This is a genomic window from Hydrogenophaga sp. L310 (genome assembly GCF_055703065.1).
In genome coordinates this window covers 1-57,671 of record NZ_JBVPZA010000013.1, presented here as the reverse complement: position 1 = coordinate 57,671, position 57,671 = coordinate 1, and the positions used below count along the sequence as shown (strand labels likewise).

Sequence of the window (57,671 nt, the reverse complement as noted above, 5' to 3'; positions counted from 1 at the left end):
ACTTGACCACGCCGGTGCTCTCCATCTTGGTGAAGTACACATTGGCGAACTCGTCCCAGCTCAGCGTGAACGGCGCGCGGCCACTCAGGGGAAAAGCGAACACCGAGTTCAGGCGGGCCGAATCGAACAGCGTGTCCACGCCCTGGAAGAACGGCGACGAGGCCGACAGCGCGATGAAATGCGGCACGTAGCGGTTGAGCGAATGCAGCAGGAACAGCGCTTCGTCGGGCGACGCGCAGCCGATGTGCACGTGCTGGCCAAACACCGTGAACTGCTTGGCCAGGTAGCCGTACAGGCCCGAGAGCTGCTGGAAGCGCGGCTTGGAAAAAATGCGCTGTTCGAACCAGCGCTGAAACGGGTGTGTGCCGCCGCCGGCGATCTCGATGTTGAGGCGGTCGCCCGCGTGCACCAGCGTGTCACGGATCTCTCGCAACTGCGCCAGCAACGGGCCGTGCTCGGTCTGGATATCGGTCGCGATCTCGATCATGCTCTGCGTCATCTCGGGCGTGACGACACCCGGGAAGGGCTTGCGCCGCAGCAGTTCCAGCAGGTCGTTGGCACTGCTGGAGAGGTCCATGTCGTAGGTGTTGACGAGCTGCAGCTCCAGCTCCACGCCCATGGTCAGCGACTGCGAGGATTTGAAGGTTTCCAGTGGCATCGTTCAGCCCTCTTTCGTGACGTGGGTTTCGTGTGCGGCCATCAGGCTGCGTTGTGTGACCACCGGCCCCAGCAGTTCCTGGACCAGCATCATGCCGGCCATGACCGCGAGCACCTGCTGGGCCGGGTCGAAGCCGTAAAGCCGGCTTTGCTCCAGCAGCAGGATGGCAAAAGCCGACATGGGCGTGAGCGCCAGCCCGGTGAGCAGCCCCTTGCGCTCGGTGATGCCCGACAGCCGGGCCGCCGCCAGGCTGCAGCCGACCTTGGAGGCGGTGCGCACCACGATGAGCACCAGACCCAGCAGCATGCCGCCCCAGACATCGGTCCAGTCCAGCAGCGCGGCGATGTAGACGAAGAGAAACACTGTGAGCAGATCGCCCGCGGTGCCGAAGCCGCGCTGCGCGTTGGTCAGGTGCACGCGGCGCTCGCGCGCGACGATGCCGAAGGTGAGCGCGGCGAGCAAGGGCGACAGCTTGAGGCCATACGACATGGTGGTGAGCAGCACCACCGCGAGCGCGAAAACCAGCGTCACGTCGCGCTCCTGGATGCGCTGCGATCGCAGCAGCCAGGGGCCGACAACGCCCAGCAGCGCTCCCACCGCCACCGACGTGCCCAGCACGTGGATGCTGCCGAACGCCGCCATCACCAGGTCGCCCGAGGTGCTCAGGTGCCAGTAGCCCACCACCAGCTTGAGCAACAGCACCGACACCAGGCAGTTGATGGCGCACAGGTGCATCACGCGCTCGGTCACCTGACCCGCGCTGCGCAGCTCGTTGGCCACGCGCACGATGCCCGCGGGCGAAGCTGAAATGGACAGGGCGGCGATGATGAGCCGGGTATCGGTGGGCAGGTTGAACCAGGCCATGGCCAGGTAGACCGCCAGGAAGGTGACCACCGACTCCATCAGGCCCAGCGCCAGCACCCAGGGGTTGTGGCGGAACCAGCGCAGGTTGATCCGATAACCGAGCTCGAACAGGATCAGCGAGAGGGCCACGTTGGCCAGAAACGGCAACCCCGGCACGGCATTGGTGAGACCCGGCAGATCGAACAGGCTGGCCACCAGGCCCACGGCCACGTAACTGCTCACGCGCGGCACGCCGGCGGCCTCGTGCAGGCGCTCACCCGCGAACCAGGCCAGCAGCAGCACCAGCGGCCAGGCCATGGACTGGAGCAGGAAATCGATATCGGAAAACATGGGCAGTCACTCCAGAAAGGGAGCCCGGATGGTAAAGCCCTCGTAAACGCTTGAACACCCGGGTCACCCTCATACGGCGCATTCCACGGTTTTCCGGAGCGGCCTGGCGCGCAACGGAGGTTCGAGGCCGGGCTTCACCGGTTCACAAATGCCACATTCTGGTTACAAGCGCTTCCAGCGCGCTGCCGCTTTGTGGGTAACATGCCGCATGATCCAAAAATCGCTGAACACCACCGCCCTGTCACTCGCACTGCTGCTCACCACGACCGCTGCATTCGCTCAGGCACCTGCACCTTCCACCCCGGCCAAAAAGGAGCTGGTGACCCGCCTGCTCAAGTTGCAGCAGCCGGGCATTGAAGCCATGTCCCGCGCCATGGTCGAACAGCCCGCGGCCCAGATGCTGGACCGCGCCGCTGCTGCGCTGCCTGCGCGCATTGCGCCGGACAAACAGGAAGCGGTCGCCAAAGAGATCGAGGCCGACACGAAAAAGTACCTCGATGAAGCCGTGCCGCTGGTGCGTGGCCGGGCCCTTCAACTCGCGCCGAGCACCGTCGGCACCGTGATCGAACAGAAGTTCTCCGAAGACGAATTGCGCAAGATCGTCACCCTGCTCGAATCGCCTGAGTACGCCAAATACCTGCAGCTCAGCGGTGAAATGCAGCAGGCGCTGCAGGTCAAGCTCGTGGCCGACACGCGCGGCAACATCGAGACCAAGTTGCGCACCCTGGAGCAGTCCATCGGCACGCGCCTGGGCCTGAACGCAACGGCCAACGGCAACAAACCTGCAGCGGCCAAGCCTGCCGGCAAATAACCGCCTCACACGCCAAACGCCCGGGAAAAAGCCGTTCAGGCGGGGGTTTGCTCCGCCACGCCGAAGCGCGAACGCAGCGCCTGAAGCCCCAGTTCGTCGAGCACCTGCTGCAGCCGCTCGCCCGCCCGCTCGCGCTGGGTGCGGTGGCCGGGCCCTGTCTTGCTCGCCAGGATCAGCTCGTTCTTCATCGAGTGCTCCCAGCCCACCAGCTCGGTCACGGTCACGCTGTAGCCGTGGGCTTCGAGCTGCAGGCAGCGCAGCACGTTGGTGATCTGGCTGCCGAACTCGCGCGTGTGCAGCGGGTGGCGCCAGAGTTCGGCCAGCGGCGTGCGCGACAGGTTCAGCGCCTTGCTGCTGCGCATCACACTCGCCACCTCGGCCTGGCAACACGGCACCAGCACCATGTGGCGCGCCTGCTTGGCCAGGCCGAAGGCAATCGCATCGTCGGTGGCGGTGTCACAGGCGTGCAGCGCGGTCACCACGTCGAAGCTCGGCGGCAGGCCCGGGTCCGTCAGCGCCTGCTGCACCGTGGTGGCCAGGAAGCGCATGCGCTCAAAGCCCAGCCGGGCGGCCAGCGCGGTTGATTTCTCCACCAGTTCCGCACGCGACTCCACGCCATACACCCAGCCCACCGGCTTGGCCTTGAAAAACAGGTCGTAGAGGATGAAACCCAGGTACGACTTGCCCGCGCCGTGGTCGGCCAGGGTCACGTCGCCGCGCTCCTTCAGCACCGAGGCCAACAGCGGCTCGATGAACTGCACCAGGTGGTAGACCTGCTTGAGCTTGCGCCGCGTGTCCTGGTTGAGCTTGCCCTCGCGCGTGAGGATGTGCAGCTCTTTCAGCAGCTCGACGGACTGGCCTTCGCGCAGCTCCGGCAACTGCTCCTGCAGCGTGGGCTGTGCGCGTTGTTTGTGGATGGCTTTCGACATGCTCCGATGATAGGCCAGCCCCCTGCGGCGACAATCGCTCATGACCTCTGCCACACACCCCTACACCGCTCTCACCCCCGACGTGGTGCAGGATGCGCTGGGCACCATCGGCCTGTGGGGCGACGGCCGGCTGGCCGCGCTCAACAGCTTTGAAAACCGGGTCTACCAGATCCACCTCGAATCGCCTTTCGAAGGCCATGGGCAGGTGGTCGCCAAGTTCTACCGGCCCGGTCGCTGGAGCGACGCGCAGATTGCCGAAGAACATGCTTTCGCCGCCGAACTGGTGGCGGCAGAAATCCCGGCCGTGCCGCCACTGGCGGTGAATGGCCAGACGCTGCACCACTTCGGCGGCTTTGCGTTTGCCGTGAGCCCGCGCCGCGGCGGGCGCAGGCCCGAGCTGGACGACTTCGAGGTGCTGGAGTGGATCGGCCGCTTTCTCGCGCGCATCCACAGCGTGGGCGCGGCGCGGCCTTTTGTTCAGCGCCCGGCGCTGGACGTGGCCGGCTTCGGCCACGAGCCGCGCGACTGGCTGATCGAACACCGCATGGTTGCGCCCGAGGTGCAGACCGCCTGGTCCACCGCGCTGAGCGAAGCACTGGCGCTGATCGAGGCCCACCCGGTGCTGCGCGCGAACAAACCGGCCGATGAAGACGGCATCCGGTGCATCCGCCTGCACGGCGACTGCCACCCCGGCAACATCCTCTGGACGCCCGAGGGCCAGCCCGGCGCCGGCCCGCATTTCGTGGACCTGGACGACGCACGCACCGGCCCGGCCGTGCAGGACCTCTGGATGCTGCTGAGCGGCGACCGGCGCCAGCAGACCCAGCAGCTCGGCGCCCTGGTCGACGGCTACGAGCAGTTCCGACCCTTCGACCGGCGTGAACTCGCGCTCATCGAGCCCCTGCGCACCCTGCGCCTGATCCACTACAGCGCCTGGATTGCCCGGCGCTGGGAAGACCCGGCTTTTCCGATCAATTTCCCCTGGTTCGGCAGCCGCGACTACTGGCAGGGCCAGGTGGACATGCTGGTGGAACAGATCGAGGAAATGCAGAACCCGCCGCTGATGGCTTGAGGCAGGCCCACCCCTGCGCCGCGCTTCGCGCGTCACCCCCTCAAGGGGGCGGCACTGGGGGCCCGGCAAAGCCGGTTCCGCGGTGCCCTGGGTGGGGCCATCTCGCTCCGGCTTGACCCTTTTTCCAACAATGTTTTTGCCAATTAAATTGCACACAATTTAATTGATCGCTACAGTTAAGCCCATGGTCACACGCAACACCCCCACCCTGTCCGAGCAGGCCCTTCTGCTGGACAACCAGCTCTGCTTCGCGCTGTATTCGGCCTCGCTGGCCATGACCAAGCTCTACAAACCCCTGCTCGACGAGCTGGGCCTGACCTACCCGCAATACCTGGTCCTGCTGGTGCTGTGGGAGCAGGACGGCGTGGCCGTGTCCGAACTCGGCGAACGCCTCACCCTCGACTCCGGCACGCTCACGCCGCTGCTCAAGCGCATGGAAACCGCGGGCCTGGTGACGCGGCTGCGCGATGCGGCCGACGAGCGCCGCGTGCTGATCCGCCTCACCGCCGCCGGGCGCGCACTCAAGGCCCGTGCCCGGCGCATTCCGGGCTGCGTGCTGGCGGCCTCGCAGTGCGATGTGGCCGAAGCGCTGGCGCTGACCCACCAGGTGCAGGCACTGCGCAACCGGCTCACCACCTGATCCCCTTTTTTACCCCGCTTCGCTGAAGCAACCACCCTCAAGGAACCTCCATGGCCACCTCCCTCGACAAAGTGATCTACACCGCCCGTGCCCACACCACCGGCGGCCGTGAAGGCGCCTCGCGCACCGACGACGGCCTGCTCGACATCAAGCTCACCCCGCCCAAGGCCATGGGTGGCGCCGGCACGGCGACCAACCCCGAGCAGCTGTTCGCCGCCGGCTATTCGGCCTGCTTCATGGGCGCGCTCAAGCACGTGGCCAGCATGAAGAAGATCGCCGTGCCGGCCGATGCGTCGATCGACGCCGAAGTGGACATCGGCCCGATCCCGGCCGGCTTCGGCATCGCGGCCCGCCTGGCGGTGAGCCTGCCCGGCCTGGACCGCGCCGTGGCAGAAGATCTGGTGAACACCGCGCACCAGGTCTGCCCCTACTCCAACGCCACCCGCGGCAACATCGACGTCACGCTCACGGTGGTCTGATCCACCGGCCGGATCGGTCGCACCGGCCCTGGGAGCCCCGGGGTCGGTGAACTCAGCCGGGCGAACGGCCGCCCAGACGCTCCATGGCATCGGCCAGCCAGTCGGCCGGCAGGGTGGGCGCTTCAGACAGCGTCACGCGCCAGCCGTCCGCCACCGTCTCCACCTCCGCACGCCCACCCACCCAGAGCAGCCACGCGAGCCCGGCGCACTGTGCGCCCGTCGCGGTTTCTCCCACCGGGGCACTCAGCAGCGCAGTGAAGGCATCGGCTCCGGGCAACCGGACCGCGTCGCCCAGGCGTTCACCGCCCACCGCCTGCGCCAGCGCGTTCAGGACTTGTGTGTCATCGTGGCGGACGCCAAAGTTTTTCAGCCAGTCGCGCACATGCCCGGCCACGCTCGCGCCCCGCCGCGCCTCCGCCTGTTGCAGGTCGGCATGGTCCCACTGGTTCCAGTCCACCGCAGGCGCCACCGGGCCGCCGGCCATGGCGGCCTGGGCAAAGCGGTACAGCGCGGCTTCGTGGTCCTGCTGCTGCACCGCCGCGCTCACTATCAGCAACGCGGCCATCCGATGAGCCAGCAACTGGCCTTGTTGCGCCAGCAGCTTGTCGCTCAGCAGCTCGTTGCGCTCGGCGCGCAGATCGGACAGCTCCAGCGCGTTCTTCAGATCGGCGCGCAAACTCTCCAGCTCCCAGGGTTTGCTGATGTAACGGTAGATCTCGCCGGTGTTGATCGCATCGATGGCCTCGCCCAGCTCGGAGTAGGCCGTGGTCATCATGCGCACGACGTTGGGGTGGTACTGGCGCGCATGCCGCAGCAGCTCGGTACCGCGTTCGCCGGGCATGCGCTGGTCGCAAACCAGCACGGCGATCTCGTCGCCATGCTCGCGCAGCACGGCCCGGCCTTCTTCCACCGACAGGGCGGTGAGCACCGGGGCCAGCGGACCGACCAGCCGCTCGAAATATTTCAACGCAATGGCCTCGTCGTCTACGTACAGGATTTTTTCGGGTCTCATGAATGCTCCTAAGCCCTGGCTTCTTCCACGGGCGGGAAATACAGCGTCACCGCGGCGCCCTGCCCCGGCATCGATCGAACGTCCACCGTGCCCCCCAGCGAGCCCATCACCCGCCGGCAAAACACCAGTCCCATCCCCGATCCACCGGCATCGGCGCGCGTGGTCACGGGCTCGTGGGTCAGTCGCTGCAGGACCTCCGGCGCAATGCCGGGTCCGTTGTCGCTCACGCGGATGACGGGCTGTTCCGGCAAGCCGGGCGCGGGTGCTGCGGCACCCAGCGCGATGCACACCCGGGGATCATCAGGCAATGCCGAGCGCAATGCCAGCAAGGCGTTCTTGACCAGGGTGCACAGCACCAGATACAGCAGATCGCGCCGCCCCGGCAGCCTGAAATCGGCCGCCAGGTCGCACGAGAGCCAGGACGCTTCGCCCGGATCAAACGGGTATTCGTCCCGCACGGCAGCCACCAGATCGCTGGCCAGCAGGCTGAGCGGCGCGTCGCTGCGGTAGGCATCGCGTGCGGTCTGTACAAAGGTGGACACCAGGGACTGTGCGTAGTCGGCACGCCGCTGGGCGGCCTCGATCATGAACAGCACATCGCCCGGCTTGTGCTGCTCGATGCGGGCCATGCCACTGCCTCCCTCGGGCGCATCGTGGTGCCGTTTGCGCATCGCCGCCAGATAACCGCGCACCGTGGCCAGCGGCGTGGTGACCTCATGGGCCAGAAAGCCCAGGGTTTCACGCAAGGTCGCTGCGCGCTGGTCGACAAGCGCCTGGTCGAGCGCGCGGCGCTGGGCGCCGGCCAGGGCCTCGCGCAGGGCCTGGCGTGTCACGGCCTCATCCAGCGGCTTCTCCAGGATCTTCTCCACATGTCCCCGGTTGACCGCCGCCAGTGCCACGGCCTTGTCGGCGCAGGCAGACACCAAGAGGCGGGCTATGTGCCCGTACAAGCGGCGCACCTCGCTCAGCAACTCGACCCCGTCGCGCCCCGGCATGCTGTAGTCCGTCAGCAGCACCGCGACCTGATCGCCGCGCTCCAGCAACAGCGCCAGCGCCTCGTCCACGCCGCCCGCCGTCCACACCACGAACTCGTCGCCATACAGGCGGGCGAACCACTTGCAGGCCTGCGGCTCGTCGTCCACCATGAGGATGGCATGGGCGCTCTGGGTGCCCGTTGGCAACGCGTTGTTGAGGGAGCTCATGACGGCCTCGGCAGATCAAAAGTGAACGCGGTCCAGGCGCCGGCCTCGCTCTCCACCGCCAGCAAGCCGCCGTGGCGCTGCACGATGCCGTAGCTCACGCTCAGGCCCAGACCCAGTCCGGCCCCGACGTCGCGCGTGGTGAAGAAGGGCTCGAACACGCGCCCGATGTTCTCGGGCAGGATGCCCTGGCCGTTGTCGCGCACCGTCACGCGCAGGCGCCCGCCTTCCGTCTGCACCCGCACGTCGATACGCGGCTGTTCGCGCTGCGCCTTGGCCAATGCATGGGCCGCATTGCTGAACAGGTTGATCAGCACGCCGATGATGGCCGGTTCGTCGCCCAGCACATGGGTGTCCTGTGGCATCTCGATCGACACCGCCACCCCCTTGAGCTCGTGGCCCGCCAGCCGCTGCGCCGAGCGGATAGCCTGCTCCAGCAGAAAGGGCCGCTGGCTGTTGTCGCCGGGATTCTGGTAGGCGAAGGTCTTCAGGTCGGTGACGATGTTCTGGATGCGTGTCATGCCCTCCTTGGCGTCCACCAGGCTTTCCTTGAGCAGCTCGTCGCTTTTGGCGGCGGGCAGGGTCTGCGCCATGTTGATGGCCATCAGGCTGTAGTTGACCGGGTTGTTCAGCTCGTGCAGCAGGCCGGCCGAAAGGGTGCCGATGGCGGCCATTTTTTCGCGCTGCAGCAGCTGGCCCTTGATCTCGACGAGGGCTTTGTTCTGCGCCAGCAGTTCGTCTTTCTGGCGCTGCACCTCGGTCTGCAAGGCGTAGGTCTGCCGCCGCTGCCGATCGCCATAGACCGACACCGTGATGGCAATGAGTGAAAAGAAGAGAACAAACATCAGCTGACCGGCGAGAACCGGCCAGTGCTGCACGCCATCGACGCGCAGCACACAGGCCAGGGTGTAGGCCAGCATGGTGAAGACGCTGAAAACCAGCGCTTCAAGCAAGGTCAAGGGCAGAAAGATGCTGATGCCCGATACCGCGAGGGTCAGACCGACAAAGTAGATCGAGGCCTCTCCATCGGTGCTGAAGATCATCCAGGCAATCATCAATTGGGGCAGTGCAATCCAGAAATAGGTGAGCCCTCTGACGTGGCGCAAGCCCCACGAACTGCTGTAGCTCCAAAGCGCGGCCCCGATCAGCGCCACCACCACGAGACGCGCCAACCCGAAGTCTTGCGAGTGCTCCGGGTAGAAAGCCGCATCCAGCCCGACCCCTCCGGCAACAAGCACCATGGCCAGCACGCAGGTGATCCGGCTGTAATAAACCAGATGCCGGTGCGTGGCCTCTTCGTAGGAAGCAGGCAGTTGGCCAGGGCTCAGGTTACCGGTCATGCCTGGGCGTCACAGCGGTTTGACCGCCTCGGCGAACAGGTTGACGCCCGTCGCATCGGTGTAGGTCTTGACATCGGGCAGCGTCGGCGGGAACAGTTTCGTGAGCCCCGCTTCATCGCGGTAGATCAGGTACCACTCCATGAAGTGCTCCATCCAGAAACGCTCCGGATTGCTGGAATGCACGTTGGTCACCAGCAGGGTCCCGCCAGGTCGCAGGTGGTTGTCAAAGTAGGCGATCAGGCGGGCGCAGGCCTTGTCGGCCAGGTAATCGAACAGACCGGCGCAGTAGATGTAGTCGTACTGCTCGTCCAGCGCAATGCCCTGGTCGCGAGACGAGCGCTTGAGCAACTGGTGCACCGACTCGTGGCGCAGTGTCACCTTCAGCGGTTCGCGTCCGGCGGCCTGAGCCGTCTCGATCAGCCGCTGGCTCGTGTAGAGCAGGGTTTCGTCGCTGAAGTCCATCAGCACCACGTCCAGGTGGTCCAGTGGCTGGTCGGTGGCGGCCAGGCGCTGCAGTTCGCCCGCCGGCCCGCAGCCCACGTTCAGGATGCGCAGCGGTCGGCCCTGCTCGCGGGCCTGGGCAGCCAGGGTCCGCAGCCGCTCCAGCAGGATGTCCACCCGGTTGCGGTGCGCCTGCGCCACGCTGGACTGGAGGAACACGAAGTTCACCAGTTCGAAGTACGTGCTGGGTCCCTCGCGCGGGTCGCCCAGAATCTGGTTGACCATCTGGTAGTCGCCCGCGTAGCCCAGGGGCTTGGCAAAGGTCCGGTAGACGAAGGGCGCACGCAACACCAGCGGATGAATGGCGGACTGGGCGAAAGCGCGGTGAGCCGACTCCAGCTCGGGAGGCACTTTGGCGGCTTCCCGCTCGAATCGCACGAGGTATTCGCGCACCGTGCTCATGAGTGGCCGGGCGATTTCGTAGAAAACCTCATCGCGCACGCGACCATGCACGTCCCGCGGCAATCCGGCCGTGATATCGGCCTGGTCCAGCCAGCGCGTGACCTCGGAAAAGTAGGCGCGCAAATCGTTGACCACCACCTGGTAGGCCTCGCTGATGCGTGAACGCGACTCCCACTCTTCGACAAACCGGCTCACCGCCTCGGAAACGCTGCGTGCGCTGTGACCGATGCCCCCCAGATCGTTCCATTCGTCGATCAGGGCCACCGACACCACCGCCATCAGCCCCGTGTTGAGCAGGCTCACCACCACCGCCTTGCCCTTGTAGATGCTGCGGTCCCCGGAGCGGATGTTCAGGTCGCTGAGCACCTCGCTGACCTGCACGATGGAGTAGGGGTTGTACACCTCCATCACCAGCGAGCGGCGCTGCAGGCTGGTCAGCGTTCCGCGGGCGGCCTCGCCCTGGCTGTTTCGGAAAGTGACGACAGGATCGAATGGACGCTGGAATTGCACGGTGTGGCCGTTATCAACAAGGAGGGGGGCCATCGATGAGGCGCCCCGGAATGAAGTCCCTGTGCGCGAGTGTAGTCATCTGGCGTGGCGGCCGTTGTCGCAGGGCTCCATGCGCAAATGCCGGGAGCCGAAAAGAAAAAGCCCATGCGCCCTTTGCAGGGTGCATGGGCCATGCCAATGGGCGGGCTGTGTCAGCCGCGCTTCTGGATCGTGTTGGCCAGATGGCGTTCCCGGAAGCGGCGCATCGCCCGGAACAGCACCGGGGGCATGTAGTCCTGAGAGATGCGCCAGCGCATGCCACCGATGCTTTCGTGCGGCCGCTCAGCGAAGATCGTCGTGTGGGACTGGTTGGTCTCGTTGGCGGGCCGGCCGTTGGTGTAATAGAAAAGTGCGAGCGACTTGCGCGAGTCGCCATCGGGGCAGGTCAGCGGGTCGGGGTGGCCGTGAAACGTCTTGCTGGTCGGCGAGAAGATCGCCAGGCGGTTGAAGATGGGCAGGATCTTGACCTCGCATTTCGTCACCGCCTGGTCCCACAGCTCCAGACTGCCGCCGTACGCTTCCTTCCAGTTCTTGTTCATGTAGAAGATGACGTTGATGCGGCGGTCGAGGAAGTTGGCATCGTGCTTGTTGAAGTCGGCGTGCAGCTTGAGAAGGCCACCCTTGGGGGTCTGGTGCAGGCCACCGCCACGCATCGATGGGTCAGAGATCATGTTGTCAATGCCCGTGACCTTTTCCAGGAAACGCAGGAAAGGCGCGGAGTTGAACTGGTACAGCATGCTGCGCGTGACGGGGCCGAACTTGGTCTCGTCCACACAGACCAGTTTCTGCTCGGCCGGACGGTTGTAGTTGTGCCACTCGATGTCCTGCGCCTTGGGGAATTCGGCGAGCATGGCTTCGGCCACATCCAGTGGCAGGAAGTTGTCGAAAGCCATGTGGTTGAACGGTGTGCCCAACCGGTATTTGGCGGCGCCTTCGGCGGCCAGGGCTTCGTACCTGGGGTCATCAAAAATGAAACGGTCACCAAAGTCGCACTGCTGCATGCTCAGAACTCCTGAAAAGAACAAACACAACGCACTTCGTTCAAACAGGTGCTCCTCACGGACGATGGGGTTAGAGGCTGCCGAACAGCTGGGTGACAGCGAGCCAGTCCACGCCAAAATGAATGAATAAGTGCTCAACTTTGGATTTGAGCACCCACCCCAGCAGCATGCACTTGACCAAGATCAAGAGGGGCACAGGTAGCGGCGGCTTGCGCTTTGAAGGACAGCCCGAAAGAACGGCACGGCGAGAGCACCGTCGCGTACATGGGGGCCTTGAACAGTCGTCGGGAATGTTGCGTCAGAGCATCCGGTGACGCCGGACGCCCACCCACCAGCAAGGGGCCGTGCTGGTGGGTTTTCGTTGAAGGCGAGACTCAGGCCAGCAGCGCGTTCACCCGCTTCACGTAGGCGGCCGGGTCTTCCGGCAGGCCGCCCTCGGCCAGCAGCGCCTGATCGAACAGGATGTGGGCCAGGTCGTCGAAGTGCGCGCTGCCTTCCAGCTTCTTCACCAGCGGGTGCTCGGCGTTCACTTCCAGGATGGGCTGGCTGGTCGGCGCCTGCTGGCCCGCGGCCTTGAGCATGCGGGCGAGCTGGTTGGAGAGGTCGCCCTCGCCCACCACCAGACAGGCCGCGGAATCGACCAGGCGCGTGGTCACGCGCACATCCTGGGCCTTGTCCTTCAGCGCTTCCTTCAGCTTCTCCAGCACCGGCTTGAAGCTTTCGGCCGCGGCTTCGGCGGCTTTCTTTTCTTCCTCGTCCTGCAGCGAGCCCAGATCAACCGCGCCCTTGGCCACGCTCTGCAGCGGCGTGCCGTCGAACTCGTGCAGGTGCGACACGGCCCATTCGTCCACGCGGTCGGCCATCAGCAGCACCTCGATGCCCTTTTTCTTGAACACTTCGAGCTGGGGGCTGTTCCTGGCGGCGGCGAGGCTGTCGGCGGTGATGTAGTAGATCGCGGCCTGGCCTTCTTTCATGCGCGCCTTGTAGTCCGCCAGGCTCACGCTCACCGCGTCGCTGGTGGTGCTGGCAAAACGCAGCAGCTTGGCGATCTTCTCGCGGTTGGCGAAATCCTCGCCCAGGCCTTCTTTCAGCACGGCGCCGAACTCGGCGTAGAAGGCCGAGTACTTGCCCGCCTGCGCCTTGTCTTCGTCCGACACCACGTCGGTCACGCCGTCAGCGCTTTCGGCGGGCAGCTGGTCCTTCTTCGCCAGGTCTTCCAGCATGGCCAGCACGCGGCGCGTGTTGCCTTCGCGGATCGCCTTCACGTCGCGACTTTCCTGCAGCAGCTCGCGGCTCACGTTGAGCGGCAGGTCGGCCGAATCGACCACCCCCTTGACCCAGCGCAGGTACGAAGGCATCAGGGCTTCGGCCTCGTCCATGATGAAGACGCGCTTGACGTAGAGCTTGATGCCGGCCTTGCGGTCGCGGTTCCACAGGTCCATCGGCGCCTTGGCCGGGATGTAGAGCAGCTGCGTGTATTCGGTGGCGCCTTCGACGCGGTTGTGGCTCCAGGCCAGTGGGGCTTCCTGGTCGTAGCTGATGTTCTTGTAGAACTCGGCGTACTGCTCGTCGGAGATCTCTTTCTTGCTGCGCGCCCACAGCGCGTTGGCCGAGTTGACCGCCTCCCACTCGGCCTGCTGCACGTATTCGCTCTTCTCGGCGTCCCACTCTTCCTTCTGCATCAGGATCGGCAGGCTGATGTGGTCGGAGTACTTGGTGATCAGCGACTTGAGTTTCCAGTGGCTCAGGTACTCGTGCGCATCGTCGCGCAGGTGCAGCGTGATGGTGGTGCCGCGCGCAGCGCGCTCGATGGCCTCCACCTCGAACTCGCCCGTGCCGCCGCTGGTCCAGCGCACGCCTTCGGCCGCTGGCAGACCGGCACGGCGCGATTCGACCGTGATCCTGTCGGCCACGATGAAGCCCGAATAGAAGCCCACGCCAAACTGGCCGATCAGCTGGGCATCCTTCTTCTGGTCGCCACTCAGGTGGCTCATGAAGTCCTTGGTGCCGCTCTTGGCGATGGTGCCCAGATGCTCCACCGCTTCGGCCTGGCTCATGCCGATGCCGTTGTCGGTGATGGTGATGGTCTTGGCTTCCTTGTCGAAGGCCACGCGGACGTCGAGGTTCGGCGCGTCCTCGAACAGCGCGGCGTTGTTCAGGCCTTCAAAACGCAGCTTGTCGCAGGCGTCCGACGCGTTGGACACCAGCTCGCGCAGGAAGATCTCGGGGTTGGAATACAGCGAATGGGTGACGAGGTGCAGCAGCTGCGCCACCTCGGCCTGGAAAGACAGGGTTTGTTTGCTCATGGGTCTTGAGGGGGTTTGAAAAACACAGACGCGCCCTGGAGAAGCGCTCACGCTGGGCTGAATTATGGGCGGGGCGGGGTTTTTCAAGCCCCGGGCGGTCCACGGCGGCCGCGAGGCTCAGTCTTCTGTGGGCGGCACCGGGCGCAGCCAGGCCAGCACCTGCGCCGCCACCTCGGTGCTGGAGAGCAGGTCCAGGTGTCCGGTGCGGTAGGCGATGAACTGGCTGCCGCGCGCAAACACCAGCCGGCGTTCCGCTTGTTCGTGTTGTCCGAGCGCGCTGTTGAGCGGCACCAGGCCGTCACCCATGAGGCGGTCGGCCAGCAGGCCGCGCTGGCCGACCAGCGTGCCGGCCACGGCGTAGCAGGCCACGCCCTCGGGCAGCGGCAGCGGCACGCGATGGTCGTCAGGCGATTCGAACCGGTCGCGTCCCTGCCAGTCCGCGTCCAGCACATGGCCGTGCCGCAGGTCGGTGATGCCGGCGCTGCGGATCTTGCCCAGCCGGGCGAACGGCGCCGTGTGCGTCGACGAAGCCAGCAGCAAGTCCACCCCGTGGCCCGCACGCTCCAGCGGGGCGCCGTGGTGCGGGGTGCCCAGAAACACCAGTTCACGCAGCAGCCCCGGCCAGCGTTGGCCCGCCTCGCGCGCGGCCTGCACCGCGGAGCGCGCCACCAGCCCGCCCATGCTGTGGCCCACGATGGTGATGCGCGCCAGCGGCAACGGCCAGGCCGCCACCAGCCGTTCCATCAACAACGCCAGCTGGTGCCCGTTGGTGGAAGTGTGCAGCCCCGAGTTGTAGCGCAGGTACACCGGCGTACAGTCCAGCGCCTGCGCCAGAAACTCACCATGATCGTGGCCGCTGCGGCGCCATTGCGTGTCGCTCATGCACAGGCCATGGGCCAGCAGGAGCAGGTGCGGACCCGTCGCCGTGCCCAGCGAAGCGGCCAGCGCCTCGGCCCCGCCCAGCGACAACGGCGCGCCATCAAAGCGCAGCTCCATCGGCTGCGCCAGCGGGTTGTCCATGGCCAGCAGCTTGTCGCCCACCACGCCGTTCAGCGCCGCCAGCACCGCTTCACGCCCAGGCGATGCCTCGGGGTGCGTGGCAGGGTCGTCCAGCAGCGGCAGCAACAGGCCCAGCACGGTGTCCGTGCCGCGGCCCACCAGCCGGGTCACACCGCGCACCGCCTGGTACACCTGCCCGGTCAGTCCACCGGCCTGCTCAGTGGAAGCTCCGTTCGACGATCCCAGCCGCCGTCGCACCGACTGGTGCACCCCCTCAGTGATGTTGATCGCGCCCTGCGTCGCCTGCATGATCAGCTGCGCCGCGGCCTTCAGGTCCGATGGGCGCACATGTCGCAACACGGCGCGTTTGGGGGTGTTGGGGGGGGTGGGGGCGGTCATGGGGCATTGTGGCCGGGGTGGGCTGGCGGCGATGGGGGCAACGCTCTATGTTCTCTGGGAGCATTTCAAGGGGTGTTTTTGACCTGAGTTTGCGCCTCCAATGCATTCATTCTATTTTTGTGTACCCGCATCCACAGGCACCACAAATAGGGCAAACGATCCAAGCGCAACCGCTACAAACAAAATTCAATTGACTACTCAAGTGGCATTTGCATTGATAACAATTCGTCTCCCTTAACGTTTCAGAACGGCTATAGCTGAGCAATGGACTATCACCTTCTGGAAAATTGTTCTTTTTAGAATGAAGGGAGGACAAATAAGCTTGTACGGCATCAACAGCCTCGGACTCCGGCACCTTTCCATCAATTCGATCCCGCGCAGTCTTAGCTTGAAAAGTCGAAAACCTTTTTTGATCGACAATATAGAGATCAACGTGCTCTCTCTTTTCAAATTCATGAATTCTCTTCGGAGGCAACAATAGAAGGCCAAGCTTTGGATGGACACCAACCCAATACTTCATTTCACCAAAGGCAACCCAGGCCATAGCTCAATCCTTGGAAACGCTACAACAGCGCGCACTCAACGGAATCAAAACAACACTGCATTAAGACGTAGTGATCTTCGGGATTTGGCCGCATCCGTTGCATTTAGCAGAAACAATTTTGGGCTCAGCTAGTGAATCGACAGGCCCCCAGTCGATAGTGAATTTCTCCATCGACTTTCCAGCCTGCCAAGATCCCCCATATGCCGATCCATGTTGAAAAATAGACACCGACTCGATTGATTTGCACCTTGAGCAATTAAGCAAATGAGTTGTTTGATCAATTATCCCCACGAAACGCTCCTTACAATTCAACAAAATGTGCGAGTCACCAAATAGACGCCGGACCTACTGATTTGTGTCATAGATCAAAACCCCTCCCCCGCCCCCAGATACCGCCACTGCCCCACCGGCAGATTGCCCAGCGCCACATTGCCGATGCGGATGCGTTTGAGCCCCACCACGTGAAGGCCGACCTGTTCGCACATGCGGCGGATCTGGCGCTTCTTGCCTTCCTTGAGGATGAAGCGCAGCTGCTCGGGGTTCATCCAGTCCACCTGGGCGGGCTTCAAGGGCTGGTCGTCCAGGCTCAGGCCGTGGCGCAGCAGGGCGAGTTTGTCCGCCGGGAAGACGGCCTGCACGTCTTGCGTGACCACGCCCGCGCCGTGCGGGCCGTTGGGCGCGTAGTGCACGCGCACCAGGTATTCCTTTTCGATGCCGCTGTTCTCGCCGATGAGCTGGCGCGCGATGCGGCCGTCCTGCGTAAGCACGAGCAGGCCGACAGAGTCGATGTCGAGCCGGCCGCAGGGCGCGAGGCCGCGGGTGTGTTCGGGGGCGAAGCGGCGGCCGTCCGCCGGGTGGCGGGCGTCGCCGCGCCACTGGCTGGGCGCGCCGATCAGCGTGGCGGCGGCTTCGTGACCATCTTCGGGCTGGCCGCTCACGTAGCCCATGGGCTTGTGCAGCAGGATGGTGACTTGGCCCGCCTGCTGGTGACGCGCCTGCGGCAGCACTTCTACTTTGGCGTCGGGCGCCACGGGCATGCCCATGACGGCGGGTTCGCCGTTGACCAGCACCCAGCCGCGCGCGATCCATTCGTCGGCCTCGCGGCGGGAACACAGGCCGAGGTCGGCCATGCGTTTGTTGAGGCGGATTTCACCGCGCACATTGCCGACGCGGGCGAGGTCGGGCCGGTGGGGTTGCGCCGGACGCGGTGCGGCGGAGGGCGCACGTTGCGGACGGTCGCCAGTGCCGTAAGGCGCGTCGCGCGGATCGGCGCGGCGCGGCGCCGGGCGCTCGCTCCAGCCGCGGTCGTCACCGCGCGGGCCGGCTCCGGGGCCGGAGCGCGGGCGGTCACCGGTGGGGCGAGGGCCCGTGGGCCGGTCGCTGCCCGGGCGGTCAGCGCCGTAGCGCGGGCGCTCGGCGCGTTCGCCTTCGGGGCCAGATCGCTTGGCGCCGAAGCCCGGAGAGGGTTCACGCGGCGGCTTGGGCGCGGAGGCCGAAACGCTCTTGGCGCGGGCCGGGCCGGGCGGGCGCACCGGGGCGCGGCGCGGCGCGAACGGGTCAGACGCGGTCTTCTTCGCGGTGCCCGGGTTGAGCTTGAGCGTGCTGGGCTTTTTGTCGGTGGTCATGGGGGGATCATCCCAGATCACGACCCCGCAGGACACGCAGCCCGTCAGTCGGTCGGCGCATCCAGCGCCCCCGAGCGCAGCGCCTGCAAATCCAGCACCCGCAGCCCCCCGTATTCGACCCGTATCCAGCCTTTTTCCGACAACGTCGCCAGCGCTTCATTCACCCGCTGGCGCGACAGGCCGACCAGGTAGGCGAGCTCTTGCTGGGTGATGCGCAGGACAGCGCCCACGTTGGGCGAGAGCAGCGGATGGAACAGCGCGGCGAGGTTGCGCGCGACGCGCAGGTCGGGGTTGTTGATGCGGTCGATCTCGCGCGCAGCGATGAACTGGCCGAGCCGTTCGTTGAGCTGGTGCATGACGAAGCGGTTGAAGCCGAGCGAGTGGTCGAGCAGCCAGTCGAAGGTCTGCACCGGCAGGCCGGCCACGCGGCTCTTGCGCAGGGCCTGGATGTTGTAGCGGTACTGCTCGTGCTTGAGCACGGTGCCTTCGCCGAACCAGCCCCCGGGCGCCACGCCGGTGAAAGTGATCACCGGGCCCTGCGATTCGTCGTTGCTCATCTTGAGCAGGCCATCGACCAGACCGAACCAGTAAGTGACAGGCCGACCGATGCGGCAGATGAATTCGCCAGACTGCGCCACGCTCACGACCAGCGCGTCTTCGGCCCGCGCTCGCTCGCCTTCGCTCAAGGCCTGCAGCCAGGGAATTTGCGACAACTCCTGCACGGTCGGCGCGCGGGCGCGCTCCCGCAACTGGGATCCGGTCCGGCTGGGGGTGGAGTTGCTCATGGCCAGTACAACGAACTAGGGAAAGTCCTAGGAGGGCAGACCCTTCAATTGTCGTCGCACGGACAACATAACGTCAAACATGTGCCTACCATCCGCACCAGAATGATTTGAACGGGTGTGTCTGAACGAACCCAGACCAACACCCCCGCCCGCACCGCATCTGGAGACCTGTCCATGCAAACGACTTTCCCCCGGCTCTTGCTGGAACACGCGAAAAGCCGCCCCACAGCGGCGGCCATGCGCGAGAAGGAATACGGCATCTGGCAAACCACCACCTGGGCCGACATGGCGCAGCTGGTGGAAGCGGTGGCCTGCGGCCTGCACCAGGCCGGCCTGCAGCGCGGCGAACACATGGTGGTGATCGGCGCCAACCGCCCCCGGCTCTACGCCACGATGCTGGCCGCGCAGTCGCTGGGCGCTATTCCCGTGCCGCTCTACCAGGACGCGGTGGGCGCCGAATGCGTGTTCCCGATCAACAACGCCGATGTGCGCTTCGCGGTGGTGGAAGACCAGGAGCAGGTTGACAAGATGCTCGAAATCCGCGACCGCTGCCCGCAGCTCTCGCACATCTACTACGACGATCCGCGCGGCCTGCGCAACTACGACCAGCCCGGCCTGGGCGCGCTGGAAGAACTGATCGGCGCGGGTCAGGCGTTTGCGAAGATCCACACCCAGCTGTTCATCGAACAGGTGGAGATGGCGCAGCCCGACGACGTGGCCGCGATGTTCTTCACCTCCGGCACCACCGGCAACCCCAAGGGCGTGGTGCACACCCACAACACGCTGATCGACCGCGCCGCCGTGGGCGCCCGGTTCGACAAGCTGACCGAAAACGACGAGGTGCTGGCCTACCTGCCGCCCGCGTGGATCGGGCAGAACATCTTCAGCTATGCGCAGTGGCTGGTGGCGGGCTACGTGGTGAACTGCCCGGAATCGGGCGCCACCGTGACCATCGACCTGAAAGAAGTCGGCCCGACGTATTACTTCGCACCGCCGCGCGTGTTCGAGGGCCTGCTCACCACCGTGATGATCCGCATGGAAGACGCGGGCACGCTAAAACGCAAAATGTTCCACGCCTTCATGGACGTGGCGCGCCGCGTCGGCCCGACCAGGATGGACGGCAAGTCCATCGGCTTCATGGACGGCCTCAAGTACGCGCTGGGCAACCTCTTTGTGTACGGCCCGTTGCGCAACAGCCTGGGCCTGTCCCGCGTGCGTGTGGCCTACACGGCCGGAGAAGCCATCGGTCCCGATCTGTTCAGCTTCTACCGCTCCATCGGCATCAACCTCAAGCAGCTCTACGGCTCCACCGAGACCGCCGTGTTCGTCTGCCTGCAGCCCGACCACGAAGCGCGCGCCGACACCGTGGGCGTGCCCTGCGAGGGTGTGGAGATCAAGCTCAGCGACACCGGCGAGATCCTGGTGAAGTCGCCCGGCCTGCTCAAGGAGTACTACAAGAACCCGGCGGCCACGGCCGAGGTGCTCAGCGCCGACGGCTGGTACCACACCAGCGACGCGGGCTTCATCGACGCCTCGGGCCACCTGAAGATCATCGACCGCGTGAAAGACGTCGGCCGCATCAAGGGCGGCGCCAACGACGGCGCCATGTTCGCGCCCAAGTACGTGGAGAACAAGCTCAAGTTCTTCTCGCAGATCAAGGAAGTCGTGGCCTATGGCGACCAGCGCGACCAGGTCTGCGTGATGGTCAACATCGACTTCGAGGCCGTGGGCAACTGGGCCGAGCGCCGCAACCTGCCCTACGCCGGCTACACCGACCTGGCCCAGAAGCCCGAGGTGTACGAGCTGATCCGCGAGTGCGTGGAAAAGGTCAACGCCGACCTGAGCCGCGACGAACTGCTGGCCGGCAGCCAGATCAGCCGCTTCCTGGTGCTGCACAAGGAACTGGACGCCGACGACGGCGAACTGACCCGCACCAACAAGGTCCGCCGCGGCTTCATCGCCGACAAATACAGCGTGCTGATCGACGCCCTGTACAGCGGCAAGACCGAGCAGTACATCGAAACCCAGGTGAAGTTTGAAGACGGTCGCACCGGCAGCGTGAGCGCCACGCTCCAGGTGCGCGATGCCAAGACGTTTGCACCCGTGAAAGCCGCAGCATGAGCCAGAAAAAGATAGGCGACGTCATCCTCGACGTCCAGAACATCAGCCTGCGCTTCGGCGGCGTGAAGGCGCTGACCGACATTTCCTTCAACGTGAAGGAGCACGAGGTGCGCGCCATCATCGGACCCAACGGCGCCGGCAAGAGCTCCATGCTCAACTGCATCAACGGCGTGTACCAGCCACAGGAAGGCAGCATCAGCTTCCGCGGCCAGACCTTCAAGCACATGAACAGCCGGCAGGTGGCCGAGATGGGCATCGCGCGCACCTTCCAGAACCTGGCGCTGTTCAAGGGCATGAGCGTGATCGACAACATCATGACCGGCCGCAACCTGCGCATCAAGAGCAACCTCTTCCTGCAGGCGCTGCGCATCGGTCCGGCGCAGCGCGAAGAAGAGCAGCACCGCGAGTTCGTCGAACACATCATCGACTTCCTGGAAATTCAGGCCTTCCGCAAGACCCCCGTGGGCCAGCTGCCCTACGGCCTGCAAAAGCGCGTGGATCTGGGACGTGCCCTCGCGATGGAGCCGAAGGTGTTGCTGCTCGACGAACCCATGGCCGGCATGAACCTGGAAGAGAAACAGGACATGAGCCGTTTCATCCTCGACGTGAACGACGAGTTCGGAACCACCATCGTGCTGATCGAACACGACATGGGCGTGGTGATGGACATCAGCGACCGCGTGGTGGTGCTCGACTACGGCAAGAAGATCGGTGATGGCACACCCGACGAAGTGCGCAACAACGAAGAAGTCATCAGCGCGTACCTCGGTACGAGCCACTGAACACGGAGACAACAAGATGGCATTCTTTCTTGAAACACTGCTGGGCGGATTGATGGCCGGCATGCTGTATTCGCTGGTGGCGCTCGGCTTCGTGCTGATTTACAAGGCTTCGGGCGTTTTCAACTTCGCGCAGGGCGCCATGGTGCTGTTCGCCGCGCTGGCCATGGCCCGCTTCTCGCAATGGATCCCCGAGTGGCTGGGCTTGGACAACAAGTTCCTCGGCAACGTGCTCGCCTTTGCCGTCGCGGCGGCCTGCATGTTCGTGCTGGCCTGGCTGATCGAACGGCTGGTGCTGCGCCACCTGGTCAACCAGGAAGGCGTGACGCTGCTGATGGCCACGCTGGGCATCACCTACTTCCTCGACGGCCTGGGCCAGACCATCTTCGGCAGCGACATCTACCAGATCGACGTCGGCATGCCCAAGGACCCCATCTTCCTGCTTGAAGGCATGTTCGAAGGCGGCGTGCTGGTGAACCTGGAAGACGTGTATGCGGCCTGCGTGGCGGCCTTGCTGGTGGTGGTGCTGTCGCTGTTCTTCCAGAAGACCAGCACCGGCCGCGCGCTGCGCGCCGTGGCCGACGACCACCAGGCGGCGCAGTCCATCGGCATCCCGCTCAACCGCATCTGGGTCATCGTCTGGTTCGTGGCCGGTATCACGGCCCTGGTGGCCGGGATCATCTGGGGCTCCAAGATGGGCGTGCAGTTTTCGCTCACCACCGTGGCCCTGCGCGCCCTGCCCGTGATCATCCTGGGCGGCCTGACTTCGGTGCCCGGCGCCATCATCGGCGGCCTGATCATCGGTGTGGGCGAGAAGCTCTCCGAGGTCTACCTCGGACCCTATGTGGGTGGCGGCATCGAGATCTGGTTTGCGTATGTGCTGGCGCTGGTGTTCCTGCTGTTCCGGCCGCAGGGCCTCTTTGGTGAAAAGATCATTGACCGCGTGTAAGGAAGAAAAACATGTTCTATCGTGAAAACGGTCAATTCAAGACCTCCTACCGCACCGACCAGCAGATCTTCCCGATCGCGCAGGACCGCTGGGCCATCCTCGCCCTGATCGCGTTCGCCTTCGTCGGCGTGCCGCTGCTGGCCGACGAATACATGTTCCGAGCCATCCTGATCCCGTTCCTGATCCTGGCGCTGGCCGCGCTGGGCGTGAACATTCTGGTGGGCTATTGCGGGCAGATCTCGCTGGGCTCGGGCGCCTTCATGGCGGTGGGCGCCTACATGGCCTACAACACCTACATCCGCATCGAGGGCATGCCGCTGATCATCGCCCTGCTCTCGGGCGGCTTCTTCGCTACGCTGGTGGGCATGTTCTTCGGCATCCCCAGCTTGCGGGTGAAGGGGCTCTACCTCGCGGTGGCCACGCTGGCGGCGCAGTTCTTCTGCGACTGGGCCTTCCTGCGCATCGGCTGGTTCACCAACAACAACGCATCGGGCTCTGTCTCGGTGTCCAACCTGCAGGTATTTGGCTTCTCGATCCAGACGCCCTTGCAGAAATACATCTTCTGCCTGGCCTTCCTGGTGGTGTTCGGCCTGCTGGCGAAAAACCTGGTGCGCTCGGCCATCGGTCGCGAGTGGATGGCGATCCGCGACATGGACGTGGCCGCCGCGGTGATCGGCATTCGCCCGATGTACGCCAAGCTCAGCGCGTTCGCCGTCAGCTCTTTCATCATCGGCGTGGCCGGAGGCCTCTGGGGCTTCGTGCACTTGAGTTCGTGGGAGCCTGCCGCGTTCTCCATCGACCGCTCGTTCCAGCTGCTGTTCATGGTGATCATCGGTGGCATGGGTTCCATCATGGGCAGCTTCTTCGGCGCAGCCTTCATTGTGGTGCTGCCCATCTTCCTGAATCAGTTCCTGCCCGCCCTGGGCGCGCTGTTCGGCGTGGAGATTTCCACCGCCGGGATATCGCACACGGAGTTCATGGTCTTCGGCGCGCTGATCGTCTGGTTCCTGATCGTGGAACCCCACGGTCTGGCCAAGCTCTGGAGTATCGGCAAACAGAAGTTGCGGTTGTGGCCTTTCCCGCACTGATGTCCGCACGGTCGTGGTGGGCGGTGTGTCAGGGTGAATCCCGATGGGGAAAAGCCCGATGCGCCAGCGCTGCGGGCGGAGTGAACTGACAGGCCCTCGGGTTGGTTTTTTGTGTGTTGGTTTTTCCTTAGGAGACAAACGAAATGAAGCTGCGTAACCTTGCTCTCTCTGTGTCCATGGCCTGTGCCGCCCTTTCCGGTGCGCTGGTCTCCACCGCTGCCATGGCCCAGGCCAAAGAGCAGTTTTTCCCGGTGCTGGTGTACCGCACCGGTGCCTACGCGCCCAACGGCGTGCCCTTCGCCAACGGCTATGTGGACTACCTCAAGCTGGTGAACGCCCGCGGCGGCGTCAACGGCGTGAAGCTGTCGTACGAAGAGTGCGAAACCGGCTACGCCACCGACCGCGGCGTGGAGTGCTACGAGCGTCTGAAAGGCAAGGGCGCCACGGTGTTCCAGCCGCTGTCCACCGGCATCACCTTCGCGCTGACCGAGAAGGCCCCGAACGACAAGATCCCCCTGATCACCGCCGGCTATGGCCGCAGTGAATCGGCCGACGGCGGCGTGTTCAAGTGGAACTTCCCGCTGGCCGGCACCTACTGGGTGGCAGGCGACGTGATCATCCAGGACATCGCCAAGAAGCTGGGCGGCGTGGCCAACCTCAAGGGCAAGCACATTGCGCTGGTCTACCACGACAGCCCGTTCGGCAAGGAAGCCATTCCCATCCTGCAGGAACGGGCCGCCATGCACGGCTACAAGCTGACCCTGCTGCCCGTGACACACCCGGGTGTGGAACAGAAGTCCACCTGGCTGCAGATTCGCCAGAGCCGCCCGGACTACGTGGTCAACTGGGGCTGGGGCGTGATGAACTCCACCCTGCTCAAGGAAGCCCAGGCCACCGGCTACCCGCGCGAAAAGATCTATGGCGTGTGGTGGGCCGGCGCTGAGCCCGATGTGAAGGACGTCGGCATGGGTGCCAAGGGCTACAACGCCATCACCATGCAACATGGCGCCGAGAAGGGCTCCGATGTCGTCAAGGAAGTGCTGGAGAAGCTGCACGCCAAAGGCCAGGGCACCGGTCCGAAGGAAGAAGTGGGCGACGTGCTGTACATGCGCGGCCTCTTCAGCGCCATGTTCGCCGTCGAAGGCGTGCGCCAGGCCCAGGAGAAGTACGGCAAAGGCAAGGTCATCACCGGTGAGCAGGCTCGCTGGGGCTACGAGAACCTGAACCTGACGCAGGCCAAGCTCGACGCGCTGGGCTTCAAGGGCGTGCTGCGTCCGATCTCCACCAGCTGCCAGGACCACATGGGCGCCAACTGGGCCCGTATCCACACCTGGGACGGCAGCAAGTGGCAGTTCAGCAGCGACTGGTACCAGGCCGATGAACAGATCATCAAGCCCATGGTCAAGGCCGCCGCCGACAAGTACGCCGCCGAGAAGAAGCTGACTCGCCGCACTGGCGCCGACTGTCAGAGCTAAGTTCACCCCCCGCCGCAGAGATTGACCCACCCCCGCCGCGCTCCGCGCGACCCCCTCAAGGGGGCGATGCCAGCCGTCCGGCAAAGCCGGACCGGCGGCATCCGCGAATGGGATCACTTCGCTCGCGGCGGATGGGTTGAAACGTGATAGCGGCTGGTTCGCCAGCCGCCATCCACAAGACCGGCATGCCGCGTCTTGTGAATGGCTCCCAAGGAACACACCATGACGACTCCCAACATCGTTCTCAACGTCAACGGCATCGAGGTCATCTACAACCACGTGATCCTCGTGCTCAAGGGCGTGTCGCTCAACGTGCCGGAAGGCAAGATCGCGGCGCTGCTCGGTGGCAATGGTGCGGGCAAGACCACCACGCTGCGCGCCATCTCCAACCTGCTCAAGGCCGAGCGCGGCGAGGTCACCAAGGGCAGCGTGGAGCTGCGCGGCGAGCGCATTGAAAACCTCACGCCCGCCGATCTGGTGAACCGCGGTGTGGTGCAGGTGATGGAGGGGCGCCACTGCTTCGCCCACCTGACGATCGAAGAAAACCTGATGACCGGTTCGTACACCCGCACCGACAAGGCCGAGATCGCGCGCAACCTGGAGAAGGTCTACAACTACTTCCCGCGCCTGAAGACACGCCGCACCTCGCAGGCGGCCTACACCTCGGGCGGCGAGCAACAGATGTGCGCCATCGGCCGCGCGCTGATGGCCAACCCCAGCGTGGTGCTGCTGGACGAACCCTCGATGGGTCTGGCGCCGCAGATCGTGGAAGAGGTGTTCGAGATCGTGAAGGACCTCAACACCAAGGAAAAAGTCACCTTCCTGCTGGCCGAGCAGAACACCAACATGGCGCTGAAGTACGCCGACTACGGCTACATCATGGAAAGCGGCCGCATCGTGATGGACGGCCTGGCCTCGGACCTGCGCAACAACGAAGACGTGAAAGAGTTCTACCTCGGCATGGGCGGTGGCGAACGCAAGTCGTTCAAGGACGTGAAGAGCTACAAGCGCAGGAAGCGTTGGCTCGCTTGATGACCCACCCCCGCGCCGCCTGCGGCGTCACCCCCTCAAGGGGGCGGCGCTGGCGGTCCGGCAAAGCCGGTTCCGCGGCGCCCTCGATTGAAGGCACTTCACTCTCATCTTTGTGGTTCTTGATATGACCGACTTCTTCGACGCTCTGGAAACACGCTCCCCTGATCAGCGTGAAGCCGCTCAGATGGCCGCACTGCCCGGCCAGCTGGCCCACGCCAAACAGAACAGCGCGGCGTTCGCCGACATCCTGCGCGACATCGACGTCTCGGCCATCAACAGCCGCGCCGCGCTCACCCGCATTCCCGTCACGCGCAAGAGCGAGCTGCTGGAGCGCCAGAAGGCCAAGCGGCAGCACGACGTTTTTGGCGGCTTCTCGGCGCTGGTGCGGGGCCCGGCCATGTCGCGGGTCTTCGCGTCGCCGGGTCCGATCTACGAACCCGAAGGCGCCACCCGGGATTACTGGCGCGCGGGCCGCGCGTTGTTCGCCGCGGGCTTTCGCTCTGGCGAGCTGGTGCACAACAGCTTCAGCTACCACATGACACCGGGCGCGTTCATCCTGGAGTCGGGCGCGCACGCGGTGGGCTGCACCGTGTTCCCGGCCGGCACCGGCCAGACCGAGCAACAGCTCGAAGCGATGGTGGACCTCAAGCCCGATGCCTACACCGGCACACCGAGCTTCCTGCGCATCCTGCTGGAAAAGGCCAAAGAAGGCGGCTTCGACATCCGCAGCCTGACCAAGGCCTCGGTCGGCGGCGAAGCCTGCCCGCCGAGCCTGACCGCCTGGTTCAAGGAGCAGGGCGTGGACGTGTACCAGACCTACGCCACCGCCGACCTGGGACTGGTGGCCTACGAGACGCAGGCACGCGAAGGCCTGGTGCTCGATGAAGGCGCGATCGTGGAGATCGTGCGCCCGGGCACCGGCACACCCGTGTCCGACGGCGAGGTGGGTGAGCTGGTGGTGACTTCGCTCAACCCGGCTTACCCGCTGATCCGTTTTGGCACCGGCGACCTGTCGGCGATCTTGATCGGCACCTGCCCCACCGGTCGCACCGCGCCGCGCATCAAGGGCTGGATGGGTCGCGCCGACCAGACCACCAAGATCAAGGGCATGTTTGTGCACCCCTCGCAGGTGGCCGAGATCACGCGCCGCTTTCCGCAGGTTCAGAAAGCCCGGCTGGTGGTCAGCGGTGAAATGGCCAACGACCAGATGTGCCTGCAGGTCGAAGCCGTGGAGGTGAACGACAGCCTGCGAGAGCAGCTGGAAGCCGCTATCCGCGAGGTGACCAAGCTGCGCGGCCAGGTGCAGGTGGTGCGCCCGGGCAGCCTGCCCAACGACGGCAAAGTGATCGAGGACGCACGCAGCTACCAGTGAACACCCGTGCCTCCCTCGGGGAAAGCCCGGGTTTACCCCAGAGCCCAGGCTAAGTACTTTCCGCGATTTTCGGCCCGTATTGCGGGGCTACCATGATCGGGTTGATCAACCCCAAGGATGTAACGATGAAAAAGATGCTTGCCTTCGCGCTGACCGCTGCTGTTGCCAGCGGTGCTTTTGCCCAGGCCTTCCCCAGCAAGCCCATCACGCTGGTGGTGCCCTTCGCCGCCGGCGGCCCGACCGATCTGGTGGCCCGCCACCTCGCCGAAGCCTTGCGCAAGCCCATGGGTGGCGCCAACATCGTGGTGGAGAACGCCGCCGGAGCCGGTGGCACGATCGGTGCCACCAAGGTCGCTCGCGCCACGCCCGACGGCCACACCCTGCTGGTCTGGCACATCGGCATGGCAGCCACCACCAGCCTGTACCGCAAGCAGCAGTTCAAGCCGCTGGAAGACTTTGAATACCTGGGCATGATCAACGACGTGCCCATGACCCTGCTGGGCGCGCCCAAGCTGCCCGCCAACACCTACCGCGACTTCGAGAACTACATCAAGGCCAACGGCGGCAAGCTCAACCTGGCCCACGCCGGTCTGGGTTCGGCTTCGCACCTGTGTGGCCTGATGTGGCAGTCGGCCGTCAAGCTCGACAAGTCCATGACCACGATCGCCTACCGCGGCACCGGCCCGGCCATGAACGACCTGATCGGCGGCCAGGTCGACGTGATGTGCGACCAGACCACCAACACCACGAGCCAGATCGAAGCCGGCCGCGTCAAGGCTTTTGCCGTCACCACGGCCAAGTCGCTGTCGGGCCACAAGCTGCTCAAGGACTATCCATCGCTGCAGGAGATGGGCCTCAAGGGCTTCAACCTGACCATCTGGCACGCCTTGTACGCCCCGAAGGGCACGCCGCCCGACGTGACCAAGAAGCTCAACGACGCGCTGCAGGCCGCCCTGAAAGACCCCGAGTTCATCAAGCGGCAGGAGGCCCTGGGCGCCGTGGTCGTGAACGACGCCCGCGTGACCCCCGCAGGCCACAAGGCTTTTGTCGCTGGCGAGATCACCAAGCTCAAGACCGCCATCGACGCCGCCGGCCAGTTCGCCGACTGAACGTGACCCACCCCTGCGGCGCTCTGCGCCGGCCCCTCCAGGGGACGACACCTCCGGACGGGCAAAGCCCGATCCCGGGTGTCACTGGGTGAAGACCTTGCAGCCACCACCCCTCCGGATCCGGGTGGTGGACTCCATCACCGAACTGCAGCCCGCCGACGCGGGCTGCATTGTTTTGAGCGGTTCGCATGGGGGTTTGAACTCGGCCCGCTATGCGCTGGCCGTACGACCGCTGCTGTCGGTGTTCAACGATGCGGGCGTGGGCAAAGACGCGGCGGGCGTTGCCGGCCTGGCGCTGCTGCAGGCGCAGGGGCTGGCCGCCTGCACCGTGTCACACACGAGCGCCTGCATCGGGCAGGCCGCGTCCACACTGGCCTGCGGCGTGGTCAGCCACGCCAACGAGGCGGCACGCGCGCTGGGCATCGTGACAGGCCTGCCTCTGCGGTCGCAGCTGCCACACCCTTGAAGACCCGAACCGTCGATTCCCCCTCCCAGACGGATCGGCGCTGCGAGGAATCACACCCCCCAGACGATGTCCACCCGGGCCTGCTCGCAGCGCTTGAGCATCTCGATGAACGGTGCGCAGCGCATGCGCAGGCTCACCGACTCAAATTCCGGTGGCAACTCGCCCTGGGCAACGGCCTCGTCCTTCAGCCGCTGCTGCTCGGCCTCTTCGGCCACGATCGCGTCGTGCAGCGCCCGGACCCCTGCGGCCATTTCATCGGGCTGCAAGATGCCGGGACCCGAAGGGTCTTTGCCCAGGATTTCCAGGACGCGTTTGCCATACGGCTGCAGCATGACAAGATCGCCGGTTTCACGTGATTTAAAGCGGTACAGGGACATGGTCGCCTCCTTGGGTTGATGGATCATTCTTGCATCATCGGCCATGACCGGCCACCGTATGGATCAAGGACATGCGGGTTTTCCCGATTGGATGCATTTAATTCAGGTCTAAACTAATTAGACATGAACACCTCAATCCCCGCGCTGCGGCGCATCCTGTGCATCGGTGGTGGCCCCGCGGGCCTGTATTTCGCCCTGCTCATGAAGCGGCGCGACCCCTCGCTCACCGTCACGGTGGTCGAACGCAACCGCCCGTTCGACACCTTCGGCTGGGGCGTGGTGTTCTCCGACCAGACGCTGCAGAACCTGCGTCGCGCCGACCCGGAGTCGGCGCAGCAGATGGCCGACGCCTTCAACCACTGGGACGACATCGAAGTCTTCTACAAGGGCGGACGCGTGCGCTCCTCCGGCCACGGCTTCATCGGTATCGGCCGCAAGCGTCTGCTCAACATCCTGCAGGAGCGTTGCCTGGCGCTGGGCGTGGACCTGGTGTTCGAGACCGACGTGACCGACGACCAGGCGCTCGCGCAGCAGTACAACGCCGACCTCGTGATCGCCAGCGACGGCCTGAACAGCCGCATCCGCACGCGCTACGAGGCCACCTACCAGCCCGACATCGACACCCGCAAATGCCGCTTCGTCTGGCTCGGCACCCAGAAGACCTTTGACGCCTTCACCTTCGCCTTCGAACAGACCGAACACGGCTGGTTCCAGGCGCATGCCTACAAGTTCGATGATCAAACCTCGACCTTCATCGTCGAGACGCCCGAAGACGTGTGGCAGGCCCACGGTATCGACACCATGAGCCAGGAGGACGGTGTGGCCTTCTGCGAAAAGCTGTTCGCGAAATACCTCGATGGCAATGCCCTGATCAGCAATGCCAAACACCTGCGCGGCTCGGCCAACTGGATCCGCTTTCCCCGCGTGATCTGCCAGACCTGGGTGCACTGGCAGGACATCGCAGGCAAAAACACACCCATTGTTCTCATGGGCGACGCCGCACACACCGCGCACTTCTCCATCGGCAGCGGCACCAAGCTCGCGCTGGAAGACGCGATCGACCTGGCCGACGAATTCCGCGATGCGGCTGGGCGCAGCGAATCGATGGAGGAAGTGCTGAAAGGCTACGAGGCACGCCGCAGCGTGGAGGTGCTGAAGATCCAGAACGCGGCGCGAAACTCCACCGAGTGGTTCGAGAACGTGGACCGCTACACCGGCATGGACATCCAGCAGTTCGCCTACTCGTTGCTCACGCGCAGCCAGCGCATCAGCCACGAAAACCTGCGCCTGCGCGATCCGCAGTGGCTCGAAGGTTACGAAGCCTGGCTGGAGCACCAGGCGCGGCCTGGTGCCACCGTCGGCCGCCATCCCACGCCACCCATGCTGCTGCCGCTGACCGTGCGCGGACTGACGCTGAAGAACCGCATCGTCGTCTCGCCCATGGCGCAATACAGTGCCACCGACGGCGTGGCCGGCGACTACCATCTGGTGCACTTGGGCGCGCGCGCTCTGGGCGGCGCGGCGCTGGTGATGGTGGAGATGACCAGCCCGACGCCCGAGGGCCGCATCACCCCGGGTTGCCCCGGCCTGTGGAACGACGAACAACAGGCGGCCTTCGCACGCATCGCGGATTTCGTGCACAACAGCAGCAACGCAAAGATCGGTCTCCAGCTCGGCCACAGCGGTGCCAAGGGTTCGACCCAGCTCGGCTGGGAACAGATCGACGAACCGCTGCCCGCCGGCAACTGGCCGCTGCTCTCGGCCAGCGCCGTGCCCTACGGTCCGCAGAACCAGGTGCCCAGCGCCATGACCCGCGCCGACATGGACGCGATGACGGCGGCCTTCGTCGAGTCCACCCGGCGCGCCGCCGCCGCGGGTTTCGACTGGCTCGAACTGCACTGCGCCCACGGCTACCTGCTCTCGGCCTTCATCTGCCCGCTCACCAATGAGCGCACCGACGACTACGGTGGCTCGCTGGACAACCGCTGCCGCTACCCGCTCGAAGTCTTTGCCGCCGTGCGCGCCGCATGGCCCGCCGACAAGCCCATGAGCGTGCGCATTTCGGCACACGACTGGGCACCCGGCGGCAACACGCCCGACGACGCGGTGGCCATGGCCCGGCTGTTCAAGGCCGCCGGCTGCGACGTGATCGACGTGTCTTCGGGCCAGACCACGCGCGCGGCCAGGCCGGTCTATGGCCGCATGTACCAGACACCGTTCGCCGACCGCGTGCGCAACGAAGCCGGCATCCTCACCATGGCCGTGGGCGCCATCACCGAGGCCGACCACGCCAACAGCATCATCGGCGCCGGCCGCGCCGACCTCTGCGCCGTGGCCCGGGCCCACCTGGCCGACCCGGCCTGGACGCTGCACGAAGCGGCCAAACTGCAGACCCGCGCCATTGAATGGCCGCGGCCGTATGAAAGCGGGCGCGACCAGCTCTACCGCGAGATCGAGCGCCAGCAAAGCCTGCAGGCGGCCCAGGCCGCCCCCGAGGAAACCGCATGAACATTCCGCTCGACCTCGAAGCCCGCGCCCACAGCGAACACGCGCAGTCGCTTCGGCTGTGGCTGCGGCTGCTGACCTGCTCGCAGCTGATCGAGAAGCGCGTGCGCGCCGGGCTGCGCGAACAGTTCGACACCACGCTGCCGCGCTTCGACCTCATGGCCCAGCTGGAGCGCCACCCCGAGGGACTGAAAATGAAGGAGCTGTCGCACCGGCTCATGGTCACGGGCGGCAACGTCACCGGCATCACCGACCAGCTGGTGGCCGAGGGCCTGGTGGAGCGCATGGGCGTCGAGGGCGACCGCCGTGCGTTCCTGGTGCGGCTCACGCCCGAGGGCCGCAGCGCCTTCGAGCACATGGCCGCGCAGCACGAACAGTGGATCGTCGAGGCCTTCGAGGGCCTCTCGCCGCGCGACCTCGACCAGCTGCACAAATTGCTGGGCAAGGTCAAACAACACCAGTTGGAGATCGGATGACCCCCCTGCGCCGCTTCGCGTCTTCCCCCCAAGGGGGGACCACACCTACGGCCTGGCGAAGCCAGTTCCGTGGTGCGCCTTGCCAAGACACCCGCCCCGACATGGACCTCGCCCTATGAAACACCCCATCCCCGACCACAACCCCATGCGCGGCCAGTACAGCGCCATGGCGGGCAGCCAGCCCCAACACTTTGCCCTCAGCGTCAACGAGGGCGTGGCCACCGTCACGCTCAACCGCCCCGAGCGCAAGAACCCGCTCACGTTCGACTCCTATGCCGAGCTGCGCGACTGGTTCCTGGCCCTGCAGCGCGCCACCGACATCAAGACCGTGGTGCTCACGGGTGCAGGCGACAACTTCTGCTCCGGTGGCGACGTGCACGAGATCATCGGCCCGCTGACCAAGATGAGCATGCCCGAGCTGCTGGCCTTCACCCGCATGACGGGCGCGCTGGTGAGCGCCATGCGCGCCTGCCCGCAGCCCATCGTGGCCGCGCTCGACGGCGTGTGCGCGGGGGCCGGCGCGATGATGGCCCTGGCCTCGGACCTGCGCCTGGGCACGCCCGCGGCCACCGTAGCCTTCCTGTTCACCCGCGTCGGCCTGGCCGGTGCCGACATGGGCGCCTGCGCCCTGCTGCCGCGCATGATCGGCCAGGGCCGCGCGAGCGAGCTGCTGTTCACCGGCCGTGCCATGAGCGCCACCGAAGGCCAGGCCTGGGGCTTCTTCAACGCGCTGCACGAGAGCGCCGCGCTGCTGCCAGCGGCGCACAAGCTCGCGGCCCAGCTCGCCCAAGGCCCCACCTTCGCGCACGGCATGACCAAGACCATGCTGCACCAGGAATGGGCCATGACGCTGGACCAGGCCATCGAAGCCGAAGCCCAGGCCCAGGCCATCTGCATGCAGACGCAGGACTTCCGGCGCGCGTACGAGGCGTTTGCGGCCAAGCAACGCCCGCAGTTCCAGGGAGACTGATGTGGTCGCTTTTGAACACCCCCACCCGCACGGCGCTCTGGCGCCGACCGCGCACCTCGAACTGCCCTTCTTCGACGACGCCCACCGCGCTCTGGCCAACGGCCTCGTGGCCTGGGCGCGCGAACAACACGTGGACGAGTCCGACGACCGCGCCGCCTGCAAAGAATGGGTGCAACGACTGGGCGCTGCCGGCTGGCTGCGCTACTGTGTGCCCGAGGTCCACGGCGGCGCACTGCCCGAGCTGGACTCGCGCGCGCTCGTGATCCTGCGCGAGACCCTGGCCTACCATTCGCCGCTGGCCGACTTCGCGTTCGCCATGCAGGGCCTGGGCAGCGGCGCCATCACGCTCGCGGGCACAGCCGCACAACAGTCGCACTACCTTCGCGCGGTCGCAACGGGCGAGAAAATCGCTGCTTTTGCGCTGAGCGAGCCCGAGGCCGGCTCCGACGTGGCCGCCATGGCCCTGCGCGCCACGCCATCGGCCAGCGGCTGGACGCTCAACGGCCAGAAGACCTGGATCAGCAACGGCGGCATGGCCGACTTCTACGTGGTGTTCGCCAAGACCGCGCCGGACGCCGGCGCACGCGGCATCAGCGCCTTCATCGTCAATGCCAACACCCAGGGCCTGGACGCCAGCGCGCATATCCAGGTGATGGCTCCGCACCCGCTGGCCACGCTCACGTTCACGGACTGCCACGTCGGCAGCGACGCCCTGGTGGGCAGCGTCAACGGCGGCTTCAAGCTCGCCATGCAGACGCTGGACATCTTCCGCGCCTCGGTGGCCGCCGCCGCGCTGGGCATGGCTCGCCGCGCCTTCGCCGAAGCCGTGGCCCACGCCAAGACGCGCAAGATGTTCGGCCAGACCCTGGCCGACTTCCAGCTCACGCAGGCCAGGCTGGGCGAGATGAGCGCCCTGATCGACGCCGCCGCCCTGCTCACCTACCGCGCGGCCTGGCAACGCGACTGCAGCAGTACCAGCGGGGCCGGCACCCCAGCCTACACCGCCGCGGCCGCGAGCGCCAAACTCACCGCCACCGAAAACGCGCAACGCGTGATCGACATGGCGCTGCAGATGTTCGGCGGGCGCGGCGTGCAGGTGGGCCAGACCATTGAGCACCTCTACCGCGACATCCGTTCGCTGCGCATCTACGAAGGTGCGAGCGAAGTGCAGCTGCTCATCCTTGGAAAAAATGCGCTGAAGACCTGAGACCGGAGGCCTCCCATGCCAACCAACCCGAATGCCGGAGCGCACGCCTCCATGAACGAAGTGCCGCCTTCCAGCGTCGTCCGAGGAACCGGCATTGCCGGGCCTCAGGCTGCGCCCCCCGGAGGTGGCCACGTGCAGCGCGGCGGGGGAGATTCCATCTCTTCTGCTCAGATTGATCGATTCGTTCACGACCGCCTGCCGCCGCCCGAACAGTGGCCGGAGCTGCGCTACGACCTGCCCGAGTTGCTGTTACCCGCGCAACTCAACGCGGTACAGACCCTGTTTGACCAAGCCTTCGCCCAGGGGCATGCCCATCGACCGCTGTTTCGCAGCGACGAACGCACGCTCACCTACGCCGAGGCCCGCGCAGAAGTGAACCGGATGGCCCATGTGCTGACGCACGATCTGGGACTGGTCTCCGGCAACCGCGTGCTGCTGCGGGGTGGCAATTCGATCGCCATGGCGCTGGCCTGGCTCGCCGTCGTGCAGTCCGGCCTCATCGCGGTGGCCACGATGCCCCTGTTGCGCGCGGTGGAACTGCAGGCCGTCATCGCCAAAGCCCGGCCCAGTGCCGCACTGTGCGATGTGAAGCTGCAGGACGAACTCAGGACCGCGCTCGCTGCCGACCCCGACACCGCGCCGATGCCCGTTCGGGTGTTCAACACCGGCGACGCGGCGGTGGTGCTGCCCGATTCACTGGAAGCCCTGGCGCGCCATCAGCCCGCCGACGCCGCACCGCCCTGCCCAACGAGCGGCGATGACATCGCCCTGCTGGCCTTCACCTCGGGCACCACCGGCAAACCCAAGGCCGCCGTACACACCCACCGCGACCTGATCGCAGCCTGCGAGACCTGGCCGCGCCACGTGTTGCGCGCCACACCCGACGACATCGTCATGGGCTCGCCTCCGCTGGCGTTCACCTTTGGCCTGGGTGGCCTGCTGGTGTTCCCCATGTACGCGGGCGCGTCGGTCTATTTCCCCAGCATCCCCTACACGCCCGAGGCGATGGTGGTGCTGATGAACCGGGTGGGTGCCACCATCTGCTACACCGCGCCCACCTTCTACCGCCAGATGGCAGCGTTCGCCCGCCAGCATGGCGTGGGGCGGTTGCGCCTCAGCGTGAGCGCCGGCGAGGGCCTGCCCGACGCCACACGGCAGCTGTGGAAAGAAGCCAGTGGTCTGGAGATGCTGGACGGCATCGGCGCCACCGAGATGTTCCACATCTTCATTTCCTCTGCGCCCGAAAGCGTCAAGCGGGGCGCCATTGGGCAGGTCGTGCCCGGCTACGAAGCCCGGATCGTGGACGAGGTCGGTCAGGAAGTACCCCGTGGACAAGTGGGTCGGCTGGCCGTCAAAGGGCCGACCGGTTGCCGCTACCTCGACGATGTGCGGCAGGCGCAGTACGTGCAGGACGGCTGGAACTACCCCGGTGATGCCTTCAGCCAGGACGCCGACGGCTATTTCATCTACCAGGCGCGCACCGACGACATGATCATCACCGCCGGCTACAACGTGGCCGGCCCCGAAGTCGAAGCCGCCTTGCTGCAACACCCCGCAGTCGCCGAATGTGGCGTGGTCGGACGCCCCGATGATGAACGCGGCATGGTGATCGTGGCCTATGTGGTGCTCAAGCCCGGCGAGACGGGCGACGCCGCGCAGGTCAAGGCGCTGCAGGACCATGTGAAACACACGCTCGCCCCCTACAAATACCCCCGCGATGTACTCTTTGTGACGCAGCTCCCGCGCACCGAAACGGGCAAGCTGCAGCGATTCGCGCTGCGCAAGCTCGCCACCGAATCAGGCGCCTGAAATGGGCATCTGTCAGATCCGATCCACCCCAACAACACCCACCACCCCCATGAAACTCCTGCAACCGCCCGGCTGGGCCACCCCCAAGGGATACGCCAACGGCGTGGCAGCCCGCGGCACGCTGGTGTTTGTCGGTGGGCAAATCGGCTGGAACAGCGAACAGGTGTTCGAGTCCGACGACTTCATCGCCCAGACCCGCCAGGCGCTGTTGAACATCCATGCCGTGCTCGCCTGCGCCGGCGCCGGGCCAGAACACATGGTGCGCATGACCTGGTACATCGTCGACCGGGTGGAGTACAACACCCGGCTGCGTGAACTCGGCACCGTGTACCGCGAAGTGATGGGGAAAAACTTCCCGGCCATGACCTGCGTTGAGGTGAGCGCTCTGGTGGAAGAGCGGGCCAAGATCGAGATCGAAGTGACAGCGGTTCTTCCGGATTGATACCGCAGACGAACGTCGGGCTGCACAAGGCGAGAGCAGAAACAACAAAGCCCGCTTCAGCGGGCTTTGTTGAGGAACTCTGGCAAGTTCCGGATTGGTTGCGGAGGCAAGATTTGAACTTGCGACTGGGTTATGAGACTATTTATTTTGCTGTGTATACACAGCGAAATTGATCGACCTCTCGCGGTGTTGATCGGCTTTCACGCCCTCGCACTGCTTAAGAATCAAGTACTTACGGAGACATACCTAGTGTCATCGAATAAACCCAGATGACATCTCGCTAAGTCGAGACACTTCCCACCACGCCAATCTGTCACAACCATCACCTGAAAAGCCCGCCCCGCCGCCCTCCCCGACACGACCTTTGGGAAGCCAAGTCAGTAAAGAAGAATCGTGGGGATGCTATAAACACGGCTCCGACACTTCGGAAATGCATTTTTTCTGTCAAAGTCGCTCGTGGCTGCCTTTGACAAAGCATTGGTGAATGCCATTGCACAAGTCCCGCTGGGTGTGAACGCGGGATATAGAACTGAGAAACCTCGGCAATACCGGGGTTGATCACCAATCGCAGATGGGCCTTTCGCGCACGGTACTGAACGTACCCGCTTCACCGTGGCCACTGCATACACACGTTTCCTGATCCTAGCCATTACTAGGATCGCTGCACGTCCTTGACGTGCAGCCCTCCTGTTTCCTCCCGTTTTCGAGTTTGATTTCTGTGCAGGCGCGCTGTTGGAGCGAGTGCGTGTGTGCGGGCTTTGTGGAGATATCCATGCATGCATCGTTCTCGAATCCGCCGCCATCAGCGAATCTACTTCTTCTTGCTCAAAATGAGCACCCTCAAACAAAGGACTACGTCGAGCGGTTGATGATCGCGCTTCGACCGCCTACTAGTTCTCCAGGCTGCATATTGGTGGTGAGACTGATCGCCTCAAGCCTCACCAAAGTAATCCTGACGCTGCACAAACCCTCCGATGTGGGCCTTCGTCTGCTCAGGGCTGCTCAAGAGCTTGCGGTCCTGTTGGGCAATCTGAATAGTGAAGCAACGGCTGCGCCTGGAAGCCTGAAAGGCCTGTCCGCATCTGCTCCGGTCTGGTACCAACTCAACAAGGTTTGCGAACAGGAAGCACGACCTGCAACCCTTATGTACATCGGATGCGCCGCCATCTTGGCCATCAGAAATCGCGAACCTATCCCAGCGGCGCGCGCAGCACAAATTCGCGAAATATCCCAATTGACTCTCACCGAAGCGGACCTGGCAGTCTTGCTCAAGGGCTATATCCCTGACGGGTGCCGATACGAATCTTCAGTGTCCAGACTTATGCGCATGTGGAGAGAAGTGGTCAATATCTTCTCGGATGAGGAGCCCCCTCCTGCCCATTTCACAGACCTGGTCAACGGGCAAATTCTGGGATCCACTCTAAATGCCACGCCATCCCACACTGCAGCAGGACTTGATCACCGCCAGCTAACCGACCGTCAATTGAGGGCCGTGTGTGCTCACCTCTCCAAGGAGATAGATCAGGATACTTTGACTGGAGCCTTGGGGACCTTGGCGCTTCGCACGGGTCTGAACATTGAGCTCCTGACGATTGTCCCGCTATCCCAAGAGTCGTCGTCAATGCAGGTCATGGCTCTAGATCCAAGAAACGGGATCATGAAAGTGGATCTCCAGTTTGTTGTCCACGACGCGGCCAAACCCTTGCCGGGATGTCTACCGGCTTCGTACATTCTCGAGATACGTCTTCCCTCCAGGCTGACCAGCAACCTGCAGAAAAGGGCGATGCTTGAACCAAGGGCAACAAGCCTGATGGACCTATTCAGGAACGAGCCCATCCCGCCTGCAAACGCTGCAATCATCGATACCCAAGACGAAATCAAACCGACATGGGCGCGTCTGCGTCGCACGCTGGGACCTTACCTGGTTCGCAACGGAAAAAACTCGCTACTGGCGGCGCTTCTCTCGCTAGATCTCGGCATGATCGGAAGGTCGAAGCTGTACTACGCAAGGCTGGATTCAGACGAATGGCGACTTGCTGAACACAAGCTGTACGTCGACCTTGGTCTTGATCCGACCGACGGAAACGACAACGCGAGCAATGGCTTTGGCACTGCGGTCATGCCAACGCTCAGGTCGCTTCGACTGCACGACCAGCTACTAAAGGAACTTGTCGATCAACTGCAACCGGGTCCGAACTCGTCGGCAGATTGCTTGCTGAAACACCACGACGCCTACAGTCGGTTCACCGCATGGCGACTAAGTGTTTTGTTGGCGACACGCGCCGCTGTTCAGATCAACTTCGTGGCGACGATTTCCGCAAGCAAGAACTGGGTACCTCTCCGAGACAAGACGACATCGATCAGTCGAGGCTATCAAGCGGTGCCACTTTGTCGGTTTGCGAGCCATACCATCGACCTCTACAAGGTGCACTGCGCGGCACTGAGTCGGCGGCTTCATCGTCTCGTCGGACCAGAAGATCAGGTCACCACATACTCGAGAGATGTCTCTGAGTCCAAGAGCGTTCACCTTCTTTGGACCGTAAACCGGAACGGGGACGTCCGACCCTTGAGAACGCGTGACGTGATGACGTCATTGAACGAGAGCTACTCTCTGCCTCTGGACGTCGGGAGGAAGGTTCTGGAGAACTTCCTACGCAAAGAGTTGTTGCCGTCGACACTCATTGACCAGATGCTCAGGCACAGCCAAGCGGGCGTGATGCACTCAGGCTCATACAGTCAAGGTGCACTGTGCACGTCGGTATCACGACTTCTGCCCAAGCTCGACCGAATCGCTTGCCAACTTTTCGGGTCTCCTGCTTCGGGTCTGCGCAAGGAGATCCAGTGATGGAGTACTCCACCAGTGCACTTGGCTTCACATTTCCATTCGATGGTCCCGCGCTATGGTCGGTAACCCCCACCACATCGGAACTTGGCGCGAACTTCACGAGGTTCATGCAAACGGCCGCATCCAGGCAAGATTCTTCTTACGGTTTGCTGGCAGCACGACTCGTCGCATTCGATGGCCTGACACTTGATGCCATCGCACAACTAGCCGATAGCCGCACACAGACCTATGTCCTTGGCGGGAAAGTCCACATCGAGTGGTTCGCTCAAAACCCTGTTCGCACAGAGCGCCGCGCCTTATCTCCTTTCACAGCAAGAACGATTGCAGACCTGAAAACCATTCAATGGTGCGATGTCGACTTGCGCGCACAGCTGGCGAAGTGGCTGGGCGCTCTTCAAGTTGGCGCAGCGCCCCGCCATGTCCTTCAGGCATTGGTGGATGGACAGCTCGCCTTTTTGTCTGAGCGCCTGCCGCCGGTGCTCTTCGCTCACATCGTCGAATTGCAGCCTCTTCAAGCCGCACCATCATCAACATGGGCGCGCCTGGAAAGGGGAAAACCTCTTCTCAGCAATTCAGAAGATGCCATCGAGTCCGAGGAAACAACCCATCAATTCGTGCAATGTGCAGAGGACAACAGTGGAGAGCGCGTCAGTCTGACAGTCATACAACTGGCATCAGACATCCTGACGAGACAAAGTCCTTCAATGATCGACGGCATTACCAAGCGGCAGTGGTCACTCGAGCTGCGTGACTTGGTAGGTCGTCTGGGCGGAACGCATCCAGCCTGCGCGGTGGTGCTCGGCTGGGTCGCACACATGATCTCCGATGGAACCATCGCCACGCGCAACCCGTCGGCAAGAACCGTTCGTGGATACGCACGAATCCTCATGCAGCCCATGGCCCAAAAACTGGGGGAACTACCTTCGGATTTGGAACACTGGTCATCCATTTCAAGAGAGCATGCTTACAGACTGATCCTCGCATCACTACCGGACAGCGCTGTGAATGAAGCCTCTGCAGCCTTGGCATCGTTCCAGGACTACTTATCAGAACACTTTGACCTGGCTCCAGTATCTGTTTTCGACGCACGCAAGGCTGTGCCTACTGCTGCCCGTGTGAACCTGATATGGCCACATGAACTTGAAGCAGCCAGAGCTGCCTGCTCGACGTGTGTCGATGCCCGCACTGGCAAGATGGCGAAGCTGGCCCTAGGCATCGCATCAGAAAATCCGGTTCGCATCCAGGAGGTGCTTCGACTGACGATCGCCAACGTGAGCTTCAGCAACGACAGTTGTGGGCACTATGCGGAAATCGAGGTCGTACGAAAGGCCAATCGCGGTCGACTAAAGACACCGGACAGTCAGCGCCGCCTCTGGATCCGCAATGCCCAGACTCTTCAAGATCTACAAACATGGCTGACACTGAGAAGGCAGGAGGCAGCTCCATCGAACGCTCGCCTCTTCGCGGACATGCACGATGACGATGTGGTCTACCGCAGGTCTGCGTTCCTGTACTACGTGAACGCCGTTCTCAAATGCGCCACCGGAGACGCACGTGCGCGTTTCCACGATCTGCGTCACTCTGTGGTGAGCCAAGGCGCACACGACATCTTCACAAGCTGCTCTCTTTATGACGGCAACGACCTGGAGATGCTTGCGGCCCGCTCGGGTCACAGCAGTCCTGCGACCACACTCCTGGTCTACACCCATCGCTACGAAGAGGCGCTTCGGCTATGGCTTGACCTGGCTGCGTTCGACTGCCTGGACATCAGGGTGAGCGATGCATCCGGATGGCTTGGCATGAAGCCCAACACTCTGACCCAGCGAGTTAGACGCAGTGGACAGTCGATGACTGCCACCACCTGGAGAGCCCTGGAAGGCATACCGATAGCGAGCACGTCAGGCACCATCCCTGCCATGCCTCGTCTGGTCGATCTGTTCAGCTATCGCTCGGATGTTGATGCACCCAAGGGGACGTTTGCGGGACCCAAGGCAGTCGTGCCTGCCAACATCGCCGATGTTCTTTGGCGGCTGACTCACCCCTCGCGACGCGCAGACATGTCGATGTTCCTCGGCCTGACTGACCAACAGACTGAACGCTGGATCAACAGGTATTGCGAGTGGCTTTCTGACCGTGCTGCTGCCTTGTTCCCCAGAAAGCAGAAATCGGCCATGGGCAAAAGCGTTTTGCTTCTCCTTCACCAGTGCGGTGTATCGATGTCCCGGATTCTTCATACCGATCTGGATCAGTTTGGCGATCTGATGACTCGTTGCGACGACGTCAAGGTCTTCGAAGCAGCCATCAGGAGTTGGGAGTCCTGTGGTCGAGGTGACTACATTTCCCTCGAGACGGGAACCCTGCCGCGAGGCATCTTCGAGCTGATCAAGCTCGCCGGAATCCGCCCCGGTTGCATCTCCATCGTCGCGAGTTCGTCGGCTTTGGCCCCTGCTGGATCCACCAAGAGGCGTCTGCAATCCGTTCGCTACCAGGCACAGCACATTGCTGTCCAGGTTCACGCAGTTTCGACGGTCTTCACTCAGATTTTCGGCATGAACGCAGACGTGGCATACGTGCCGGCCCGTGTGGGACGACCTGCCATCTATCTTCAACTCTGGAGTTCTTCGGAAAAAAGGCACTCATCCAATTCGGCCAGCACGATCGGTCTCCTCAAAGCTTGGTTGACCGTTCTCAAGGCGTACTGTCTGCTCAAGGTGGTGATCGCAGATGCTTGATCCGAACCGTAATCTGATCTCCGTGATCCCTTTGGCTGGCATAGGCGCCCAGATGAGCGACGAGGCTCTCAGAAATCGAAGAGAGAGCGCGCTCCATCAACTCCGCGTCGAACTGCCTCGCCTCAGACGGCTGCAAGGATCCAACATGGACTGTCGAACACGCATCGATGCCGAGGGATTGAAGCTGGAGGTGTTTCTGGAAAAGAGCCGGCAACTATCGCTGAGGTTTGGAAAAAGCCAAGACCCTGGATCCGACTTGTATGTCCAGGACATCGTTTCGCTGCTTCGTGAACAGGCTGCCCTGCGGGAGCGATACGAACACGCCTTGATGACTGATGCCGATCCTGCAGTCGACCCTGACCTGCAGTCTCTTCGCGCCATCATCAGTCAAACGCGCGAAGGAGTGCTACACATCAATAGCAGCGCAGAGGGCGAACTGCTGGAGATGAGTAGCGTCCCCTCGGTACTCCCTCTGGGCGTCTTGACAACAGTCTGCGCCAAGATTGAGGCAATCACCCCTCGCTTCGTAGTAGGCAGACTTCAGGCGCCGTTGGTGTGCCCTCGCACGAATCAGGAAATTAAGGCAGCCGGGAAAACACAGAAACTGGAGATCAAGCCGTCACTGCGATCAAGTGATTTCTTCAGCGCCCTGGCCATTGCCATGCATGCTGGCAAGGCTCTGACGTTCAGCATCGCGGTCACCTACCGGTGGACAGATGGCCAAGCTCATCAATTCTGGATGGAACTGACTCCGGATTTCAACGCTTAACGAGCAAACCTGCCATTGCTGTCGAAACCGTATGAGCCGATCTATGGACGCCCGGATCACACTTGTTGTCAAGCAAAAACCTGTGTCTTCGCCAGGACTCTCCATTGCTCAGCGTCGTGACTCTGGGCATCCTTGAGCACGTGACCGACCGTTCCTTCAGAGCCCTGGCTGCCCTGAACACGGCGGTTTTTTCATGGGCCATCGAAAAGGGAAACACGATGTTGGACGAAATGGAAAAGCAGCTGTTGCAGCAGTTTGAAGAGCAGGGCCGGCTCGGCGGAATCACGCATGAAGCCCGGTCCGGCGATGTTCTGACGCGCATTTCGCTGCAGAACAACCGTCATGGTGAGCCCGTTTTTCGCTATTGGTTTGAGGAGAGTCGGGTTGACCGCAGGACTTTTCAGACTTTGACCTGCTCCGAGACCCGTTGCCCTCAACACCAGGCCCTGCTTCAGAAGTGGAAGGCACACATGGGCATGACCAGACCCAGTCGTCCGGTTCGATCGGAGCCGCCGGGTCCTTGCTCTCTGGCCGTTGAAAAACATGTCCGCCTGGGAGATCGGATGTTCACAGCGAGAGAGGCCCGGTTCCCAGTCACGCTCGAATGCAAGAACAACGCTCACACACCCTTGCGCATCAGCGTCAAGGGTTGGGATGTCTTCGGTGAAGAGGGCTACCTGGCCGGTGGCTGGGCGGAAGATGCGCCGATGTTCGAAACGCTGGAGCAAGTGAACGCCTGGCTGCAAATGCAGGACGCCCAGATGACCCCCACCCTATCAATGGTCTGAACAGGACACCAGCATGATCTACGTTACCGACACGCAATCCCTTTTCACCGACCAGGGCGCTCTCATCAAACACGTCAGCTGCCCTCTTGCATCGCGACTGTCACGAGAGATCAGCGCTGCCGAAACGGAGCGCGAATTCAATTGCATGCATTGCAAAACAAAGGTCAAGAATCTGGCGTACCTCACCGATCAGGATGCGTTAGACGCAGTCACAGCCGACAAAGATGTGTGCTTCTTTGCCACTCCGGCAGCGAAGAATGTGGTTCATGTGATGGAGCCTGTCGCGATGCACTGGCTGGTGCAGAAGTGGAAAAATCGCAAGGAACAGAATGAACCTGAAAGGCGAGTGATCCGAACTGCCCGCACCCGAAGTGAAATGAACTTCGCGGCAGCCAACGGATTCAAGCTGTTGTTTCGCCGGGCGGCTTCGGGAGAAGGCGTCAGACACCAGCTGGCTGTCTATCAGAACACTGAAACCGGACAAGTCGTCTTCACCGATGACCGTCGAATGCCACCAGACTGGGCCGACGGACCGGAAAAGATCCATCTGCCGGTTTTCCCATACTTCCTCTATAAGCCTCAGGGTCCTGCCATGCCCGTGGCCGCATACGTCATCCCGCACGATCTGGCGCCCGGGACCGAAGTTTTCGTGGAAGACGCCATTGAAGATCTGATCTGCGAGATGCCGCAGGACACGGCGGAAAGGATGAGCGGGTGGTGGGCCATCTGGAACGGCGAAGATCTCAGTTTTCTGCCACACGAATCCGGAGGGATCCTGGGATGAGCGCCGTCATGGCCACTCTCGTTGATGCATGCACCATTCAACAAAACAAAAAAATGGCGCAGCGCCACGAATGCACGGTTAACTGAATGCTGTCCTGAAATACGGCAGAATCTAAAAAACTTACAGATTGGGACGCCAGTGAAGGGATTGGGAGACTTCGCCACCATAGAGCTCATGCCACGTGCCTCGGTGATGATCGAGGCCATGCGCGACATCGGTTACTCCTTTGACTCCGCAGTGGCGGACATCATTGACAACAGCATTGCCGCCGGCGCCAAGAATATCGATCTGCGCTATGGCTGGGAAGCCGATCTCCCATGGATTGCGATCATCGATGATGGATGTAGCATGACAAGGGAAGAGTTGCTGGAGGCCATGAGACCAGGATCGAAAGATCCCAGACTTGAACGCGCCGAGCACGATCTGGGGCGATTTGGCCTGGGTCTGAAAACGGCCTCTTTCAGCCAATGCCGCGAACTGACCGTACTGGCCAGAAGGGCTGAAGAACTCAATGGAATGCGCTGGGACCTTGACCGGGTTTCCGCAACCAATAAATGGGAAATCACCGAGATTCATCAGACCGAGATATCGGATTTGCCCTGTGGACTGACGTCTGATGGAAACGGGACATCAGTTCTGTGGCGCAAGATCGACCGCCTCGAACTTGCGGGCATGGGAGACATGGGTCATGACGCTTTTAATGAACTGATGTCATCCGTCAGACAGCATCTGGCAAGAATCTTTCACCGTTTTCTGGCAGGCGAACCGGGACTGAAAAAAATTCGCATTTCCATCAATGGGACAGATATCGCTCCCTATGATCCCTTTTCAGAACTGGACATCGCAACGCAGAAGCTTCCGCTCGAGGTGGTGCGGGTCAGAAACAGCGAGGTCAGGATTCAAGCGTTCGTGCTGCCCCACCACTCCAAGGTTAGCGCAAAAGACTATGAACGCCTGGCAGGACCGGAGGGTTACCTCAGGAACCAAGGCTTCTACATATACCGCAACCGTCGGCTGATCATATGGGGAAGCTGGTTCAGACTGGCCCGGCAGGAAGAACTTACAAAGCTGGCCAGGGTTCGCATCGACATCCCCAACAACATGGATCACCACTGGGGTATCGATGTGCGCAAGGCTCGCGCGCATCCGCCGCTGATTGTCAGAAACCGCCTCAGACAGGTCATCGAGCAGATCCGCTCAGGGGCCAAACGGCCCTACACCCAAAGAGGCAAGGTGGTGATCGAGACGAGCGCCTCACCGGTGTGGGTCCGCAAGATTCACAACGACCGGATCGAATACGCAATCAATGACGAGCACCCGCTGCTAGCCGAGTTGCTCAATGATCTTCAGGTGCGTGACAGACTGCGCCTCAGGCAGATGCTCAAAATGTTCGGCCAGACATTTCCCGCTGCCGCTTTCTTCAGTGACTACTCCAACACGCCCAAGAAGCTTGAGTCTGAGCAGCCAGACATGGATGTGATGCTCGCGCTGGCCAAAATGCTCGTGCAGGCCAATCCCGATCTTGATCAGGCAGGGCTGGTTTCGGTGCTGGGCAGCATGGAGCCGTTCAGTCGCCATCCAGATCAGATCGGAGTGATCACCAAGCGCGCCACGACAGACTGATTCAAACCGGGGAGAAAAATGTCACTTCAAGATCTTCAGAACAATGCCATAGGCATCCTCTCGAACATGCCAGCCCGCACCCCGGAGCAGGTCCGGCTGGTCTTGAGGACTGTATTGCCGCTGTACCCGGATCTTTCAACAACGATCAGCGCAGGCCAAATCGAAGAAGCAGCACGCCAGATAGAGGCACAACTTTCGATCAGCATGAGTGACGCATCCACCATTCAGGTGGACTTTGAAGAGTGGCTGCCCGGGAGGCGAACAAGTCTGACTCCCTACTACTACGACCGTTACCGTAGACATCTCGCAAACCGGGGATTTGGATCTGCCGTCCTAGGGGTACTTGACAAGGACACAGACAAGATTGTCGGCCTGATGCAGGACCCAGAAAGAACGGGCCGCTGGGCACGTCGAGGTCTGGTGGTGGGCCATGTGCAGTCTGGCAAGACAGCCAACTACACGGGCGTCATCTGCAAGGCAGCCGACTACGGGTACAAGTTCATAGTCATCCTCACAGGAATCCAAGAAGACCTGCGTGTCCAGACACAGGAACGCATCGAAGAGGGATTCACGGGCATCAGCTCGGAAGCAACTTCCGGCAAAGACTCAGCAATTGGTGTGGGTCTATATGGCCTGGCGAAACGGCCTATCTGCCTGACCACCCGTGCAGGCGATTTCAGGACCAATACGCGAGACCTGGGCGTTTCACTGCAGTCGCTCAGCGAGCCCCTGGTTCTTGTCATGAAGAAGAACTCACGCACCCTGACCAATCTCATCGATTGGCTGGAGATCCGCAACAGGCAGGCAGGGGCAAGGATCAGCAGCATTCCAATGCTGCTGATTGATGACGAGGCTGACAACGCATCCGTCAACGTGTCCAAAAATGATGACTCGCCATCTGCGATCAACGATCGGATTCGCAAACTTCTTGATTCATTCGACAAAAATGTATACCTAGGATACACAGCGACCCCGTTCGCCAACATCTTCATAGACCCGGACAGCAAGGATGAGATGGAGCGCGAGGACCTCTTTCCGAGGGACTTCATCATTTCGCTCGATGCTCCGACCAACTATGTCGGGGCATCCCGGATATTTCCCGACTCTGGAGATCTTCACGACACTCTGACATCGGTAGATGACCATACCGATTTGCTGCCGGAGAAACACAAGATCTCCCATCCCCTGACCCAGATACCTGAAAGCCTCAAGGAAGCTGTGCGCACCTTCGTGCTGGCACGCGCCATCAAGGTGATGCGAGGTCAGGACAAGAGTCATTCGTCGATGCTGGTCAACGCCTCACGGTTCAACGATGTTCAGACCAAACTGACCGGTCTGGTCTCGGACCTGATGAGCACGATCCGCTCTGCCTGCATGGGCCATGCTGGACTGCCCAAGCAAGATGCACTCCGTGACCCTGAGCTGAACAGGCTGCACGAGGTATGGAAAAGCCAGTATGAGGGCAGGGTTCCTGAAACTTGGCCTGATGTTCAGGCGGCGCTCGTTCGCGCTGCCGGGCCGATTGAAGTGAGAAAGGTAAACAGCAAGTCACCAGACAAGCTGGACTACAGGCGATACAAGAACGAGGGCCTGCATGTGATCGCCATCGGGGGTTTTGCGCTTTCGCGAGGCTTCACCCTGGAAGGGCTGACCGTGAGCTACTTCCTGCGCAACTCGATGATGTATGACACGCTTCTACAGATGGGTCGCTGGTTTGGATATCGCGACGGCTATGCGGATGTCTGCCGCATCTACATGACAGAAGAGGCCATCGACTGGTACGCACACATCTCAGAAGCCATTGATGAACTACGCGACGAGTTCAACCGGATGGAGAGGGCTGGGGCCCGACCTGTTGACTTTGGCTTGAAGGTGCGAGCACACCCTGAATCCCTGATCGTGACAGCCAGAAACAAGATGCGGTCTGGGCAGAAAGTCAGTCATTCCGTTTCACTGGCCGGCAAGCTGATCGAGACGACGCGTTTGCGCACCGATGCCATAGCGGCGAACAGAGTGGTATTGAGTGAACTCCTGACTTCGCTCACACACTTGCGCCAACCCGACCAATCTAGTAGTGAGTTCGGTTATCTATGGACAGATATGCCAGTTGCACCGCTCGTTCGCAACTTCGTCACCAGCTTTCAGAATCACGATGACGTCGCACTGATCACCCAAGCCGATCCAGTGAATGCCTACATCAAAGCGCGCGAGTCCGACGAACTTGAGCGGTGGGACATCTGCCTGTTCAGTCCATCAAACGGCGACAAGTCATCTGTATTGTTTGGCACCTACAAACCAACACCCCAGTCGCGATCGTCTCTCTGGAAACGCAGCCCGGCCGGCGTCGACTACATCGCAGTGAGCGGCAAAGCACTCAGAGTCGGGGGAAGAGGACAAGTCAAGGCGGGCATGAGCCCGGAAGAGCGTAGCGCCGCAGAAAATTCATGGGATGTTGCTAGCGACATTCCTGACTGGCACTACATCCAGCACCGTACACGGCCCTTGCTCATGTTGCATGTGCTCGACGTCTGGGACAAGGAAAAGGACAAAGAGAAGCGCAATCCTCCAGCCGAACCAAGTGTGGTTGCATGGGGAATAGCCTTCCCGGAGTCTGGCCACGAAACGACAGAGGTGACGTACGTCGTGAACACCAAATGGTGGGCCGAAAACTACGGCAGCACAGAGGAAGACGCAGATGAAGACTGAAAGCCCGTGGCACGGGTTGGTTACGCCACAGGTGGGAGCACTGAACGCAAGGCGTGCGGATCCAGACCACCCATTCGACTTCTTCTACGCGGTGAACGCCGAAAGTCAGCTGATGCTGGTACTTCAGCTTGGCTCACCGGTCTGCTGGGACGGCGATCTCCCGCGCCTCAAGGGATTACGAGTGCAGTGGATCGACAAGACGTATTCGCTGCATCTTGTTCTTGCGAAGGCGCAGGATGTCGACCTGTTTGCCTTGCTCTGCAAGGATCTGATGGCCTGCACTTCCAGTGCCAAGACTGATGCCGACTGCCTTGAACTTCTATGTGCACGACTTCTGAAATGGCAGCGGCTGCTCTCAAGAGGTGGACCACGCCTTCTTGATGCACACGAGATTCGCGGGCTTTTCGCTGAGCTCCATTTTTTCCAGACGGAACTGCTGAGCAGGTTTGGTCCGGATGCCATCCAGGCATGGAAGGGTCCGTCAGGGTTCCCACAGGACTTTGCCGCAGGCAACAAGGTTTTCGAGATCAAGTCACACCTTGTGGGATCACCTCAATCTGTGCGGATCTCCTCGCCCTCTCAGTTGTGGGTGGATAGCGCAAACCTCTATCTCTGCGTTTGCCACATGACTGAAGTTTCTGCCGGTGGCAAGAGCCTGGGGGCACTGATCGACGAATTGACTGTAGCTCTTGGCGCATCGGCATCCGCAACAGAAGAGTTCGAAGAAAAACTGGCCAGCCTCGGGTATCTGGACCTGCCTGAATATCGGGCCCAGGAGTTCGCCGTGGTGAAGAGGGATGCGTTTGCCGTGATCGACGGATTCCCCAGGATCACCCCGTCGACACTCGCGCCGGGCATTCATGAGGTGACCTACGGTATCCAGCTGGCTGCACTGACCTCCTTTCAGTCACCCATTTCATGGATCGAGGTTTGAATCATGACTGATGATGAGTTCCTGGCAGACCTGCTGCAGCAGGTAGCCGCCAGATCCGCTGCAACGTCCGACTTCTCCGAAACAGCCTTTGCATCGGTAGTGGCCGAGGCTCTTGTGGACTCGGGAGCTGTGCCAGGGTTCGAGCCCGCCTTCTTCGTCCACAAGGGTATGCGGATCGATGGCTACGTCTACTCCGAGGATGAGGCCACGCTCGACCTGTTCCAGGTCGACTTCCACGGTGTGCCTGAAGTCCAGAGCCTGACAAAAACCATATTGGAAACCTGCCAGAAGCACGCGGAGACATTCTTCGAGCGCGCAGTGGACGGTGATCTATCCTTTGAAGTCGACGTTGGGAGCAGCATCTGGAGTCTGGCAAGGCAGCTTGCGCAGATGGGCCATTCGATTGTCCGCATTCGCCTCAACATCCTCTCCGATGCGAAGCTCTCTAGTTCAGTCAAGGTTCTGCCGAAAAAGAAAAAGAATGACAGGGAATGGGCTGTCAGAGTATGGGATCTGGTCGCGATCGGGCGACTCCTGTCAACGGGAGAGCCGGAACCGATCATCATCGATTTTGTGAAGATGTTTGGCAAAGGACTTCCCTGCCTACCGGCCAATGCAGGAGGGGCTGAACTCGATTCCTACCTGAGCGTGATCCCGGGCGACTGGCTCGCCGAAATCTACGACCTGTATGGCGGCCGCCTTCTTGAACAGAACGTCCGGACCTTCCTCCAGGCAACCAGGGGAGTCAACAAAGGAATACGCAAGACCATTCTCGAAGAGCCGCAGATGTTCTTCGCCTACAACAACGGCATCTCGGCCACCGCAGCAAAGGCTGACTTCAATCTGGATGAAAACCACGTCGTTCTGAACCGGCTCGAAAACCTGCAGATCGTCAACGGCGGTCAGACAACCGCTTCGATATTTAACGTGATGAAGCGGGACAAAGCTGAGAATCTCGACAAAGTCCGGGTGCAGATGAAGCTGTCAGTGGTCAGATCCAGCCTAGTTGACGAAATAGTCCCCAAGATCTCTCTGTATGCGAACAGTCAGAACAAGGTCAGCGATGCAGATTTCTTCTCCAACCATCCGTTCCACAGACGCATAGAGAATTTTTCGCGTAACGTCTGGGCGCCCGCAACAGAGGGATCCCACCAGATGACCCATTGGTTTTACGAACGGGCCAGAGGTCAATACGCCAACGCATCGGCATATCTGACTCCTTCGAAGAAGAGAGAGTTCGAGGTCCAGAATCCGCGAAAGCAGCTGGTGCATAAAACCGATATTGCGAAGGTTCTTGTCACGATCATGTGCATGCCTCACGTGGTCAGTCAGGGCGCACAGAAGAACTTCAAGTTCTTTGCAGAGAACGTGACAGGACAATGGGGAGAGGAAGGCGTTGTATTTGGTGAAGAGTGGTTCAAGGGCATCATCGGTGCAACTATCGTCTTCCGCACTCTTGAACGCCTTGTAAAGGAGGCTGAGTGGTATGCGCAGGGCTACAGGGCCAACACGGTGGCCTATTCCATCGCCTTGCTGATACATGCACTCAAGAACTCCAAGCAGGACATCGATTTCCTGAAAGTCTGGAACCGGCAGACTACGTCCAGCTCGCTGAATCTGGCACTGCTGCACATTGCCAAGCAGGTGCAGGCAAGGATCATCTCTTCTGCTGACGCCTATAAGGTTGTCAACGTAACCGAATGGTGCAAGCGTGAAAAATGCTGGGATGATCTTCTGCAGTCTGTGAATGTCCGACTGGATGACGATCTTGAGAAAGACCTGATTGATGCCGAAGAAAAGGCGGGAGCAAAGCGCTCAGCTAGGCGGGAACAGAAAGTCCTGAACGACATTGAGGCGCAGACCTATGTTGTTGGCAGGGGTGCGGCATTCTGGTCGCGACTTCATAAGTGGGCCAGCGAAGGATTGGTCATGACACCCAGTGAAATGGACTTCTTGCACGTGGCGGCCAGTATGACCAGTCGAAAAATACCCTCTGGCCCTCAGAGCCAAAGGGTGATTGCAGCAGAGAAAAAAGCTCTTGCGGAGGGTTTCAAAGCGTGATGCGCAGCAGAATACTTGACAGCCGTTCCATGTCAGCGGGAAGCGTGCACCTGAGCCTGCAAGTGGTCATAGGCGACCAGAGTCGAACATCATCTCGACATGAAACGTGGCGGTGACAAATAAAATGGCGCTGACACCCTCACGATGAGACAGCCTCGTACAACCGATCCTCAACCCGCTTGGCACGGCTGAGAATCGAGTGAACCACCCTGGCAATCTTGTTTGCCAGCAGGGACGGGACGGCGTTTCCGACCTGGTGATATTGCTGTGTCCGATTTCCCTGAAAGAAATAGTTGTCAGGGAAGGTCTGAAGACGCGCCGCTTCACGGACCGTCAGACTCCTGCATTGACCCGGATCCGGATGGATGAAGTAGTGACCGTCCTTGGCGATGTGGCTCGTTACTGTCGTGCTCGGAGAGTCTGGCAATTGGACTCGGAATCGATCAATGAACTTTCCAGACTCCCAGTTCGCGTGATCAGGGGCAAGACCCTTCAATGAAAAGTTGAGATGTCCCTTCGGTGTCCGTTCGTACACTTGTCCGAATACGGCAGTGTAGAAATAGCGCGCGAGATCGCTCGGCATATGGGATCTCGATTCATGATTGAGCCAGACATCCAACTGCGGATCGCTGACCCAGTCGTCATACTCGCTCGATTCAGATCGGCGTTTTGCATGGTGATACCTGAGAGCCCCTGTCTCGAGCGTGAAACCCAGCCGAATCGCACCTGCCCTAAGCCTTAGCGCCATGGCGTCCATGCCTTTCGCATCAGCGTCGCGCTGAAGCTCCTGTGCCAATCTGACAACAGTGGTGCGCCATTTGATGTCGCTATCTTCCTTGCTGAGTCTGCTTCGCAGCGGTGGCAGGCATCCGATTGCGTCGATGACACGTAGTTCGTCAGACTTGGGCAGTAGAGCCCCGCCGTCATACTCAAGATCTTCCCGCACCCCAAGAAGAATCACACGGTGTCTGGCTTGCGGGATACCATATTTTTCTGCTTCGATAATGAAGGATGTGGCGTCGATCAGTTCCGGGTCATCGCCCGGCGCGAATGTCGATTGAGAGACCAAGGAGTGAATGGTGTATCGAACTCCAGTCGTCTTGCCGAGTGCTTTGCCCGGGTCGGTAAGATCCCTAAGGATGTCGTGGAACACCAGCTTGCCACCTACCCGGGAAGAGAGGATTCCCTTGACATTCTCCATGACAAAGATTGCTGGCCGGCTCCGATGGAGGATTCGAAGATATTCTCTGTACAGAAAGTGCCGGTGGTCTTCTTCGGCAACGTAGTTGGCCTTTCCTCGGTTGCGCGATCGGCCGACCAGCGAGTAGGCCTGACAGGGCGGACCTCCGATCAGAACCGTCTCGTCATGCTTCAGCGCAGCCTTATCCAGCAGCACGTCAAGTTCGCTGTTGTGCCCGGGGTCTCCCAGCGTGAGCTGGCGAGCTTCAGCGGCAGCCGCTTTCCACGCGAGAGGAAATTGGTCACTAGGGTGCGGGGCACCTTCCATAGAGCAATACCTGTAGTAGGCCTCCAGCGCCTTCTTGTCTCCACGGATGTGACGGAAGAAACTGCGCAATGAAAGGGTCTGGTGCGCTCCAGCTTCCATTTCCGCTGAAAGCACTATCTCGAACTGGGTGCCGTCCATATAGGCGGCAAATCCTTCACCTAACCCCCCAGGGCCAGCAAAAAGATCGATGATCTTGTAGGTCATTCGCTAGTAGTTGTTATCTGTTTAAGTTCCGGGGGTTGCCGCACTTCCCCACTCATGATTTCTGATTCGAGCCAGCCAGAGAGCGCCGCTGCGAGACTCTCGTCTGTCTTGGTTGCGCGCACGAAGCACTCCCAGACCACGAGCACTCTCCAGCCAGCAGCCAGCAAAGCACCAATAGCCGCGTCGTCGCGTTGCCGATTAAGTTCGAACTTCCGTTTCCAGAAGTCTGCACGGGTACCTGGAACTTTGGCCAGGTTGCAGCCGGCATGGCCATGCCAGAAACACCCATGAACGAATATCGCCACCCCTCTACCTGAGAGAACGATGTCAGGTGTCCCTGGAAGATCCCTTCGATGCAGACGGTATCGGTATCCCCGGGAAAAAAGCGCTTTGCGTACCCGCAATTCAGGCTTCGTATCCTTGGCTCGGATACCCGACATCATCTCACTGCGTTTTTCTGGCGAAACGATGTCTGTCAAGGTTTTCCCCGCTGGCTCTGACTACGAAGTTTGCTCGCCGCACCTACTGGTTCCCGTGCCTTTAACCCACGGCTGGCAGTCTGAACACTTCGCAGCTCTGCACTCTGATCGTACCAGGTCTGCCCAACTTGCTGGCATGACTTAGCAAGGGCATTGCTCGCGACAGGTCCATGGTGGCGATGTTGCTGTTTCGCGAGTACCAATTTTTAGATAAGGCATAGCGGAGGAATGCATGAATGAAGATGTGAATGGCTAGTTCTCAATCCATGATCAGACACCATCCAAACCCGTGTGCTCAGTTGGGATGTGTGCATGAACGGATGCAGGCAAGCTCTGATCCGGTCTTTTGACCTTGATTAGAACCAAGCCCACAGCCGACGAAGCACGACGGGAGCCGGGATGCGGAAGGGTTTGTAGTGCTGACGAAAGGTGGAAGTCATGCTGTACTCCTTGGGAGCTGCATGCTGACCATAGAGTACTGTAAATAAAATCAGCATATATTACAAGTGCCCTTGAAGGGTCGGGTCCAGAGCTGACTAGCGCCATCTGCGCTTGCGATATCCCCGCGCCGCCCTCCAACCGATGGAGCAACCATGTTCAAGACCACCCTGTTCACCGCAGCTGTGCTGTTGATCCTGTCCCATGCCGCCTGGGCGCAAGAGCTCAGCTGCACGGTTACTGCGACCGAGAAGAAGTTGGCCGGTGCCGCCAAGACCTCCTTCCTGAAGAAGTGCGAAAAAGATGCCACCGCTCGTTGTGATCTGGGCGCGCAGGAGAAAATGCTGGCAGGCGCTGCCAAGAACAGATTCACCAAGAAATGCATCAAGGATGCCGTCGGCAGCTGAGTCGTCTGAACAGACTCCGACCCTCCACCTAGAGTCGCCAATTGTGATCGAGTTCATGGCCTGTGCCGGCGCGCAGACAGTTTCTGCAGGATCTGACAGGCCGGATTCCCGAATCGAGGTGCCGAAACCGACAATGGACCCTGACTCTCATCATCAGGAGTCCACCTCCCTGAAAGGTGCCGTGACGCACCTGTTCGCCCGGCGCTGTCCGGGCATCTTTTTTGAAGTTCAACGCGTGACAGGTTGTCATCCCACTGGCGCATTCTCCTGACGCTGATCGCCTGCTGGTCGATCAGCGGCCTGCTGCACGCTCAGAGCTTACAGGGCCTTTTCGTGTCCATCGCGGAAGGCGACATTTTGACCGAGCTGGATGCACAGAAGGTACAGCACAAAGTTCGTCTGACAGGTATCGACACACCGGAGCGCCGTCAGCCATTCGGGCAACGCGCCCGAAAAGCCCTTTCTATCCTGATTTTCCAGAAAGATTTCTTGGTGCTCACTGAAAAGAAGGACCGCTACGGTCGCTGGGTGGGCAAAGGAATCAGTGACGGCCGGGAAGTGAACCACCTTTTATTGGTGGTCGATGGATGTGCCTGGGACAACAAAAAGTACGCCGTTGAACAGAGTTCATCTGACCGACTGCTCTATGCGAGTGCAGAGGAAGATGCGCGATCCCAGCGACGCGACCTGTGGTCGGACCCGCATGCAATTGCCCCCAGGAATTGGCGGGCGGGCTACAACATCCGCTAGCTTTTGCGCATGATCGCCATGAAGGGTGAGGCCTCCTTGCGGCAGGTTTATTTGCGCTTATGTGAGGTGGAGGGCGTACCGCCGAACTGGCGCCAGATGCTGCCCGAGCTAGCCGCTATCGCATCACAGTGACCCACTCAGCGACTGGATTTATCCTGAATTGAATAAATCAGGGACGACTATAAAGCGAGTACCAGAGACAGCGGGACGCCCAACTAGGCTTATTCTACAAAGCGGGCGCTCAGCGTTTTTCGTCACTTGTCAAGTGTTTGGGTCATCGGCACCTCTGCAGCTGTATCGGCCATATGGAGATGAGGACTTGATGCCGATCTTCATGCATCAATAAGAGCATGCATAAATCAATAGTCGAAGCAAAATGGCTACAACGAGAACGAGTTTACACCCACCATCTCCACTTGACGATCAAGATAAATCCCATGGGATTAAGCCAGTAGTCCTCGAATTGACAGGGAGACTCTCAATTGGCAAGATGCAAGCCATATCAACCCAGGAGTTAAACATGACACATCACGCACCAACCAATTTGCCAATGATTTCAAGTAATGTGCACGGCAAGGAACTTGCTCAACGCCTTATCAGATTAGAAACAAAACTCGTAAGAGGATTCGAAGAACTGGGAGTCAACATCGATGCGGAAACAGATTGGATCAGCATTGACGAAATGGCCGGGGAAATTCACCTACACACGCTTGGTCGATCCATAAAGGTGTTGCTCACAACAATGCACAAGCTTGGAGCAAGGAGATATGGTCAAGAATATGTAATTTATGTCAATAAGGCTTATTTCGGAACCATACTCTTCAATGATCCAAACAGCCCACAAACCACCCTCCAAAAGACTCAATAGAAAAAAGCCAACGCTTCAAAATCATACACACGGCGGATTCAAGTCTGAAGTGCAACACCCTGGGGTTCAATGAACGAGGGTGGAATGTTGCGGGCTGTTGAGCAGGAGTTCTCGATAGACCGCCAGCGGGGATCGTACGCCCAGACCTTTGCGAGGTCGGTTGTTGATCTGATCGGCAATGGCATCGAGTTGCTCCTGGCTGTAGCCTGAGAGATCGGTGCCCTTGGGCAGGTACTGACGCACCAGCCCATTGGTGTTCTCGTTGGAGCCGCGCTGCCATGGGCTGTGCGGGTCGCAGAAGTACACCGCGATTTCCGTGCGGCGGCTGAGCTCCTTGTGCATCGCCATCTCCCGCCCCTGGTCGTACGTCATGCTCTGGCGCATGGGCGCTGCGATCCCCAGCAGCTTGTCAGAGAAGGCCTGCATCACGTTGGCTGCGCTGGCAGGTTTGAACTCAGGCAGTTTGATGAGCATGAGCAGCCTGCTGGTGCGCTCGACCAAGGTGCCCACCGCACTGGCGTTGGCCTCTCCCTTGATGAGATCGCCTTCCCAGTGGCCCGGAAACTGCCGATCCTCAATCTCAGGCGGACGCAGGTGGATGCTCACCATGTCGGGGATCTGACCGCGCCGGTCTTGCCCTTTGCTGCGTGGCACGCGCTTGTTGTGGGCGTGGCGCAGGGTGGCGATCAGCTCGCGCTTGAGCTCGCCCACGGGCTGGGCGTAGATGCAGTTGTAGATGGTCTCGTGTGACACGCGGTGCTCATGGCCTCTGGGGAGGATGCAGGCCAGTGTCAGGGCAATCTGTTCAGGCGACCAGCGCTCGCCCAGAAAGTGGCGCATCAACCCGAACAGGATGCCATCGCGATGGAGCTTGCCCTGTGGGCGGCCTTGCAGGCGTCGCCGTCGGGCGCAGGCACGCGCTGTGGTGCTCGCGTAGCCTGCGGGCTGAGCGTTGCGCCGCAGCTCCCGGCTGATGGTGCTTGGTGAACGACCCAAGACTTGGGCCATGGCGCGAACGCTGTACTTTTGCTGGGCCAGACTGGCCAGGGTCACGCGGTCTTCAGGCTGAAGCTGTTGATAGCGCTTGGATGGGGTGCTTTGCATCTGCGGACCTTACTCGGTGGCAGGTGTTGCACTTCAGACTTGAATCCGCC

General features: G+C 61.9%; 48 protein-coding genes and 1 pseudogene (1 of these 49 running past the window's edge). 31 read left to right on the top strand and 18 right to left on the bottom strand.

Going from position 1 to position 57,671, the window contains the following annotated elements; genetic code table 11:
• Both AC0GNO_RS19055 and AC0GNO_RS19050 read right to left on the bottom strand, forming a co-directional pair.
• A protein-coding gene (locus AC0GNO_RS19055) for a YbdK family carboxylate-amine ligase (protein WP_305362572.1) crosses the window boundary here: on the bottom strand, nucleotides 1-658 show its 5' portion. The gene continues 470 nt to the left of window position 1, outside the view; only the first 658 of its 1,128 coding nucleotides appear in the window; the start codon lies at nucleotides 656-658; the stop codon falls past the left edge of the window.
• Between the two features lie 3 nt (nucleotides 659-661).
• Complete coding sequence (locus AC0GNO_RS19050; RefSeq protein ID WP_472886872.1) at nucleotides 662-1,852, bottom strand: cation:proton antiporter; 1,191 nt, start codon at nucleotides 1,850-1,852, stop codon at nucleotides 662-664.
• Nucleotides 1,853-2,060: 208 nt separating this feature from the next.
• Between AC0GNO_RS19050 and AC0GNO_RS19045 the strand changes: the two genes are divergently transcribed.
• A complete protein-coding gene (locus tag AC0GNO_RS19045) occupies nucleotides 2,061-2,663 on the top strand; it encodes a DUF2059 domain-containing protein (RefSeq protein WP_472905100.1) in 603 nt (200 codons plus the stop codon).
• Between the two features lie 35 nt (nucleotides 2,664-2,698).
• Here AC0GNO_RS19045 and AC0GNO_RS19040 read toward each other — a convergent pair whose 3' ends face one another.
• Nucleotides 2,699-3,592 carry a class I SAM-dependent methyltransferase gene (locus AC0GNO_RS19040; RefSeq protein ID WP_472886870.1) on the bottom strand — a complete coding sequence of 298 codons (894 nt, stop codon included), beginning with the start codon at nucleotides 3,590-3,592 and terminating at the stop codon, nucleotides 2,699-2,701.
• Nucleotides 3,593-3,632: 40 nt separating this feature from the next.
• On the opposite strand from AC0GNO_RS19040, the gene AC0GNO_RS19035 reads away from it, so the two are divergent.
• The 3 genes from AC0GNO_RS19035 to AC0GNO_RS19025 all read left to right on the top strand — a co-directional run bounded on the left by AC0GNO_RS19035 (nucleotide 3,633) and on the right by AC0GNO_RS19025 (nucleotide 5,783).
• Nucleotides 3,633-4,664 carry a serine/threonine protein kinase gene (locus AC0GNO_RS19035; protein WP_472886869.1) on the top strand — a complete coding sequence of 344 codons (1,032 nt, stop codon included), beginning with the start codon at nucleotides 3,633-3,635 and terminating at the stop codon, nucleotides 4,662-4,664.
• Between the two features lie 184 nt (nucleotides 4,665-4,848).
• On the top strand, nucleotides 4,849-5,304 hold the full coding sequence (locus tag AC0GNO_RS19030) for a MarR family winged helix-turn-helix transcriptional regulator (protein WP_472905099.1): 456 nt from the start codon (nucleotides 4,849-4,851) through the stop codon (nucleotides 5,302-5,304).
• 50 nt (nucleotides 5,305-5,354) lie between these two features.
• Nucleotides 5,355-5,783 (top strand): organic hydroperoxide resistance protein, encoded by a 429-nt coding sequence (locus AC0GNO_RS19025; RefSeq protein ID WP_291187835.1) that lies wholly within the window; start codon nucleotides 5,355-5,357, stop codon nucleotides 5,781-5,783.
• 52 nt (nucleotides 5,784-5,835) lie between these two features.
• Here the strand turns inward: AC0GNO_RS19025 and AC0GNO_RS19020 are convergent, their stop codons facing one another.
• The 11 genes and pseudogenes from AC0GNO_RS19020 to AC0GNO_RS18970 form a co-directional block, all read right to left on the bottom strand.
• A complete protein-coding gene (locus tag AC0GNO_RS19020) occupies nucleotides 5,836-6,795 on the bottom strand; it encodes a response regulator (RefSeq protein ID WP_472905098.1) in 960 nt (319 codons plus the stop codon).
• An 8-nt stretch (nucleotides 6,796-6,803) separates the two neighbouring features.
• A complete protein-coding gene (locus tag AC0GNO_RS19015) occupies nucleotides 6,804-7,997 on the bottom strand; it encodes a hybrid sensor histidine kinase/response regulator (protein WP_472905097.1) in 1,194 nt (397 codons plus the stop codon).
• Nucleotides 7,994-9,334 (bottom strand): sensor histidine kinase, encoded by a 1,341-nt coding sequence (locus AC0GNO_RS19010; RefSeq protein WP_472905096.1) that lies wholly within the window; start codon nucleotides 9,332-9,334, stop codon nucleotides 7,994-7,996. The genes AC0GNO_RS19015 and AC0GNO_RS19010 overlap by 4 nt, the downstream gene beginning before the upstream one ends.
• Before the next feature lie 9 nt (nucleotides 9,335-9,343).
• Complete coding sequence (locus AC0GNO_RS19005) at nucleotides 9,344-10,747, bottom strand: SAM-dependent methyltransferase (RefSeq protein WP_472886863.1); 1,404 nt, start codon at nucleotides 10,745-10,747, stop codon at nucleotides 9,344-9,346.
• Between the two features lie 191 nt (nucleotides 10,748-10,938).
• A complete protein-coding gene (locus AC0GNO_RS19000; RefSeq protein ID WP_472905095.1) occupies nucleotides 10,939-11,787 on the bottom strand; it encodes a 2OG-Fe(II) oxygenase in 849 nt (282 codons plus the stop codon).
• A 374-nt stretch (nucleotides 11,788-12,161) separates the two neighbouring features.
• Entirely contained in the window at nucleotides 12,162-14,093 is a 1,932-nt protein-coding gene (gene htpG, locus AC0GNO_RS18995) for a molecular chaperone HtpG (protein WP_472905094.1), read from the bottom strand.
• Nucleotides 14,094-14,210: 117 nt separating this feature from the next.
• Complete coding sequence (locus AC0GNO_RS18990) at nucleotides 14,211-15,089, bottom strand: esterase/lipase family protein (protein ID WP_472905135.1); 879 nt, start codon at nucleotides 15,087-15,089, stop codon at nucleotides 14,211-14,213.
• Between the two features lie 174 nt (nucleotides 15,090-15,263).
• Nucleotides 15,264-15,422, bottom strand: a pseudogene (locus tag AC0GNO_RS18985) (alpha/beta hydrolase); the annotation flags it as partial.
• Nucleotides 15,423-15,597: 175 nt separating this feature from the next.
• Nucleotides 15,598-16,035 carry a hypothetical protein gene (locus AC0GNO_RS18980; RefSeq protein WP_472905093.1) on the bottom strand — a complete coding sequence of 146 codons (438 nt, stop codon included), beginning with the start codon at nucleotides 16,033-16,035 and terminating at the stop codon, nucleotides 15,598-15,600.
• A gap of 365 nt (nucleotides 16,036-16,400) precedes the next feature.
• Nucleotides 16,401-17,660: a pseudouridine synthase gene (locus tag AC0GNO_RS18975; RefSeq protein ID WP_472905092.1), complete on the bottom strand. Its 1,260-nt coding sequence runs from the start codon at nucleotides 17,658-17,660 to the stop codon at nucleotides 16,401-16,403.
• 44 nt (nucleotides 17,661-17,704) lie between these two features.
• Nucleotides 17,705-18,445 carry a Crp/Fnr family transcriptional regulator gene (locus AC0GNO_RS18970; RefSeq protein ID WP_472905091.1) on the bottom strand — a complete coding sequence of 247 codons (741 nt, stop codon included), beginning with the start codon at nucleotides 18,443-18,445 and terminating at the stop codon, nucleotides 17,705-17,707.
• A 174-nt stretch (nucleotides 18,446-18,619) separates the two neighbouring features.
• Between AC0GNO_RS18970 and AC0GNO_RS18965 the strand changes: the two genes are divergently transcribed.
• The 9 genes from AC0GNO_RS18965 (at nucleotide 18,620) to AC0GNO_RS18925 (ending at nucleotide 28,836) form a co-directional block, all read left to right on the top strand.
• Entirely contained in the window at nucleotides 18,620-20,566 is a 1,947-nt protein-coding gene (locus AC0GNO_RS18965; RefSeq protein ID WP_472886857.1) for an AMP-dependent synthetase/ligase, read from the top strand.
• Nucleotides 20,563-21,348 (top strand): ABC transporter ATP-binding protein, encoded by a 786-nt coding sequence (locus AC0GNO_RS18960; protein ID WP_472905090.1) that lies wholly within the window; start codon nucleotides 20,563-20,565, stop codon nucleotides 21,346-21,348. The genes AC0GNO_RS18965 and AC0GNO_RS18960 overlap by 4 nt, the downstream gene beginning before the upstream one ends.
• 16 nt (nucleotides 21,349-21,364) lie before the next feature.
• Nucleotides 21,365-22,294 (top strand): branched-chain amino acid ABC transporter permease, encoded by a 930-nt coding sequence (locus AC0GNO_RS18955; protein ID WP_472886855.1) that lies wholly within the window; start codon nucleotides 21,365-21,367, stop codon nucleotides 22,292-22,294.
• Between the two features lie 11 nt (nucleotides 22,295-22,305).
• A complete protein-coding gene (locus AC0GNO_RS18950) occupies nucleotides 22,306-23,382 on the top strand; it encodes a branched-chain amino acid ABC transporter permease (RefSeq protein ID WP_472905089.1) in 1,077 nt (358 codons plus the stop codon).
• Nucleotides 23,383-23,525: 143 nt separating this feature from the next.
• Nucleotides 23,526-24,857, top strand: coding sequence for an ABC transporter substrate-binding protein (locus AC0GNO_RS18945; RefSeq protein ID WP_472886853.1), 1,332 nt, complete (start codon nucleotides 23,526-23,528; stop codon nucleotides 24,855-24,857).
• Between the two features lie 222 nt (nucleotides 24,858-25,079).
• Nucleotides 25,080-25,889, top strand: a complete 810-nt coding sequence (locus tag AC0GNO_RS18940; protein ID WP_226463709.1) for an ABC transporter ATP-binding protein — start codon at nucleotides 25,080-25,082, stop codon at nucleotides 25,887-25,889.
• 124 nt (nucleotides 25,890-26,013) lie between these two features.
• The gene (locus tag AC0GNO_RS18935) at nucleotides 26,014-27,261 is read left to right on the top strand and encodes a phenylacetate--CoA ligase family protein (protein ID WP_472905088.1); all 1,248 of its coding nucleotides are present in this window, start codon (nucleotides 26,014-26,016) and stop codon (nucleotides 27,259-27,261) included.
• Between the two features lie 125 nt (nucleotides 27,262-27,386).
• Entirely contained in the window at nucleotides 27,387-28,370 is a 984-nt protein-coding gene (locus AC0GNO_RS18930; RefSeq protein ID WP_472886851.1) for a tripartite tricarboxylate transporter substrate-binding protein, read from the top strand.
• 127 nt (nucleotides 28,371-28,497) lie between these two features.
• Nucleotides 28,498-28,836 carry a hypothetical protein gene (locus AC0GNO_RS18925; protein ID WP_472905087.1) on the top strand — a complete coding sequence of 113 codons (339 nt, stop codon included), beginning with the start codon at nucleotides 28,498-28,500 and terminating at the stop codon, nucleotides 28,834-28,836.
• A gap of 50 nt (nucleotides 28,837-28,886) precedes the next feature.
• Here AC0GNO_RS18925 and AC0GNO_RS18920 read toward each other — a convergent pair whose 3' ends face one another.
• A complete protein-coding gene (locus AC0GNO_RS18920; protein WP_472905086.1) occupies nucleotides 28,887-29,213 on the bottom strand; it encodes a DUF1840 domain-containing protein in 327 nt (108 codons plus the stop codon).
• Between the two features lie 123 nt (nucleotides 29,214-29,336).
• Here AC0GNO_RS18920 and AC0GNO_RS18915 point away from each other — a divergent pair, with 123 nt between their 5' ends.
• From AC0GNO_RS18915 to AC0GNO_RS18845, 15 genes are all read left to right on the top strand, one after another.
• Nucleotides 29,337-31,721, top strand: coding sequence for a bifunctional salicylyl-CoA 5-hydroxylase/oxidoreductase (locus AC0GNO_RS18915; RefSeq protein WP_472905085.1), 2,385 nt, complete (start codon nucleotides 29,337-29,339; stop codon nucleotides 31,719-31,721).
• Nucleotides 31,718-32,194, top strand: a complete 477-nt coding sequence (locus AC0GNO_RS18910) for a MarR family winged helix-turn-helix transcriptional regulator (RefSeq protein WP_472905084.1) — start codon at nucleotides 31,718-31,720, stop codon at nucleotides 32,192-32,194. The genes AC0GNO_RS18915 and AC0GNO_RS18910 overlap by 4 nt, the downstream gene beginning before the upstream one ends.
• 115 nt (nucleotides 32,195-32,309) lie before the next feature.
• Nucleotides 32,310-33,164, top strand: a complete 855-nt coding sequence (locus AC0GNO_RS18905; protein ID WP_472905083.1) for an enoyl-CoA hydratase family protein — start codon at nucleotides 32,310-32,312, stop codon at nucleotides 33,162-33,164.
• A gap of 1 nt (nucleotide 33,165) precedes the next feature.
• A complete protein-coding gene (locus AC0GNO_RS18900) occupies nucleotides 33,166-34,371 on the top strand; it encodes an acyl-CoA dehydrogenase family protein (RefSeq protein WP_472905082.1) in 1,206 nt (401 codons plus the stop codon).
• Nucleotides 34,372-34,386: 15 nt separating this feature from the next.
• Nucleotides 34,387-36,180, top strand: a complete 1,794-nt coding sequence (locus AC0GNO_RS18895; protein ID WP_472905081.1) for an AMP-binding protein — start codon at nucleotides 34,387-34,389, stop codon at nucleotides 36,178-36,180.
• A 49-nt stretch (nucleotides 36,181-36,229) separates the two neighbouring features.
• On the top strand, nucleotides 36,230-36,622 hold the full coding sequence (locus AC0GNO_RS18890; RefSeq protein ID WP_472905080.1) for a RidA family protein: 393 nt from the start codon (nucleotides 36,230-36,232) through the stop codon (nucleotides 36,620-36,622).
• 772 nt (nucleotides 36,623-37,394) lie between these two features.
• Nucleotides 37,395-39,467, top strand: a complete 2,073-nt coding sequence (locus AC0GNO_RS18885; protein ID WP_472905079.1) for a hypothetical protein — start codon at nucleotides 37,395-37,397, stop codon at nucleotides 39,465-39,467.
• Nucleotides 39,467-42,199, top strand: a complete 2,733-nt coding sequence (locus AC0GNO_RS18880; RefSeq protein ID WP_472905078.1) for a tyrosine-type recombinase/integrase — start codon at nucleotides 39,467-39,469, stop codon at nucleotides 42,197-42,199. The genes AC0GNO_RS18885 and AC0GNO_RS18880 overlap by 1 nt, the downstream gene beginning before the upstream one ends.
• The gene (locus tag AC0GNO_RS18875) at nucleotides 42,192-42,968 is read left to right on the top strand and encodes a hypothetical protein (RefSeq protein WP_472905077.1); all 777 of its coding nucleotides are present in this window, start codon (nucleotides 42,192-42,194) and stop codon (nucleotides 42,966-42,968) included. The genes AC0GNO_RS18880 and AC0GNO_RS18875 overlap by 8 nt, the downstream gene beginning before the upstream one ends.
• A gap of 104 nt (nucleotides 42,969-43,072) precedes the next feature.
• Nucleotides 43,073-43,756, top strand: a complete 684-nt coding sequence (locus AC0GNO_RS18870) for a hypothetical protein (RefSeq protein ID WP_472905076.1) — start codon at nucleotides 43,073-43,075, stop codon at nucleotides 43,754-43,756.
• Between the two features lie 13 nt (nucleotides 43,757-43,769).
• Nucleotides 43,770-44,540: a hypothetical protein gene (locus tag AC0GNO_RS18865; protein WP_472905075.1), complete on the top strand. Its 771-nt coding sequence runs from the start codon at nucleotides 43,770-43,772 to the stop codon at nucleotides 44,538-44,540.
• A 24-nt stretch (nucleotides 44,541-44,564) separates the two neighbouring features.
• Complete coding sequence (locus AC0GNO_RS18860; RefSeq protein ID WP_472905074.1) at nucleotides 44,565-46,163, top strand: ATP-binding protein; 1,599 nt, start codon at nucleotides 44,565-44,567, stop codon at nucleotides 46,161-46,163.
• A gap of 18 nt (nucleotides 46,164-46,181) precedes the next feature.
• Complete coding sequence (locus tag AC0GNO_RS18855; protein ID WP_472905073.1) at nucleotides 46,182-48,869, top strand: Z1 domain-containing protein; 2,688 nt, start codon at nucleotides 46,182-46,184, stop codon at nucleotides 48,867-48,869.
• Nucleotides 48,859-49,803, top strand: coding sequence for a PD-(D/E)XK motif protein (locus tag AC0GNO_RS18850; protein ID WP_472905072.1), 945 nt, complete (start codon nucleotides 48,859-48,861; stop codon nucleotides 49,801-49,803). The genes AC0GNO_RS18855 and AC0GNO_RS18850 overlap by 11 nt, the downstream gene beginning before the upstream one ends.
• 3 nt (nucleotides 49,804-49,806) lie before the next feature.
• Nucleotides 49,807-51,864: an AIPR family protein gene (locus tag AC0GNO_RS18845; protein ID WP_472905071.1), complete on the top strand. Its 2,058-nt coding sequence runs from the start codon at nucleotides 49,807-49,809 to the stop codon at nucleotides 51,862-51,864.
• A 139-nt stretch (nucleotides 51,865-52,003) separates the two neighbouring features.
• Here AC0GNO_RS18845 and AC0GNO_RS18840 read toward each other — a convergent pair whose 3' ends face one another.
• On the bottom strand, nucleotides 52,004-53,575 hold the full coding sequence (locus AC0GNO_RS18840; protein WP_472905070.1) for a DNA cytosine methyltransferase: 1,572 nt from the start codon (nucleotides 53,573-53,575) through the stop codon (nucleotides 52,004-52,006).
• Complete coding sequence (locus tag AC0GNO_RS18835; RefSeq protein ID WP_472905069.1) at nucleotides 53,572-54,054, bottom strand: very short patch repair endonuclease; 483 nt, start codon at nucleotides 54,052-54,054, stop codon at nucleotides 53,572-53,574. The genes AC0GNO_RS18840 and AC0GNO_RS18835 overlap by 4 nt, the downstream gene beginning before the upstream one ends.
• A gap of 593 nt (nucleotides 54,055-54,647) precedes the next feature.
• On the opposite strand from AC0GNO_RS18835, the gene AC0GNO_RS18830 reads away from it, so the two are divergent.
• The 3 genes from AC0GNO_RS18830 (at nucleotide 54,648) to AC0GNO_RS18820 (ending at nucleotide 56,517) form a co-directional block, all read left to right on the top strand.
• Entirely contained in the window at nucleotides 54,648-54,899 is a 252-nt protein-coding gene (locus AC0GNO_RS18830) for a hypothetical protein (protein ID WP_472905068.1), read from the top strand.
• A gap of 333 nt (nucleotides 54,900-55,232) precedes the next feature.
• On the top strand, nucleotides 55,233-55,649 hold the full coding sequence (locus tag AC0GNO_RS18825) for a thermonuclease family protein (RefSeq protein ID WP_472905067.1): 417 nt from the start codon (nucleotides 55,233-55,235) through the stop codon (nucleotides 55,647-55,649).
• A 520-nt stretch (nucleotides 55,650-56,169) separates the two neighbouring features.
• Entirely contained in the window at nucleotides 56,170-56,517 is a 348-nt protein-coding gene (locus AC0GNO_RS18820) for a hypothetical protein (protein ID WP_472905066.1), read from the top strand.
• A gap of 66 nt (nucleotides 56,518-56,583) precedes the next feature.
• On the opposite strand, the gene AC0GNO_RS18815 is transcribed toward AC0GNO_RS18820, so the two are convergent.
• On the bottom strand, nucleotides 56,584-57,621 hold the full coding sequence (locus AC0GNO_RS18815) for an IS30 family transposase (RefSeq protein WP_472905065.1): 1,038 nt from the start codon (nucleotides 57,619-57,621) through the stop codon (nucleotides 56,584-56,586).
• Between the last annotated feature and the right edge of the window lie 50 nt (nucleotides 57,622-57,671).

Coding starts and splice junctions, on each gene's coding strand:
- AC0GNO_RS18890 (WP_472905080.1), top strand. CDS start 36,230: ATGAAACTCCTGCAACCGCCCGGCTGGGCCACCCCCAAGGGATACGCC.
- AC0GNO_RS18910 (WP_472905084.1), top strand. CDS start 31,718: ATGAACATTCCGCTCGACCTCGAAGCCCGCGCCCACAGCGAACACGCG.
- AC0GNO_RS19045 (WP_472905100.1), top strand. CDS start 2,061: ATGATCCAAAAATCGCTGAACACCACCGCCCTGTCACTCGCACTGCTG.
- AC0GNO_RS18980 (WP_472905093.1), bottom strand. CDS start 16,035: ATGGCCTGGGTTGCCTTTGGTGAAATGAAGTATTGGGTTGGTGTCCAT.
- AC0GNO_RS18815 (WP_472905065.1), bottom strand. CDS start 57,621: ATGCAAAGCACCCCATCCAAGCGCTATCAACAGCTTCAGCCTGAAGAC.
- AC0GNO_RS19000 (WP_472905095.1), bottom strand. CDS start 11,787: ATGCAGCAGTGCGACTTTGGTGACCGTTTCATTTTTGATGACCCCAGG.
- AC0GNO_RS18965 (WP_472886857.1), top strand. CDS start 18,620: ATGCAAACGACTTTCCCCCGGCTCTTGCTGGAACACGCGAAAAGCCGC.
- AC0GNO_RS18940 (WP_226463709.1), top strand. CDS start 25,080: ATGACGACTCCCAACATCGTTCTCAACGTCAACGGCATCGAGGTCATC.
- AC0GNO_RS18990 (WP_472905135.1), bottom strand. CDS start 15,089: ATGGAGCTGCGCTTTGATGGCGCGCCGTTGTCGCTGGGCGGGGCCGAG.
- htpG (WP_472905094.1), bottom strand. CDS start 14,093: ATGAGCAAACAAACCCTGTCTTTCCAGGCCGAGGTGGCGCAGCTGCTG.
- AC0GNO_RS19040 (WP_472886870.1), bottom strand. CDS start 3,592: ATGTCGAAAGCCATCCACAAACAACGCGCACAGCCCACGCTGCAGGAG.
- AC0GNO_RS18975 (WP_472905092.1), bottom strand. CDS start 17,660: ATGACCACCGACAAAAAGCCCAGCACGCTCAAGCTCAACCCGGGCACC.
- AC0GNO_RS19035 (WP_472886869.1), top strand. CDS start 3,633: ATGACCTCTGCCACACACCCCTACACCGCTCTCACCCCCGACGTGGTG.
- AC0GNO_RS18845 (WP_472905071.1), top strand. CDS start 49,807: ATGACTGATGATGAGTTCCTGGCAGACCTGCTGCAGCAGGTAGCCGCC.
- AC0GNO_RS18955 (WP_472886855.1), top strand. CDS start 21,365: ATGGCATTCTTTCTTGAAACACTGCTGGGCGGATTGATGGCCGGCATG.
- AC0GNO_RS18880 (WP_472905078.1), top strand. CDS start 39,467: ATGGAGTACTCCACCAGTGCACTTGGCTTCACATTTCCATTCGATGGT.
- AC0GNO_RS18905 (WP_472905083.1), top strand. CDS start 32,310: ATGAAACACCCCATCCCCGACCACAACCCCATGCGCGGCCAGTACAGC.
- AC0GNO_RS18920 (WP_472905086.1), bottom strand. CDS start 29,213: ATGTCCCTGTACCGCTTTAAATCACGTGAAACCGGCGATCTTGTCATG.
- AC0GNO_RS18865 (WP_472905075.1), top strand. CDS start 43,770: ATGATCTACGTTACCGACACGCAATCCCTTTTCACCGACCAGGGCGCT.
- AC0GNO_RS19015 (WP_472905097.1), bottom strand. CDS start 7,997: ATGAGCTCCCTCAACAACGCGTTGCCAACGGGCACCCAGAGCGCCCAT.
- AC0GNO_RS18935 (WP_472905088.1), top strand. CDS start 26,014: ATGACCGACTTCTTCGACGCTCTGGAAACACGCTCCCCTGATCAGCGT.
- AC0GNO_RS18960 (WP_472905090.1), top strand. CDS start 20,563: ATGAGCCAGAAAAAGATAGGCGACGTCATCCTCGACGTCCAGAACATC.
- AC0GNO_RS18830 (WP_472905068.1), top strand. CDS start 54,648: ATGTTCAAGACCACCCTGTTCACCGCAGCTGTGCTGTTGATCCTGTCC.
- AC0GNO_RS18820 (WP_472905066.1), top strand. CDS start 56,170: ATGACACATCACGCACCAACCAATTTGCCAATGATTTCAAGTAATGTG.
- AC0GNO_RS18840 (WP_472905070.1), bottom strand. CDS start 53,575: ATGACCTACAAGATCATCGATCTTTTTGCTGGCCCTGGGGGGTTAGGT.
- AC0GNO_RS19020 (WP_472905098.1), bottom strand. CDS start 6,795: ATGAGACCCGAAAAAATCCTGTACGTAGACGACGAGGCCATTGCGTTG.
- AC0GNO_RS19025 (WP_291187835.1), top strand. CDS start 5,355: ATGGCCACCTCCCTCGACAAAGTGATCTACACCGCCCGTGCCCACACC.
- AC0GNO_RS18895 (WP_472905081.1), top strand. CDS start 34,387: ATGCCAACCAACCCGAATGCCGGAGCGCACGCCTCCATGAACGAAGTG.
- AC0GNO_RS18875 (WP_472905077.1), top strand. CDS start 42,192: ATGCTTGATCCGAACCGTAATCTGATCTCCGTGATCCCTTTGGCTGGC.
- AC0GNO_RS18885 (WP_472905079.1), top strand. CDS start 37,395: ATGCATGCATCGTTCTCGAATCCGCCGCCATCAGCGAATCTACTTCTT.
- AC0GNO_RS18945 (WP_472886853.1), top strand. CDS start 23,526: ATGAAGCTGCGTAACCTTGCTCTCTCTGTGTCCATGGCCTGTGCCGCC.
- AC0GNO_RS19030 (WP_472905099.1), top strand. CDS start 4,849: ATGGTCACACGCAACACCCCCACCCTGTCCGAGCAGGCCCTTCTGCTG.
- AC0GNO_RS18915 (WP_472905085.1), top strand. CDS start 29,337: ATGAACACCTCAATCCCCGCGCTGCGGCGCATCCTGTGCATCGGTGGT.
- AC0GNO_RS18850 (WP_472905072.1), top strand. CDS start 48,859: ATGAAGACTGAAAGCCCGTGGCACGGGTTGGTTACGCCACAGGTGGGA.
- AC0GNO_RS18930 (WP_472886851.1), top strand. CDS start 27,387: ATGAAAAAGATGCTTGCCTTCGCGCTGACCGCTGCTGTTGCCAGCGGT.
- AC0GNO_RS18950 (WP_472905089.1), top strand. CDS start 22,306: ATGTTCTATCGTGAAAACGGTCAATTCAAGACCTCCTACCGCACCGAC.
- AC0GNO_RS18970 (WP_472905091.1), bottom strand. CDS start 18,445: ATGAGCAACTCCACCCCCAGCCGGACCGGATCCCAGTTGCGGGAGCGC.
- AC0GNO_RS18855 (WP_472905073.1), top strand. CDS start 46,182: ATGTCACTTCAAGATCTTCAGAACAATGCCATAGGCATCCTCTCGAAC.
- AC0GNO_RS18860 (WP_472905074.1), top strand. CDS start 44,565: ATGCATGCACCATTCAACAAAACAAAAAAATGGCGCAGCGCCACGAAT.
- AC0GNO_RS19010 (WP_472905096.1), bottom strand. CDS start 9,334: ATGACCGGTAACCTGAGCCCTGGCCAACTGCCTGCTTCCTACGAAGAG.
- AC0GNO_RS19050 (WP_472886872.1), bottom strand. CDS start 1,852: ATGTTTTCCGATATCGATTTCCTGCTCCAGTCCATGGCCTGGCCGCTG.